The sequence below is a fragment of the Parasedimentitalea denitrificans genome, from assembly GCF_011813015.1.
Classification (GTDB): Bacteria; Pseudomonadota; Alphaproteobacteria; order Rhodobacterales; family Rhodobacteraceae; genus Parasedimentitalea; species Parasedimentitalea denitrificans.
Window position 1 is genome coordinate 172,379 of the sequence record NZ_QHLQ01000003.1, and the last position, 56,325, is coordinate 228,703.

At 56.4% G+C, this 56,325-nt stretch carries 58 protein-coding genes (2 of these 58 only partly in view); 29 read left to right on the top strand and 29 right to left on the bottom strand.

Translation table 11 applies throughout. The features are described from left to right. Together gyrB and DL239_RS05300 are read right to left on the bottom strand one after the other, a co-directional pair. A protein-coding gene (gene gyrB, locus DL239_RS05295) for a DNA topoisomerase (ATP-hydrolyzing) subunit B (RefSeq protein ID WP_167682953.1) crosses the window boundary here: on the bottom strand, positions 1-519 show its beginning. 1,899 nt of this gene lie to the left of the window's left edge; only the first 519 of its 2,418 coding nucleotides appear in the window; the start codon lies at positions 517-519; the stop codon falls past the left edge of the window. Positions 520-603: 84 nt separating this feature from the next. Continuing rightward, complete coding sequence (locus DL239_RS05300; protein WP_167683054.1) at positions 604-1,197, bottom strand: NAD(P)H-dependent oxidoreductase; 594 nt, start codon at positions 1,195-1,197, stop codon at positions 604-606. Between the two features lie 118 nt (positions 1,198-1,315). On the opposite strand from DL239_RS05300, the gene DL239_RS05305 reads away from it, so the two are divergent. Then, on the top strand, positions 1,316-1,882 hold the full coding sequence (locus DL239_RS05305; RefSeq protein ID WP_206188349.1) for a TetR/AcrR family transcriptional regulator: 567 nt from the start codon (positions 1,316-1,318) through the stop codon (positions 1,880-1,882). Here the strand turns inward: DL239_RS05305 and DL239_RS05310 are convergent. The 7 genes from DL239_RS05310 to mutM form a co-directional block, all read right to left on the bottom strand. Further along, positions 1,879-2,499, bottom strand: coding sequence for a LysE family translocator (locus DL239_RS05310; RefSeq protein ID WP_167682955.1), 621 nt, complete (start codon positions 2,497-2,499; stop codon positions 1,879-1,881). The two genes, DL239_RS05305 and DL239_RS05310, sit on opposite strands and share 4 nt — an antisense overlap. After that, entirely contained in the window at positions 2,496-3,593 is a 1,098-nt protein-coding gene (gene recF, locus DL239_RS05315) for a DNA replication/repair protein RecF (protein ID WP_167682956.1), read from the bottom strand. The genes DL239_RS05310 and recF overlap by 4 nt, the downstream gene beginning before the upstream one ends. A 60-nt stretch (positions 3,594-3,653) precedes the next feature. Next, entirely contained in the window at positions 3,654-4,772 is a 1,119-nt protein-coding gene (dnaN, locus tag DL239_RS05320) for a DNA polymerase III subunit beta (protein ID WP_167682957.1), read from the bottom strand. A 202-nt stretch (positions 4,773-4,974) separates the two neighbouring features. Next, complete coding sequence (dnaA, locus tag DL239_RS05325) at positions 4,975-6,396, bottom strand: chromosomal replication initiator protein DnaA (protein ID WP_167682958.1); 1,422 nt, start codon at positions 6,394-6,396, stop codon at positions 4,975-4,977. A gap of 552 nt (positions 6,397-6,948) precedes the next feature. Beyond that, positions 6,949-7,212: a 30S ribosomal protein S20 gene (gene rpsT / locus DL239_RS05330; protein WP_167682959.1), complete on the bottom strand. Its 264-nt coding sequence runs from the start codon at positions 7,210-7,212 to the stop codon at positions 6,949-6,951. 218 nt (positions 7,213-7,430) lie between these two features. Next, positions 7,431-8,207 carry an acryloyl-CoA hydratase gene (acuK, locus tag DL239_RS05335; protein WP_167683055.1) on the bottom strand — a complete coding sequence of 259 codons (777 nt, stop codon included), beginning with the start codon at positions 8,205-8,207 and terminating at the stop codon, positions 7,431-7,433. Positions 8,208-8,269: 62 nt separating this feature from the next. Beyond that, positions 8,270-9,121 (bottom strand): bifunctional DNA-formamidopyrimidine glycosylase/DNA-(apurinic or apyrimidinic site) lyase, encoded by an 852-nt coding sequence (gene mutM / locus DL239_RS05340; protein ID WP_167682960.1) that lies wholly within the window; start codon positions 9,119-9,121, stop codon positions 8,270-8,272. A gap of 85 nt (positions 9,122-9,206) precedes the next feature. Between mutM and ubiE the strand changes: the two genes are divergently transcribed. Both ubiE and ubiB read left to right on the top strand, forming a co-directional pair. Continuing rightward, positions 9,207-9,959: a bifunctional demethylmenaquinone methyltransferase/2-methoxy-6-polyprenyl-1,4-benzoquinol methylase UbiE gene (gene ubiE / locus DL239_RS05345; protein ID WP_167682961.1), complete on the top strand. Its 753-nt coding sequence runs from the start codon at positions 9,207-9,209 to the stop codon at positions 9,957-9,959. A gap of 3 nt (positions 9,960-9,962) precedes the next feature. Next, positions 9,963-11,492: a 2-polyprenylphenol 6-hydroxylase gene (ubiB, locus tag DL239_RS05350; RefSeq protein ID WP_167682962.1), complete on the top strand. Its 1,530-nt coding sequence runs from the start codon at positions 9,963-9,965 to the stop codon at positions 11,490-11,492. A 91-nt stretch (positions 11,493-11,583) separates the two neighbouring features. Here ubiB and DL239_RS05355 read toward each other — a convergent pair whose 3' ends face one another. Beyond that, positions 11,584-12,759: an acetyl-CoA C-acyltransferase family protein gene (locus DL239_RS05355; RefSeq protein WP_167682963.1), complete on the bottom strand. Its 1,176-nt coding sequence runs from the start codon at positions 12,757-12,759 to the stop codon at positions 11,584-11,586. 109 nt (positions 12,760-12,868) lie between these two features. Here DL239_RS05355 and DL239_RS05360 point away from each other — a divergent pair, with 109 nt between their 5' ends. After that, positions 12,869-13,435: a helix-turn-helix domain-containing protein gene (locus DL239_RS05360; RefSeq protein WP_167682964.1), complete on the top strand. Its 567-nt coding sequence runs from the start codon at positions 12,869-12,871 to the stop codon at positions 13,433-13,435. 39 nt (positions 13,436-13,474) lie between these two features. Here DL239_RS05360 and DL239_RS05365 read toward each other — a convergent pair whose 3' ends face one another. Beyond that, positions 13,475-13,954 (bottom strand): DUF1579 domain-containing protein, encoded by a 480-nt coding sequence (locus DL239_RS05365; protein ID WP_167682965.1) that lies wholly within the window; start codon positions 13,952-13,954, stop codon positions 13,475-13,477. A gap of 164 nt (positions 13,955-14,118) precedes the next feature. Beyond that, on the bottom strand, positions 14,119-14,616 hold the full coding sequence (locus tag DL239_RS05370) for a GAF domain-containing protein (RefSeq protein ID WP_167682966.1): 498 nt from the start codon (positions 14,614-14,616) through the stop codon (positions 14,119-14,121). 169 nt (positions 14,617-14,785) lie between these two features. On the opposite strand from DL239_RS05370, the gene DL239_RS05375 reads away from it, so the two are divergent. The 3 genes from DL239_RS05375 (at position 14,786) to DL239_RS05385 (ending at position 17,867) form a co-directional block, all read left to right on the top strand. Then, positions 14,786-15,973 carry a glycine C-acetyltransferase gene (locus tag DL239_RS05375; protein WP_167682967.1) on the top strand — a complete coding sequence of 396 codons (1,188 nt, stop codon included), beginning with the start codon at positions 14,786-14,788 and terminating at the stop codon, positions 15,971-15,973. Then, entirely contained in the window at positions 15,970-17,016 is a 1,047-nt protein-coding gene (tdh, locus tag DL239_RS05380; RefSeq protein WP_167682968.1) for an L-threonine 3-dehydrogenase, read from the top strand. The genes DL239_RS05375 and tdh overlap by 4 nt, the downstream gene beginning before the upstream one ends. A 479-nt stretch (positions 17,017-17,495) precedes the next feature. Continuing rightward, complete coding sequence (locus tag DL239_RS05385) at positions 17,496-17,867, top strand: hypothetical protein (protein WP_167682969.1); 372 nt, start codon at positions 17,496-17,498, stop codon at positions 17,865-17,867. A 15-nt stretch (positions 17,868-17,882) separates the two neighbouring features. On the opposite strand, the gene DL239_RS05390 is transcribed toward DL239_RS05385, so the two are convergent. The 3 genes from DL239_RS05390 to DL239_RS05400 form a co-directional block, all read right to left on the bottom strand. Next, positions 17,883-18,476, bottom strand: a complete 594-nt coding sequence (locus DL239_RS05390; RefSeq protein WP_167682970.1) for an ATP-dependent Clp protease proteolytic subunit — start codon at positions 18,474-18,476, stop codon at positions 17,883-17,885. Positions 18,477-18,622: 146 nt separating this feature from the next. Further along, on the bottom strand, positions 18,623-20,218 hold the full coding sequence (gene serA, locus DL239_RS05395; RefSeq protein ID WP_167682971.1) for a phosphoglycerate dehydrogenase: 1,596 nt from the start codon (positions 20,216-20,218) through the stop codon (positions 18,623-18,625). A 125-nt stretch (positions 20,219-20,343) separates the two neighbouring features. After that, positions 20,344-21,492 (bottom strand): phosphoserine transaminase, encoded by a 1,149-nt coding sequence (locus DL239_RS05400; RefSeq protein ID WP_167682972.1) that lies wholly within the window; start codon positions 21,490-21,492, stop codon positions 20,344-20,346. Between the two features lie 225 nt (positions 21,493-21,717). On the opposite strand from DL239_RS05400, the gene DL239_RS05405 reads away from it, so the two are divergent. The 6 genes from DL239_RS05405 (at position 21,718) to DL239_RS05430 (ending at position 25,777) form a co-directional block, all read left to right on the top strand. Then, positions 21,718-22,758 carry an AI-2E family transporter gene (locus tag DL239_RS05405; protein ID WP_167682973.1) on the top strand — a complete coding sequence of 347 codons (1,041 nt, stop codon included), beginning with the start codon at positions 21,718-21,720 and terminating at the stop codon, positions 22,756-22,758. 193 nt (positions 22,759-22,951) lie between these two features. Beyond that, positions 22,952-23,827 carry a phosphoserine phosphatase SerB gene (gene serB / locus DL239_RS05410; RefSeq protein WP_167682974.1) on the top strand — a complete coding sequence of 292 codons (876 nt, stop codon included), beginning with the start codon at positions 22,952-22,954 and terminating at the stop codon, positions 23,825-23,827. 5 nt (positions 23,828-23,832) lie between these two features. After that, positions 23,833-24,591, top strand: coding sequence for a TSUP family transporter (locus tag DL239_RS05415; RefSeq protein WP_167682975.1), 759 nt, complete (start codon positions 23,833-23,835; stop codon positions 24,589-24,591). A 79-nt stretch (positions 24,592-24,670) separates the two neighbouring features. Then, entirely contained in the window at positions 24,671-24,991 is a 321-nt protein-coding gene (locus DL239_RS05420) for an ArsR/SmtB family transcription factor (protein ID WP_167682976.1), read from the top strand. Beyond that, on the top strand, positions 24,988-25,416 hold the full coding sequence (locus tag DL239_RS05425; protein WP_167682977.1) for an SRPBCC family protein: 429 nt from the start codon (positions 24,988-24,990) through the stop codon (positions 25,414-25,416). The genes DL239_RS05420 and DL239_RS05425 overlap by 4 nt, the downstream gene beginning before the upstream one ends. Positions 25,417-25,462: 46 nt before the next feature. Further along, positions 25,463-25,777 (top strand): YciI family protein, encoded by a 315-nt coding sequence (locus DL239_RS05430; RefSeq protein ID WP_167682978.1) that lies wholly within the window; start codon positions 25,463-25,465, stop codon positions 25,775-25,777. A gap of 75 nt (positions 25,778-25,852) precedes the next feature. Here the strand turns inward: DL239_RS05430 and DL239_RS05435 are convergent, their stop codons facing one another. Next, a complete protein-coding gene (locus DL239_RS05435; RefSeq protein WP_167682979.1) occupies positions 25,853-26,851 on the bottom strand; it encodes an asparaginase in 999 nt (332 codons plus the stop codon). Positions 26,852-27,020: 169 nt separating this feature from the next. Between DL239_RS05435 and DL239_RS05440 the strand changes: the two genes are divergently transcribed. The 3 genes from DL239_RS05440 to DL239_RS05450 all read left to right on the top strand — a co-directional run bounded on the left by DL239_RS05440 (position 27,021) and on the right by DL239_RS05450 (position 29,441). Next, positions 27,021-27,557 (top strand): invasion associated locus B family protein, encoded by a 537-nt coding sequence (locus tag DL239_RS05440; protein ID WP_167682980.1) that lies wholly within the window; start codon positions 27,021-27,023, stop codon positions 27,555-27,557. 188 nt (positions 27,558-27,745) lie between these two features. Beyond that, positions 27,746-28,933 (top strand): dual-specificity RNA methyltransferase RlmN, encoded by a 1,188-nt coding sequence (gene rlmN, locus DL239_RS05445; protein WP_167682981.1) that lies wholly within the window; start codon positions 27,746-27,748, stop codon positions 28,931-28,933. Positions 28,934-29,231: 298 nt separating this feature from the next. After that, positions 29,232-29,441 (top strand): hypothetical protein, encoded by a 210-nt coding sequence (locus DL239_RS05450; RefSeq protein WP_167682982.1) that lies wholly within the window; start codon positions 29,232-29,234, stop codon positions 29,439-29,441. 42 nt (positions 29,442-29,483) lie between these two features. Here DL239_RS05450 and DL239_RS05455 read toward each other — a convergent pair whose 3' ends face one another. Next, positions 29,484-30,332, bottom strand: coding sequence for an LOG family protein (locus DL239_RS05455; RefSeq protein WP_167682983.1), 849 nt, complete (start codon positions 30,330-30,332; stop codon positions 29,484-29,486). A gap of 74 nt (positions 30,333-30,406) precedes the next feature. Between DL239_RS05455 and DL239_RS05460 the strand changes: the two genes are divergently transcribed. The 4 genes from DL239_RS05460 (at position 30,407) to dapD (ending at position 33,337) form a co-directional block, all read left to right on the top strand. Beyond that, positions 30,407-31,327: a threonine/serine dehydratase gene (locus DL239_RS05460; protein ID WP_167682984.1), complete on the top strand. Its 921-nt coding sequence runs from the start codon at positions 30,407-30,409 to the stop codon at positions 31,325-31,327. A gap of 38 nt (positions 31,328-31,365) precedes the next feature. After that, a complete protein-coding gene (locus DL239_RS05465) occupies positions 31,366-31,965 on the top strand; it encodes a GntR family transcriptional regulator (RefSeq protein WP_167682985.1) in 600 nt (199 codons plus the stop codon). Positions 31,966-32,037: 72 nt separating this feature from the next. Then, positions 32,038-32,439 (top strand): hypothetical protein, encoded by a 402-nt coding sequence (locus tag DL239_RS05470; protein WP_167682986.1) that lies wholly within the window; start codon positions 32,038-32,040, stop codon positions 32,437-32,439. 70 nt (positions 32,440-32,509) lie between these two features. After that, complete coding sequence (gene dapD / locus DL239_RS05475; protein WP_167682987.1) at positions 32,510-33,337, top strand: 2,3,4,5-tetrahydropyridine-2,6-dicarboxylate N-succinyltransferase; 828 nt, start codon at positions 32,510-32,512, stop codon at positions 33,335-33,337. Positions 33,338-33,413: 76 nt separating this feature from the next. Here the strand turns inward: dapD and hutU are convergent, their stop codons facing one another. Genes hutU through hutI form a run of 4 tightly spaced genes read right to left on the bottom strand, consistent with a single transcriptional unit; the run spans position 33,414 to position 38,606 of the window. After that, positions 33,414-35,093: a urocanate hydratase gene (gene hutU / locus DL239_RS05480; RefSeq protein WP_167682988.1), complete on the bottom strand. Its 1,680-nt coding sequence runs from the start codon at positions 35,091-35,093 to the stop codon at positions 33,414-33,416. Next, on the bottom strand, positions 35,090-35,875 hold the full coding sequence (hutG, locus tag DL239_RS05485; protein ID WP_167682989.1) for an N-formylglutamate deformylase: 786 nt from the start codon (positions 35,873-35,875) through the stop codon (positions 35,090-35,092). Before hutG ends, hutU begins: the two co-directional genes overlap by 4 nt. Next, positions 35,872-37,395: a histidine ammonia-lyase gene (gene hutH / locus DL239_RS05490; protein ID WP_167682990.1), complete on the bottom strand. Its 1,524-nt coding sequence runs from the start codon at positions 37,393-37,395 to the stop codon at positions 35,872-35,874. The genes hutG and hutH overlap by 4 nt, the downstream gene beginning before the upstream one ends. Continuing rightward, positions 37,392-38,606: an imidazolonepropionase gene (gene hutI / locus DL239_RS05495; RefSeq protein ID WP_167682991.1), complete on the bottom strand. Its 1,215-nt coding sequence runs from the start codon at positions 38,604-38,606 to the stop codon at positions 37,392-37,394. Before hutI ends, hutH begins: the two co-directional genes overlap by 4 nt. A 74-nt stretch (positions 38,607-38,680) precedes the next feature. Here hutI and DL239_RS05500 point away from each other — a divergent pair, with 74 nt between their 5' ends. Then, positions 38,681-40,048: a formimidoylglutamate deiminase gene (locus tag DL239_RS05500; RefSeq protein WP_167682992.1), complete on the top strand. Its 1,368-nt coding sequence runs from the start codon at positions 38,681-38,683 to the stop codon at positions 40,046-40,048. On the opposite strand, the gene DL239_RS05505 is transcribed toward DL239_RS05500, so the two are convergent. Continuing rightward, the gene (locus DL239_RS05505) at positions 40,045-40,566 is read right to left on the bottom strand and encodes a HutD/Ves family protein (RefSeq protein ID WP_369410540.1); all 522 of its coding nucleotides are present in this window, start codon (positions 40,564-40,566) and stop codon (positions 40,045-40,047) included. The genes DL239_RS05500 and DL239_RS05505 overlap by 4 nt on opposite strands. A 90-nt stretch (positions 40,567-40,656) precedes the next feature. Between DL239_RS05505 and hutC the strand changes: the two genes are divergently transcribed. Further along, entirely contained in the window at positions 40,657-41,358 is a 702-nt protein-coding gene (gene hutC, locus DL239_RS05510; RefSeq protein ID WP_167682994.1) for a histidine utilization transcriptional repressor HutC, read from the top strand. A 292-nt stretch (positions 41,359-41,650) separates the two neighbouring features. On the opposite strand, the gene DL239_RS05515 is transcribed toward hutC, so the two are convergent. Beyond that, a complete protein-coding gene (locus tag DL239_RS05515; protein ID WP_167682995.1) occupies positions 41,651-43,204 on the bottom strand; it encodes a choice-of-anchor L domain-containing protein in 1,554 nt (517 codons plus the stop codon). Positions 43,205-43,340: 136 nt separating this feature from the next. On the opposite strand from DL239_RS05515, the gene DL239_RS05520 reads away from it, so the two are divergent. Beyond that, positions 43,341-43,688, top strand: coding sequence for a DUF8846 family protein (locus DL239_RS05520; RefSeq protein ID WP_167682996.1), 348 nt, complete (start codon positions 43,341-43,343; stop codon positions 43,686-43,688). A gap of 14 nt (positions 43,689-43,702) precedes the next feature. Here the strand turns inward: DL239_RS05520 and DL239_RS05525 are convergent, their stop codons facing one another. The 3 genes from DL239_RS05525 to DL239_RS05535 all read right to left on the bottom strand — a co-directional run bounded on the left by DL239_RS05525 (position 43,703) and on the right by DL239_RS05535 (position 47,494). Further along, entirely contained in the window at positions 43,703-44,755 is a 1,053-nt protein-coding gene (locus DL239_RS05525; RefSeq protein WP_167683056.1) for a transporter substrate-binding domain-containing protein, read from the bottom strand. Between the two features lie 77 nt (positions 44,756-44,832). Next, positions 44,833-45,861 carry a Hint domain-containing protein gene (locus DL239_RS05530; RefSeq protein ID WP_240931747.1) on the bottom strand — a complete coding sequence of 343 codons (1,029 nt, stop codon included), beginning with the start codon at positions 45,859-45,861 and terminating at the stop codon, positions 44,833-44,835. A 61-nt stretch (positions 45,862-45,922) separates the two neighbouring features. Next, positions 45,923-47,494 (bottom strand): Hint domain-containing protein, encoded by a 1,572-nt coding sequence (locus DL239_RS05535; RefSeq protein WP_167682997.1) that lies wholly within the window; start codon positions 47,492-47,494, stop codon positions 45,923-45,925. Between the two features lie 321 nt (positions 47,495-47,815). On the opposite strand from DL239_RS05535, the gene dapE reads away from it, so the two are divergent. The 4 genes from dapE to rnr are packed head-to-tail and all read left to right on the top strand — an operon-like array spanning position 47,816 to position 52,266. Continuing rightward, complete coding sequence (gene dapE, locus DL239_RS05540; protein ID WP_167682998.1) at positions 47,816-48,961, top strand: succinyl-diaminopimelate desuccinylase; 1,146 nt, start codon at positions 47,816-47,818, stop codon at positions 48,959-48,961. Continuing rightward, positions 48,958-49,380, top strand: coding sequence for a GNAT family N-acetyltransferase (locus DL239_RS05545; RefSeq protein WP_167682999.1), 423 nt, complete (start codon positions 48,958-48,960; stop codon positions 49,378-49,380). Before dapE ends, DL239_RS05545 begins: the two co-directional genes overlap by 4 nt. Next, on the top strand, positions 49,380-49,973 hold the full coding sequence (locus DL239_RS05550; protein WP_167683000.1) for a TIGR04282 family arsenosugar biosynthesis glycosyltransferase: 594 nt from the start codon (positions 49,380-49,382) through the stop codon (positions 49,971-49,973). The genes DL239_RS05545 and DL239_RS05550 overlap by 1 nt, the downstream gene beginning before the upstream one ends. Before the next feature lie 31 nt (positions 49,974-50,004). Then, positions 50,005-52,266, top strand: a complete 2,262-nt coding sequence (rnr, locus tag DL239_RS05555) for a ribonuclease R (protein WP_167683001.1) — start codon at positions 50,005-50,007, stop codon at positions 52,264-52,266. A 35-nt stretch (positions 52,267-52,301) separates the two neighbouring features. On the opposite strand, the gene DL239_RS05560 is transcribed toward rnr, so the two are convergent. Both DL239_RS05560 and DL239_RS05565 read right to left on the bottom strand, forming a co-directional pair. After that, positions 52,302-52,718, bottom strand: a complete 417-nt coding sequence (locus DL239_RS05560; protein WP_167683002.1) for a DUF1801 domain-containing protein — start codon at positions 52,716-52,718, stop codon at positions 52,302-52,304. Further along, positions 52,715-53,416 carry a glutathione S-transferase family protein gene (locus tag DL239_RS05565; RefSeq protein ID WP_167683003.1) on the bottom strand — a complete coding sequence of 234 codons (702 nt, stop codon included), beginning with the start codon at positions 53,414-53,416 and terminating at the stop codon, positions 52,715-52,717. Before DL239_RS05565 ends, DL239_RS05560 begins: the two co-directional genes overlap by 4 nt. A gap of 85 nt (positions 53,417-53,501) precedes the next feature. On the opposite strand from DL239_RS05565, the gene DL239_RS05570 reads away from it, so the two are divergent. Further along, positions 53,502-54,248, top strand: coding sequence for a helix-turn-helix transcriptional regulator (locus DL239_RS05570; protein ID WP_167683004.1), 747 nt, complete (start codon positions 53,502-53,504; stop codon positions 54,246-54,248). A gap of 64 nt (positions 54,249-54,312) precedes the next feature. Beyond that, complete coding sequence (locus DL239_RS05575; RefSeq protein ID WP_240931748.1) at positions 54,313-55,638, top strand: lytic murein transglycosylase; 1,326 nt, start codon at positions 54,313-54,315, stop codon at positions 55,636-55,638. A 114-nt stretch (positions 55,639-55,752) separates the two neighbouring features. On the opposite strand, the gene DL239_RS05580 is transcribed toward DL239_RS05575, so the two are convergent. After that, positions 55,753-56,325, bottom strand: the 3' portion of a protein-coding gene (locus DL239_RS05580) for an ABC transporter permease (RefSeq protein ID WP_167683006.1). Its footprint extends 603 nt past the window's final position; the window shows 573 of its 1,176 coding nt (coding positions 604-1,176); its start codon lies beyond the right edge, outside the window; its stop codon occupies positions 55,753-55,755.

A 56,325-nucleotide genomic window follows, 5' to 3' on the forward strand; every position in this document is an offset into this window, starting at 1 on the left:
TTCGGTGCCGGTCTCATCACCACATTCACCGACAACTTTCAGATGCTCGGCTGTATCGCCACGTTCAAACCGGGCAACGTGTTCTTTGCCATTGCGCCAGATCCGCAGTTCCAACCAATCGGATAGCGCGTTCACTACCGACACACCCACACCGTGCAAACCGCCGGACACTTTGTACGAATTGCTGTCGAATTTACCGCCTGCGTGCAGCTGGGTCATGATGACCTCGGCCGCTGACACGCCTTCCTCGGCGTGAATGTCTACCGGAATTCCGCGACCGTTATCAAAGACAGAAACAGAGCTATCGGCGTGAATTTTGACCCGAACGTGGTCCGCATGGTTGGCCAGTGCTTCATCGATACCGTTATCGACCACCTCATAAACCATGTGGTGCAGACCCGAGCCATCATCCGTGTCACCGATGTACATACCGGGCCGTTTTCGGACCGCTTCCAAGCCCTTGAGAACTTTAATGGAATCCGCGCCATATTCTGCGGGGGCTTGCTCGGTTCCGGACATTCGTGTCTTCCTCTTAAACTTTGGGAATTTATACGGAATCCGAGCAGGGTTGTCACGCAAATCGCCCGATTTTAATAGGCAAAATCAAGTTGCTTTCGCACCTAAGCCTGCCGCCTGATTTATCCACTTGCTTACCTTTGCCTCATTTGCATCCGTTGCTGGCGCAAACGAGGTAAAGCGCGTTGGTGTAATTCCGACAAAACCCAGTATTTGACGGCTGATGGTTTTCTTCACCGCATTACCATAGAACAACCGTAAGAATATTGATGGCGTATCCGAAGTCAGCAAGACACGCGCGGTTTTGCCCTTCAACATCGGCCTTGGCAAACCCATGAAACTGACATTGCGCGTGTCAAATGTCCGCCCCGGCAACAATGCCCGATCAAACACCCCCTTCAACTTGGCTGGAATACTCCCCCACCACAAAGGGGTCGCCATCACAACATGGTTCGCCCATTCCAGATCGCTCAAAAATGCGTCCAGATCCGGTTCCAACGGCTTTGAGTTCTCATACCCGCTCTGACCGTAGTCCATGTCAAATTTCATTTTTGACAGGTCATGAAAACGCACGTCATGACCTTGCGCTTCGGCTGCACCGCTATAGGCTTGGCAAAGAGACTTTGACAGCGAGGACTCACCGGGGTGACCGCTCAGGATCAGAATTTTCTGGCTTGGCATATGGGGCTCCAATTTGGCAAAAGTGACTACGGTCATTTTTATATGGAGATAAATTGACCGCGGTCAATTTTAAAATGGTAACGCTTCCGTGAATACTCGTGCCCCACAACAAAGACGCTTGAAAACACGCGCAAAATTAATCGAAGTTGCACAGGAAATTGTAGCCGTTCAGGGCTATTCCGGCCTTCGGGTTGAGGATGTTGTAGACCAAGCAGGCGTAGCCAAGGGCACTCTGTTCTCCCATTTCAAAGACAAGGATGGCCTGCTTGCGGTCCTTATCGGCGCTGAAGTCATGACTCAGCTGGACCAGATGGAGGCACAGGGCCAGCCCAACAACATCAACGAGGTCATTGATCGCCTGTCCCCCCTGCTCTCTTTCATCGCAACCGATCGAGTGATCTTCGAACTATTGCTTCGCTACTCAGGCTCAACTGGGGCCGAGATCGACGAAGTGGTAACAGCAGGACTTGTACGCCAAGTCACTCTTTTCGCCGGATGGCTGGCCCAGCTGCAACACACCGGTGAGGTGCGAAATGATTCACCCGCCGAACTACTATCCGAAGGCATTCAAGCTTTCCTCTACCACGTGCTGGCGCTTTGGTTCTGCATAGAGCACACCAACGACGACTCGCCCGCCACATCCCTGCAACCGTTTCTGCACAGCTGGCTGGCACCCAAGACTTAAAGAAACGGAATCGCCAGCCCTACGCAGATCAGCAAACCACCTGAAACAGTGTTGATCCGCTTTAGACTATCAGACGATGAAATGTACTGGCGTACGTGATGGATAAACCCGGCCAACACCAAGTTCCCCACCAGTGGCACCATGAACGACAAAACCACAATCGCCGTCACATCTTTCCAGGTCAGCCCCGACAGATCAAAGAATCCGGGCAATACGCCCATGTAAAACAAGATCGCTTTTGGGTTACCTAAAATCACGGCCACACCAGCCAGAAAGCCAGCCCAGACCCCGGGTCGGGTTAAAGCCTTGTTTTCCTGCATCTTGTCGCCCGCATGCCTGATCAACAGTACGCCCATGACAACAAACATTCCGCAGGCCACCCAGCGCAGCAGCGTCATCACGCCTTCGACCTCGGATACCAGCCACGACATGCCCGCGACCGCCACCAGCGGCCACAAGATGTCGCCGCAGGCAACCCCCAGGGCTAACGGCCATGCGCCGTGAAACCCATTCGACAGCGACCGCGCCGCCAAGGCCAGCCACACCGGGCCAGGCGTCAAGAACAGGATAAACAGCGCCCCAGTGTACAGCACCAAGTCCCAAACAGAAACGCTCATGCCTGCCGCACCTGCGACAGACCACCATCCTCAGTGACTTCCAATATCTGCGCGCGATCACCAAGGGCTGCGAACATCTCCGGTCCAGTTCCAGTCATCCAGGCCTGCGCTCCCAATCCGCAAATCTCATCATACAAGGCTGCACAACGATCCGCGTCCAAATGCGCGGCAACTTCGTCTAGCAACAACATCGGAGGTGCACCATCTCGCTGCGCCAAGGCACGGGCATTTGCCAAAATTAACGACACCAACAGCGCCTTCTGCTCACCGGTTGAGCACTCCTTGGCCGCCACCCCCTTGGCCACATAGGTTCCAATCAAATCACTACGATGCGGCCCAACCAGGGTGCGCCCCGCTGCCAAGTCGCGAAACCGGCTCTCGGCCAAGGCTTCGCGAAGATCATCCTCGCTACCAGGCATCGACCCTTCGCTTTGAATCAATTCCAGTTCCGCTGCGGGAAACGCAGTCTCGGCGTCAGCCTGCGCGACCTGCAAGCTTTCAATCGCCGACATCCGCGCCTGATGTACCCGATTACCCGCCTCGGCCATTTGCCCTTCCAGCACCCGATACCACGCCGGATCCCGCACTTGTTCCTTCAACAACCGGTTCCGCTCACGCATGGATTTTTCATAGGTCAGCGAGGCCTCGGCATGGCTCGGGTCAAAGCTCAGCACGATGCGATCCAAAAATCGCCGCCGCCCCTCAGCGGCCTCAATCCACAACCGGTCCATCGCCGGAATCAACCAGACCACACGACTGATCTTACCCAATGCAATCTGATTGGCTGCCTTGCCATCAATGCGGATCTGCCGCGCAGCACCACCTTCAGACCAGATATCAATCTCGTAAATCTGGTTGGCCGCCTGCAACTGCCCGGTCAACTTCCAGCCGACATCCTCGGCTCGGCGTGCCATATCCGCTGCCCCTGCCCGGCGCAAACCACGCCCCGGCGAAAACAACGATACCGCTTCCAGAATATTGGTCTTACCGGCCCCATTGGCCCCAAACAACGCCACCGGGCGCCCATCCAGCTTCAGCTCCGCCCGCTTATGCGAACGAAAGTAAGACAGGGTCAACGCGGTCAGAGCCAACATCGCCCGGCCTCATTTCTTCTTGTTAAAAATACCTCTGCCGAAGGCATCGCCGTCAGGCGATCAAACCCGCATCGGCATCACGACGTATACGGCGCTTTGATCATTGCCTTCGCGCATCAACGTCGGATCACCCGAAGAGTTGAACATGAACACCGCGTTTTCGCGATCCACCTGATTGGCAATTTCCAGCAGGTACTTGGCGTTGAAACCAATCTCCAGCCGTTCATCGTTATAGGCCACAGCCAGTTCTTCTTCGGCCGCACCGCTGTCAGGCGCATTGACCGACAGGACCAACCGGTCTTCATCCAATTGTAGCTTCACCGCCCGCGAACGCTCGGAAGACACTGTCGCCACACGATCCACCGCTTGGGCAAATTCCTTGGCGTCCACTTCCAGACGACGGGTGTTACCCTGCGGAATAACCCGTGTGTAATCAGGGAACGTCCCGTCGATCACTTTTGAGGTCAGCGTGATGTCAGGCGTGGCAAAGCGCACTTTGGTTTCGCTCACCGAAACCGCAATTTCCATCTCATCATCGTCCAGCAGCTTGCGCAGCTCACCCACGGTTTTGCGTGGAACAATAACGCCCGGCATTTCCATAGCACCAGCAGGCAGATCCGCATCAATGCGCGCCAAGCGGTGTCCATCGGTGGCAACACAGCGCAGAACTTTACCGTCCGCACCATCCGACGTGTGCATGTATACACCGTTCAGATAGTACCGGGTCTCTTCAGTCGAAATCGCGAATTTCGACTTGTCAAACAGCCGACGCAGCATTCCAGCCGGAGCCGTGAAATTAGATTGATACTCAGACGAGGCCATCACCGGGAAGTCCTCACGCGGCAGCGTCGCCAGCGAGAAATTCGACCGACCAGCTTCAACCGTCAATCGGCCAGTCGCCGCATCAGCGTTCAAAGTAACCAGAGCGCCATCAGGCAACTTGCGGACAATCTCGTGCAAAGTCGTAGCGGCCACGGTGGTGGCACCAGCGCGTTCCACTTGGGCAAGCGCTTTGTCGACGACTTCGATATCCAGATCGGTGGCGCGGAACTGCACCTGCTCACCTTCAGCCTCGATCAACACATTGGCAAGAATCGGGATGGTGTTGCGACGTTCCACAACAGACTGAGCCTGGGATACTGCCTTCAGCAGGGCACCACGTTCGATACTGATCTTCATTCCCTCAATCCCCTTCGAATGGCCGGGAAGGGCAAAATAACGTTTTACCCAACCAGCACAAGGCTTTTCATGAATTTGTTCAATGGAATGCCCGGCCCGTCAAGGGGCGCAACGCCGATGATGGTGCATTGCAGCCTAATCGTTGCGTTACGGCCTAAAAAAACGGCCCCGGAGATCTCCGGGGCCGTCAAATCAACGCAATTTACGCTTCCAGTGCGCGGCGCAGCATTTCGACGTCTTCAGCAATCTGACCATCAGTTTGCTTCAACTCTTCGATACGTTTGACACCATGCATCACTGTCGTGTGGTCACGGCCACCGAACCGGCGGCCAATTTCTGGCAGCGAGCGGCTGGTCAGCTGCTTGGACAGGTACATCGCCACCTGACGCGGACGTGCAAACGACCGCAACCGTTTCGGACCAATGATGTCAGACATACGGATATTGTAGTAGTCGGACACTTTACGCTGAATTTCCTCAACCGTGATCTTCCGCTCAGATGCGCGCAGAACGTCAGCCAGACAATCCTGCGTCAGATCCATATCAATCTCACGCCCAACCAGCGATGCAAATGCGAACAGACGAGTCAAAGCCCCTTCCAGCACACGCACATTGGTCGAAATGCGGTGAGCCAGGAATTCCAGAACACCGTCAGCAATCTGAAGACCCGGATAGGTGGCCCCATACTGACGCACCTTGGTTTGCAGGATGCCCAGACGCAGTTCATAGTCTGTTGGGTGCAGATCAACCACCAGACCGCACTGCAGACGCGACTTCACGCGATCTTCCAGATCCTTGATTTCGCCTGGCGCACGGTCGGCCGAGATGATGATCTGTTTGTTCTGATCCACCAGCGCGTTGAAGGTGTGAAAGAACTCTTCCTGAGTCGAGCCTTTGCCGGCGATGAACTGCACGTCATCCACCATCAGCACGTCGACAGAGCGGAACAGATGTTTGAAATCCATCATCCGGCGTTCGCGCAAGGCCTGAACGAACCGATACATGAACTGCTCTGCTGACAGATACAGCACATTCAGATCAGGCTTCCGGGCGGTCAGTTCCCAGGCGATCGCATGCATCAGGTGTGTCTTACCCAGTCCAACACCACCATAAAGGACCAGCGGATTAAACGTGACTGGGCCGCCTTCAGCGACCCGACGGGCTGCTGCGTGGGCCAACTCGTTGGGCTTACCAACCACAAAGCTGTCGAATGTGAACCGTGGATCAAGCGGCGCAGCTTGCAACGTTTCCATTTTATCCGCAGCCGCACTGGTTGCACCAGCTGAGCGCGGCGACGAATCGACCAGTTCAGCCGGTTCAGTGTTTAGCTCCACAAAGGGTTCTTCTTCACGCTCTGGAGCACGCGCCGGACGGACCGGAGAATTTGCAGCAACTTTGAATGACAAACGCTGAACCGATTCTCCGGACAGGTTGAATTCATGCAGAATCAAATCTGCAAAGTTCTGACTAACGTAATTTCCCATGAAATTGGTTGGGACGTGGAATATCGCCACCCCTTTCTCCAACTCATCGAATTCTAGTGGTTCAATCCACGTAGTATAATTATTTTGCCCGACCGTTTTGAGCAACCGCTGCCTCAGTTGGCTCCATTTATCTTGTGTCATTACGCGCCTCATACGTCCCGAATTAATAGCCTTACCAAGCCCACACTCGCCCAAATCTGTTTACCAATGTCAAAACAACACAACCGTCCCATGCATAGGCCAGAGTTAAACTGAACTAGGCCGTTCCCTCCGGAACTGTTTCTTTGACACTCGCAAAGCAAAAAGCATCCATGCAACAACATGAATTTAGTTAACATTACGCACACACAATGCGACAGGGCTGCTACCCGGGAAAACCCGGGGCAGTTGCATTCAATCAGCGCAGCCAAAACACACTGCGCATCTGAACTAAAGTCACGAAAGAATTCCCGATGCCCATCAGGAAATTCGCGAGCAGCCTAGTCCCCCCAGCGAATGAATCGCTGGACTATTGGTAACAACATAGAGCCGCCTCCATCAATGAAACTATGATGTTGACTCGGTGATTGTGGATAAAGAATCTCTCTTGGCCTATTGGCAGATCTAAGAGCGTGACAAAAAAGCAAAGGCGCTGCAAATTGCAGCGCCTTTGACGTTTAGTAATTGTTGGCAGCAGGGCCAGAATTCAGAGAATCAGCCCAGCGATTTAACACGTGCAGACAGACGCGAAACTTTACGCGACGCAGTGTTCTTGTGGTAAACGCCTTTGGTGACGCCACGCATCAGTTCTGGCTGAGCAGCGCGCAGAGCAGCAGTCGCTGCTTCTTTGTCGCCCGACTCGATAGCTTCTTCAACAGTACGCAGGAAGGTGCGGATGCGCGAACGACGGGCTTTGTTGATAGCAAAGCGCTTCTCGTTCTGACGGGCGCGCTTTTTTGCTTGTGGTGTATTAGCCATGGTATTGGACCTTACTCTCGGGTTTGTATTTCTGACGCGCAATGTCAGCCAACCCGGATCGATCCACCGGTGTGATTCTAGCCTAAGCGGGCTGCACGCGCATTTATCCGGGCTGACCTACGCAAAATTCACCTCTTTGGCAAGGTGAGTCTTGGCTCGCCCCAAAAACTAAAAAGCAGGCCACCTGGGCCTGCTCCTGTTTCTCGCATGTGGCTCGCTTACTTGTCGCGGAACTGAGCTTCACGCTTTTCAAGAAATGCAGCCATGCCCTCTTTCTGGTCTTCAGTCGCAAACATCGAGTGGAACACCCGGCGTTCAAACAACATGCCTTCGCTCAGCGGCAGCTCGTAACTGCGGTTCACTGCTTCTTTGACTGCGGCTGCAGACAGCGATGACTTCTCAGCAATTTTCTGCGCTGCGCCCATTGCTTCATCGATTAGCTTCTTGGCCGGCACCACGCGCGAAACCAAACCCGCACGTTCAGCTTCTTCAGCTCCCATGAAGCGACCCGTCAGGTTCATGTCCATGGATTTCGACTTACCAACAAACCGAGTCAGTCGCTGACTGCCACCCATCCCGGCTATAACGCCCAAGTTAATCTCCGGCTGACCGAACTTCGCCGTTTCAGACGCAATGATGAAATCGCACATCATTGCGATCTCGCATCCACCGCCCAGCGCATAACCACTCACCGCAGCGATAACCGGCTTGCGAACAGAATCGAACCGGTCGTTGATCTCGGCAAATAGGTTGGTGCTAAACACATCAACAAAGCTCATCTCTGACATCTCTTTGATGTCAGCGCCCGCAGCAAAGGCCTTCTCAGACCCGGTAAGAACGATGCAACGAACCTTGTCGTTGGCGTCGGCCTCTTCCAGGGCCTTGCTCAATTCCTGCAGCAAAACGCTGTTGAGCGCGTTCAACGCATCAGGCCGGTTCAGTTTGATAAGCGAAACGTGATCCTGCACTTCGACGTTGATCGTCTCATAAGCCATACTTTGAACTTTCATAATTCCGTTAGGAACGATTCCTTACCACGCAGGATATCTCGTTCAAGCTATCTTTGGCACTTGCCACAATAGAAGGTTGAGCGTCCGGACTGAGTGATTCGACCTATTATACCGCTACAACTGGCCCCTTTGCAGGGTTCACCCTCACGGCCATACACATCAAAGCTATGCTGAAAATATCCAAGATTTCCATCGGCTTGCCTAAAATCTTTCAACGAAGATCCCCCTGCGTCAATTGCGTCGGCCAGAACCTGCCGGACAACCGGAACAAGACCCGCAACTCGGCTCGCAGAAATTTGTCCGGCTTTGCGACGTGGCGACACCTTTGATCGAAACAATACCTCGCAGACGTAGATATTACCCAACCCTGCGATGATTCCCTGATCCAGCAACGCCGACTTCACCGGCGTATTCCGCCCCTCAAAAGCCTGAATCAGGTAGTCCTCTTGAAAGTCATTCCCAAGCGGTTCCGGCCCCAAAACCGACAGCAACTTGTGCTGATCCGCCGTCGCCGTGTCCAACAAGTCCATCGCCCCAAACCGACGCGGGTCATTAAATGTAATGCGCGCGCCATTATCCATGTCGAACACCACATGGTCATGTTTCTGCTTTGCCGGGTGATCGTGTACAAACTGCCCCAGCGGATCGCCCGATACCGTCATCCGTCCCGACATGCCAAGGTGAACCAGAAGGGACTCACCGCTATCCAGTTCTGCCAGAATATACTTTGACCGCCGCCGCAGCGCATTCACCCGCGCCCCGGTCAACCGCTCGGCCATCCGCTCTGGAAACGGCCAACGCAGATCCGGCCGGTTGACCTGCGCATTTGCGATCACCGCCCCCTCCATCGCGGGTGCAAGCCCACGCATTACGGTTTCAACCTCGGGTAATTCCGGCATCTCTTTGCTCCCAAACCAAACGGCCGCATTGTACCTCCCTGTCAGCACCTTATAACAGGGTCGAAATTTCAAAAACGGCAGTCCCATGTCAGACACATCGCAGAACACCACCCACTTTGGGTTCGAAACCGTCCGCGAAGACGAAAAAGTCGGCCGCGTGCAGGGCGTCTTTAACTCGGTTGCGTCCAAGTACGACATCATGAACGATGTGATGAGCGTCGGTATCCACCGAGTGTGGAAAGACGCGATGATGGATTGGCTCGCCCCGCGCCCCGGTCAACGACTGTTGGATGTAGCTGGCGGCACCGGTGACATCTCTTACCGCTTCCTGAAACGCGCAGGCCACGGCCACGCAACCGTTCTAGATATCACGACACCGATGCTAGAGGCTGGGCGCACCCGTGCCGAGGCCGACCAGATGTCCGACAGTCTGGACTGGGTCACTGGCGATGCCATGGCCCTGCCGTTCAAGGACAACACTTTTGATGTCTATACCATCTCCTTCGGCATCCGGAACGTCACCCGCCCGCAAGAGGCCCTGAACGAAGCCTACCGCGTACTAAAACCCGGTGGCCGCCTTATGGTGCTGGAATTCAGCCAATTGCCCAACCCGGCCTTGCAAAAGGCCTATGACCTTTATTCCTTCAACGTGATTCCGCGCATGGGGCAACTGATCGCAGACGATTATGACAGCTACCAGTATCTGGTCGAATCGATCCGTAACTTCCCCGATCAGGACACTTTCCTAAGCATGGTGCGCAAAGCCGGATTTGAAAACGCCAAGTACCGCAACTTAAGCTTAGGAATCGCTGCCCTTCACTCTGGATGGAAAATCTAACTGATGCGCGGCCCTCACAACATCATCCGCCTGATCCGAACAGGCGCCACACTGGAACGCACCGGCGCCATGAGCGTGGTTCTGGACGCATTCGAGGCCCCCAAGGCCCTACGCATTCTGGCCCACACCCTTGGTTGGCCCTTCAAGTGGCTTGGCTACAAGGGCGACCCCGATATGCCGCCCCTAACCCGCGCGCTCACCGCGCTGGGGCCTGCCTATATCAAGTTTGGTCAAATGCTCTCAACCCGCCCCGATCTGGTGGGCGAAGATTTGGCGCAAACTCTGCGCGTCCTTCAGGACAAACTGCCGCCGTTTTCACGGGCCGAAGCCATGGCCGAGGTCGAGCGCGAGTTGGGCCGCCCATTGGACGAGATCTTCTCTGAATTCAGCGAGCCCATCGCCGCCGCTTCGATCGCACAGGTCCACCGCGCCCGTTTGGCTGAAACCGGAAAAGAGGTCGCAGTCAAAGTTCTGCGCCCCGGAATTGAGCGCGCCTTTAACAAGGACGTCGACGCCTTCTACTTTGCCGCCCGCATCGTCGATCTGTTCGCCCCTAGCGCCCGTCGCTTGAAACCAATGGACGTGATCGGACATTTTGATGGCGTTGTGCAGGCCGAGCTTGACCTGCGGTTGGAAAGCGCCTCCGCCTCGGAATTTGCCGCCAACACGGAAAAGGACGAAGGTTTCCAGCTGCCCTCGATCCAGTGGAATTATTCCGCCCGCCGCGTGATGACGCTGGACTGGGCCGACGGCACCGCACTGGGTGACAACGCCGCGCTCGACGCCGCAGGCCATGATCGCCGCGTGCTCGGCAACCGCGTGCTCAGCCTATTCCTGCGCCACGCCCTGCGCGACGGCTACTTTCACGCCGACATGCATCAGGGCAACCTGAAGGTCGCCGCCAATGGTGACATCATCGCCTATGACTTTGGCATCATGGGCCACATTGATGAATACACCCGCCGGGTCTACGCCGAAATCCTGTTTGGCTTCATCAGCCGCGACTACAAACGCGTCGCCGAGGTCCATTTTGAGGCCGGTTATGTCCCCGCCCACCAAGACGTGGATGAATTTGCCCGCGCCCTGCGCGCCGTGGGCGAGCCGATCTTTGGCATGGACGCCAGCCATATCTCCATGGGCCGCCTACTCAACTATCTGTTCGAGGTAACCGAGCGTTTCGGCATGGAAACCCGCACCGAGCTGATTCTGCTGCAACGCACCATGGTGGTGGTCGAAGGCGTCGCCCGCTCGCTGGATCCCCATATCAACATCTGGGAAACCGCGCATCCGGTGGTTGCCGACTATATCAAAAAATCCATCGGCCCCCGCGCAGTGGTCAAGGACCTGCTATCCACCGCCCAAGTCATGGCCCGCTTCGGCCCCCGCCTACCGGCCCTGGTCGAATCCGCCCTGATCGCGCAATCCAAACCTGTCGGCGATCAAGCAGGGCCAAACACCTCATGGCTTGCTCCCGCCCTCACAGGCGCAATCCTCGGCGCAGGCCTGTTCGCAGCCATCAGCTATATCGTCTGATCTCGCGCAAGCTTCATCTGGCCATAAATATCCTCGGGGGTGAATTGGCCTTGGCCAAGAGGGGGCAGACAGCCCCCTCCCCGCTCTCAGATCAAAGCCGCTCAATCGCCAGTGCAATACCCTGACCGCCGCCAATACACATAGTAATCAAAGCCTTGGATCCACCGATCCGCTCCAGCTCATACAGCGCCTTCAATGTGATGATCGCCCCGGTTGCCCCTACCGGATGGCCCAACGCAATTGCACCGCCATTAGGGTTCACCTTGGCCGGATCCAGACCCAGCTCTTTGCTCACCGCCAAAGCCTGTGAGGCAAAGGCTTCGTTGCTTTCAATCACATCAAAATCCGCGGCCGACAGACCAGTCTTAGCCAGCAGATTCTGCACTGCAGGCACTGGCCCAATTCCCATCACTTCGGGGCGTACACCCGCATGCGCATAGCCCAGAATTCGCGCCTTGGGTTTCAGCCCCGCGGCCTCGGCAGCATCAGCAGTAGCAAGAACCATCGCCGCAGCTCCATCGTTAATTCCGCTGGCGTTACCTGCAGTTACGCGTCCATCTTTCTGGAATACCGCCCGCAACCCAGCCAGTTTTTCCAGGCTGCTGGATGTGGGGTGTTCGTCCACCTCAAACGGCACCATGTCCCGTTTCACCTTCACTTCAACCGGTGTGATCTGGCTGGCGAAATGCCCGGCCTCAATCGCAGCTGAAGCACGAGTCTGGCTGAGCAGGGCAAATTCATCCATCTGCTCGCGGGTGATATCATGTTCATCCGCAACATTTTCCGCCGTGACGCCCATATGACCAGTGCCAAACGGACAGTTCAGCGCGCCCAGCATCATGTCGAGCGACTTCACATCGCCCATCTTGGCACCCCAGCGCTGCTGCTGCATGATGAACGGGCTGCGTGACATGTTCTCGGCACCACCGGCCAAGGCGAACTCAGCGTCACCCAGCATCAGGCTTTGCATCGCAGAAACAACCGCTTGCACACCAGATCCGCACAGCCGGTTCACGTTCATCGCCGGCGTTCCATTGGGCACACCCGCCTGCATCGCCGCAACCCGGCTCAGATACATATCGCGCGGTTCAGTGTTGATCACATGGCCGAACACCACACTCCCAATCTGCTCCGGCGCCACGCCTGACCGCTCCATCGCGGCCTTGCTGACCGTGGTGGCCAAATCAATCGGCGCTGTGTTCGCCAATGACCCACCAAAGCCACCAATGGCTGTCCGTGCGCCGTCCAGAATGACGATATCAGTCATGATCTCTCTCCCATCTCATGTTCTCGGCCACTATGCAGGTGCAGCATCCCTCTGTCTGCCCAAACGTCCCGTCATTGACAAAACCAATCTCAGCGCGCAGGACTCCGCTATGACGGAAAATACAGACGATATCCTGACACTGCTCCCCTCTCGCCTGAAAGAGGCGCGCCGTGCACAAGGCCTAAGCCTTGAGGCCGTGGCAAATCTATCGGGCGTGTCCCGCTCGATGGTCAGCCAAATTGAACGCGGTGAAAGCTCGCCCACCATTGCCACCCTGTGGAACCTGACCCGCGCCCTGCAGGTGGATTTCGCCGGCCTGCTGGACGCCAAAGATACCCAAGACAGAATCGACATTTTGCGGTCTGACGACGTGCCCAAGATCGAAAACATGGGCCACGGCTGCCGCATCCGCATCCTGTCGCCGCCGGAAGAGGCAGGCGGACACGAGGTTTATGATATCCGGTTCGACAAAGGCGGCGCGCTGATCAGCCAACCGCACACCCGCGGCACTCTGGAACAGCTCACTGCGCTAGAGGGCGACATCACCGTCACATCCGGCAACGCCCGCAACCAACTAAGGGCCGGCGACACCGCTCGCTATGCCGCAGACGTGGACCATTCGATCACCGCACCAAATGGCCCAGCGCGCGTGTTTTTGATTGTGAAGAATGCCTGAGTGCAACTGAGCAGTCTTATGGTTTGTTATTCAACGCCGTTAAGCGCGCTCAAATTCCATAGTCCAGTTTGTTTCCCAGGTTGCGCCACCATCACATGACATCGCCTGCTCCCATCTCGGCGACTCTGTATCGGTTCGCAGCCACAGAAATCTTACGGTAACCGGCTGCCCGTTATGCAAGTCCTCGGCAAAGAATGATCCAACGCCGTCTTCAAACTTGCCAATAACAGGTACATCTAACTGGTGAGGGTCATTCGCGGAAAGCCACCAAATAGCCCAAGTCTGACTAGATACATCAAAGGCGCGGATAGCCATTGCGCGATAAGCACCGCTTGGAAAATCAAGCACGTTGTCTTCTACGTTGCCATTGCCACCAAGCACCAAGCGGGTTTCCGAACTGCCGTTGAACTCTTCCCAATCGGTACATCCAGATAACCGCTCTTTTAGACGACGATGGTGCACCCGCCATTCGCCAACTTCAAAATCGAAATCGTGGGAAGTGGTGGCTTTCTCTTGCATGTGACTGCCCTTTGGTTTGTGTGATGTGGTTCTGTTCCCGTTATGTTCCGCCTCCATTATCATGTCAATCTATGATCGAGGGCCTCAATTGTTTGCTTTTGTTCAAAATGACAACGCCCATCTGGGAAAGTCGGGCGCCGCCCGGTGTTTCACCGGGCGCAGGCCTAGCCAGTAAACCGCTGTGCTACACAAAACGCAGCCACCGAGGCCAACAACAAATGCTCCTTGGCGATCTGCACCCGTTCCTCGGTGTATTGCCCTTCGGCATCCAGCAAGTTCACCGTCGCAACCAGCGTTCCGCCAATCACTATGGGCAGATTCATCGCCGCCTGGCAGCCCAGTGAATCGATCAATTCATAGTCGGGATACAGCGCGGAAAACTCCTCCAGCTTGTTGGCAACAAAGCACTCCTGTTGGTCATGCACGATGGCAAACCAGCTGTTGCGAACAATCGGCTTGGTGCCCGATACCGGATAGCTTTGCGGATCGCTGGTATAGGCGCGCCGCGCAAGCTCTGCCTCCATGTCGATCGCTGTCACGGTAAACAGTTTTACCCCTATCAGTTCTTGGGTCAGCACATCCAACGAACCATAGGCTTGCTCGGCTGTTGTTGCGGCTGAAAGGTCCTGTTGAAAACGGGTCAACGCGGTGTCTTGGGTCATATGGATTGTCCTTGAAGAATGAAACAACCCTTGCCGCAACGCGCCGTATGATCAAGGTGCAGTCCAGTTATTCCAGTTTCACGGATTTTTTTCCGAAATAATGAATTCTCCTATTTGGGAATCAATTCCGTTATGGTAGATGCGATTCCGAGGATAAGGAGTTCGCCCCATGACCACTGCATTTCTGACTGACATTTCGAACACGCTAGACCAGATCGAGTCTGATGGATTGTATAAACGGGAGCGAATGATCACCTCGCCTCAGGGCGGCGAAATTACGGTGGGTGAACAGCAAGTCATCAACCTCTGTGCCAACAACTATCTGGGTCTGGCCGATCACCCCGACCTGATCGCTGCCGCGCGCGGTGTGATGGATGACAAGGGGTTCGGCATGGCCTCGGTCCGCTTTATCTGCGGCACCCAGGATATTCACCGCGAGCTGGAACAACGTCTCGCCAAGTTCCTGAACAAAGATGACGCCATTCTGTTTGCCGCCTGTTTCGACGCCAACGGCGGGTTGTTTGAACCCCTGCTGGGGCCTGAGGATGCAATCATCTCTGACAGCTTGAACCACGCCTCGATCATCGATGGCATCCGGTTGTGCAAGGCGAAACGCTATCGCTATCTCAACAGCGACATGAACGATCTTGAGGCCTGGCTGAAACAGGCGCGCGAGGACGGTGCCCGCCACATCATGATCGCCACCGACGGTGTGTTCTCGATGGATGGTTATCTGGCCAAACTACCGGAAATCCGCGCATTGGCAGACAAATACGATGCGATTCTGATGGTCGATGACTGTCACGCCACCGGGTTCATGGGGCCAAACGGCGCTGGTACGCCGGACCACTTTGGGATCGATGTGGACATCGTGACCGGAACATTGGGCAAAGCACTTGGGGGAGCCATCGGCGGTTATATCGCCGGGCCGCAGCCAGTGATCGACCTGCTGCGGCAGCGGGCGCGGCCCTATTTGTTCTCCAATTCGCTGCCGCCATCTATTGTTGCTGCTGGCCTAGAGGCCATCCGGCTGGTTGAAGAAGGCGCCGAGCTGCCCGCCAAGCTGTTTGAGAACACCAAATTCTGGCGCGCCGGCTTGGAAGAGCTAGGTTTTGACCTGCTGCCGGGTGAACACCCAATCGTTCCGGTCATGCTGGGCGAGGCTCAGCTGGCGCAGGACATGGCCACCCGGCTGTTTGACGAAGGCGTCTATGTGTCTGGCTTCTTCTTCCCTGTGGTGCCACGCGGCCAGGCCCGTATCCGCACCCAAATGAACGCGGCGCTGACACGCGAGGAACTGGAAGGTGCGCTAGCGGCGTTCGGTAAGGTGGGCAAGGATTTGGGGATCATCAAATGAGCAAGCCAAACACCATGAAGGCGCTGGAAAAGACCCATCCCAAGGAAGGGCTTTGGATGACCCGCGCGCCGGTGCCGGAAATCGGCCCCGACGATGTGCTGATCAAGATCAACAAAACCGGCATCTGCGGCACCGATGTGCATATCTGGAACTGGGATGAATGGGCAGGAAAGACCGTACCCACGCCGCTGATCACCGGTCATGAATTCGCCGGTGAGATTGTCGAACTGGGCCGCAATGTCACCGATCTGCAAATTGGCCAGCGGTGCAGTGGTGAAGGCCACCTGATCGGCCACCACTCACGTCAGTCCCGCGCTGGCAAGTTCCACCTGGACCCGGAAACCCGTGGCATCGGCGTGAATGAACAGGGGGCCTTTGCCCAGTACCTGCGCCTGCCTGCGTTCAACGTGGTGCCGCTGCCTGATGAGGTGTCAGACGACATCGGCGCCATTCTGGACCCGCTTGGCAATGCCGTCCACACCGCGCTGAGTTTTGATCTGGTGGGAGAGGACGTGCTGATCACCGGCGCTGGCCCCATTGGTATCATGGCCGCTGCGGTGGCACGGCATGTAGGCGCGCGTCATGTAGCGATCACCGACGTGAACCCCGACCGATTGGCGCTGGCTGAAAAGGTCGCAAACGTCCGTCCGGTAAATGTCGCCAAGGAAGACCTCAACGATGTCATTGCCGAACTGGGCATGACCCAAGGGTTTGATGTTGGGCTAGAAATGTCCGGCAACCAAGCCGCGATGGATCAGATGGTCGAAGCCTTGGTGATGGGCGGCCACATCGCCCTGCTCGGCATTCCTCCGGGTAAATCACCTGTTGATTGGAGTCGCATCGTATTCAAGGCAATCACCATCAAAGGCGTCTATGGACGTGAGATCTTTGAGACTTGGTACAAGATGATTGCCATGCTGCAAAACGGGCTAGATGTGAGCAAGGTGATCACTCACCGGTTCGCTGTGGACGAGTTTGAACAAGGCTTCGCAGCGATGAAATCCGGGCAAAGCGGCAAGGTGGTGCTGGATTGGACCACTTAACCGTCACCAGAATTTAGCGGCAGAATAGCAGTGGCTGGAGGGCACGAAATCCCATTGTTTTCACAAGTAGGTGCATACCAGATAACTCTTTAAAAAGACCTCCAGCCACGCTAAAGGATAGCACACCTATACTTTAGATAGTTATATAATTTGCGGAAAAGTACGTTATTCGGCCATTATTGCAAAATGGCGACACGAATCTCTCCGTTGAGCAGCCAAATTAGCCCGACCTTAATAATGTAGACGCTTTTGGCACCCGAGCATGTCTTGCGCAGCCAACCAAGGATACGAATCAAGAAAGCTAAAAATCTAGTCCTGATTTTATAAGGTTTGGTTGTGCCCCAACCACATTAGAAGGCAAAAATGACCAGCATAATTGGTCCGTAAATACGAACAGACAACGGTTTTAAGTCGACAGCCACTGACATCGCGATACCTCACCTCACAAACTGCATGTGGCAGAAAATCAGGAGAGACCCATGAAAGGACTATCGCAACTGTTCATGCTTGCCGGGGTTACATCGGTACTACTCGGAATGGTCTGGGGTATTCAGATGTCCGCTACAGGCGATCACACACTTTCGCCTGCTCATGCTCATCTAAACCTGTTGGGGTGGGTCAGCATGTCGATCTTTGCTATCTACTATCATTTAATCCCAACGGCCGCCCAAACCGTGATGGCCAAGGTTCACGCCGCGTTGGCCATCAGCGGTTTGGTTGTAGTGGCCCCCGGCATTGTCATGGCCATCACCGAACGCGGCGAGACACTGGCCAAGCTGGGGTCGGTTCTATCACTCGCATCCATGCTGGTGTTTGCAGTGATTGTTGCGACGTCGTCGCGACGAACCTAACCCCAGAGGTATTGATCAACCCAGTTCGTCGGCACTCTGGATGATCTTGCCCGCTAGCCCATACTCAATCGCTTCGGGTGCTGTCAGCCAGAAATCTCGAGCGGTATCAGCTGCGATCTTTTCAGCAGTCTGACCTGTTGCCTCGGCGAACAAGACGTCAAAACGCTCACGCATAATGCGGATCTGTTCGGCCTGAATCATCATGTCAGTCGCCTGACCGCCAATCCCACCGGAAGGTTGGTGCAACAGGAAACGGGTGTTTGGCAGGCAATAGCGGTTCTCTTTCTTCGCGCCGACGTAGATCAGTGCGCCTGCACTCGCCACCCAACCAGTGCCAATGGTGCGGACCTTGGGTTTAATAAACCGGATAACGTCATGCACCATATCGCCACTTTCAACGTGACCACCGGGCGACGAGATGAACATATTGATTGGATCGTCACTCTCTTCGGCCAAGGCAAGCAGGTGTGCGACGGTTTTCTGCGCCAGCTTGTCGTTGATCTCACCTGTGACAATCACATTACGGCTTTTGAAAAACAGAGCGTCAACCTTGCCCGCTGCCGGAGCATCGTCCTGCTTTTCACTATCATCCGACATTTTCGAATACATATCTATCACCTGTTCTTAGCGCCAATGCGTTTTGCAATTGGTGTCATAGCAACAGGACATCGAGGGAACTACAAGGCCCACGGCCACAAAAAAAGGGAACCGCCGCTACGGCAGTTCCCTAAAGTTCTTTCGATCAACCTAAATGCTTAAGCGACATCAAACTCCAGCGGTTTGATCTGGGTAAAGTGCCCTGTCTCAGCCAGTTTAGCGCGGGCCTCTGCAGGAACCTCACCATCCACATACAGAAGCGCGATCGCCTCACCACCAGCCTCTGCGCGGCCCAAGGTAAAGTTAGCGATGTTGACGCCGTGCTCACCCATGGTCTGACCCAGAGTACCGATGATGCCCGGCACATCTTCGTTGGTGGTGTACAGCATGTGCGAACCAACTTCGGCATCGATGTTGATACCCTTGATCTGGATGAACCGAGGCTTGCCGTCGCTGAACACAGTTCCCGCAACCGAACGCTCACGCTTGTCAGTGACAACGGTCACTTTGATGTAGCCATCGAACGAGCCGGACTTGTCTTGATTGGTGGTCGAGATCTGAACGCCGCGTTCCTTGGCCACAACCGGAGCTGAGACCATGTTCACGTCTGGGTTGGCACGTTTCATGATGCCCGCCACAACCGCACAGTTCAGCGCCGCCAGATTCATTTCGGATGCAACACCATCATACAGGATGTTGATCGCCTTGATCGGCTCGTCTGTCATCTGACCAGTAAAGCTGCCCAGGTGGTCGGCCAGGTGGATCCATGGCCCCATGATCTTGGCTTCTTCGGCAGTAACCGACGGCATGTTCAGCGCGTTTTCAACAGCACCAGTCAGCAGATAGTTCGACATCTGCTCGGCCACTTGCAGGGCAACGTTTTCCTGTGCTTCGGTAGTTGCCGCGCCCAGGTGCGGGGTGCAGACTACGTTGGGCAGGTTAAACAGAGCGTTTTCCTTGGCTGGTTCTTCGGCAAACACATCGAATGCAGCACCGGCAACGTGACCGGATTTCAGCAGCTCAGCCAGGGCTTCTTCGTCAACCAAACCACCACGGGCACAGTTGATGATGCGAACACCTTTCTTGGTCTTCTCCAAGTTTTCACGCGACAACACGTTGCGGGTCTGGTCGGTCAGCGGAACGTGCAGAGTGATAAAGTCAGCGCGGGCCAGAAGCTCGTCCAATTCAACCTTTTCAACGCCCATCTGGTCGGCCTTTTCTTGGCCCAGATACGGGTCATAGGCGACAACCTTCATTTTCAAACCATGCGCGCGGTCACAGACGATACCACCAATGTTACCAGCACCAATGACACCCAGTGTCTTGTTGGTCAGCTCGGTGCCCATGAACTTGGACTTTTCCCATTTGCCGTCATGAGTCGAGGCGCTCGCCTCGGGGATCTGACGCGCCACGGCGAACATCATCGCAATGGCGTGCTCGGCGGTGGTGATCATGTTGCCAAACGGCGTGTTCATCACGATCACGCCCTTTTTCGACGCGGCTTCTTTGTCGATGTTGTCGGTGCCGATACCAGCACGTGCGATCACTTTCAGGTTGGTCGCTGCTTCTAGAATGGTTGGCGTGACGCGGGTGGCAGAGCGAATTGCCAGACCATCGTATTGGCCAATCACTTCCGCCAGTTTGTCTTTGTCTTTGCCCAGGTCAGGCATGAAATCAACGTCGATGCCGCGATCACGGAAGATCTGAACTGCGGTCTCAGAGAGTTTGTCGGATACGAGTACTTTGGGAGCCATGGTTTTGGGTCCTTTTATCGGGGGTCGGAAATGCGGCTAGGGCAGCGAACGACCGAGGGAGGGTGCAAAGCGCCCGCCCGTGGGGGCGGTTGGGCGCTGCCCGACCTATCGGCCGGGCAAGACAATTAAGTTTTTTGGGCTGCGATTTCGGCTTCGAACGCCCAAGCCAACCAAGGCAGCATCGCCTGAATGCCTGAGGTTTCGACCGTGCCACCACACCAGATCCGCAGACCAGCAGGCGCATCGCGATACGCACCGATATCCAGCGCGATATCTTCGACTTCCAGGCGTTTGGCGACAGCCTTGGCAAAGGCAGCACCATCCTGAATACGATCATCGGTGAACTTCAGACACACGGATGTGTTCGACCGTGTCGCGTCATCCTCGGCCAGATTGGCGATCCAGTCGTTGGCAGCGCAGAAATCAAACACAGCCTGCGCATTAGCATCAGCCCGCGCAATCATGCCTTTCAGGCCACCAACCGAACGCGCCCAGTCCAGTGCGAACAGGTAGTCCTCAACCGCCAGCATCGATGGGGTGTTGATGGTCGCACCAGTAAAGATACCTTCGATCAGCTTGCCACCTTTGGTCAGGCGGAAAATCTTGGGCAGCGGCCATGCCGGGGTGTAGCTCTCCAGACGCTCAACAGCGCGTGGGCTCAGCACGATCACACCGTGGGCCGCTTCGCCACCCAGAACCTTCTGCCAGCTGAATGTGGTCACATCCAGTTTGTCCCAAGGCAGATCCATCGCAAATGCTGCGGATGTCGCATCACAGATGGTCAGACCATCGCGGTTATCGGCAATCCAGTCACCGTTAGGAACCCGCACACCCGAGGTGGTGCCGTTCCAGGTAAAGACAACATCATTGGCAAAATCGACCGATGCCAGATCGACGATCTGACCATAGTCTGCTGTCTTGGCCTCAGCCTCGATCTTCAGCTGCTTGACTACATCGGTGATCCAGCCGGCACCAAAACTTTCCCAGGCGAGCATCTCAACCTTGCGCTCACCCAGCAGCGACCACAGGGCCATTTCAACAGCACCGGTGTCCGACGCAGGGACGATACCGATACGGTAATCAGCGGGGATGCCCAAAATCTCGCGGGTGCCTTCGATGGCATCCTTCAGCTTGGCTTTGCCAACAGCTGCGCGGTGGCTGCGACCCAATGGGGCATCGGCCAGTTTGGACAATTCGAATGTAGGGGGTTTGGCACAGGGGCCCGAAGAAAAACGCGGATTGGCCGGCCGCGTAGCCGGTTGCTGAGTAGCCATTGATGCTATCCTTACAGATAAATGCCCTTCGTTGGGGAAGGGTGTCCCACCGCCGGAATTAAAGTGCCGCAACGCGGCACGCAATGGGGAAACGTGACGATAACGTCGATTTATCGCGCAATTGCGACAGGCAATGACTACGATCGGAAACTTTCCGCGACACATTGCCCACAGACCCCGCTGTGTATTTACTAGCGCTTAAGATTTGGAATCAGGTGTTGATAGATGAGCAGACTGGCAATGGTGACCTATTCGGTCGCGCTGATGATCATGGTTGGCTGGCTGCTGATCGTTGGGCAATCCATCATGCTGCCCGTTTTGGTTGGAATCATCGCAGTCTACATCCTGACTACGGCAGCCGATGCCATGGTAAGCATCCCGGTGATTGGCCGGTTGCCTCGCATTTGGCGTCGATTGTTAGTCCTGCTGGCCATAACGGCCGCCTTCTTGCTGTTGGCCTCGTTCATCACGACCAATGCCGCCTCAATTTCCGCCGCCCTGCCCCAATACACCGAAAACTTTGATGCGCTACAGCTGCGGTTTCTCGACTTTCTTGGCGTGAAAGAAACCCCTCAATGGGCCAACTTTGGCGAACGCATTCTCGATTTGCTTGATGCCACGACGCTGATGCCGGCCGCTGTTGCGACAATCTCAAACGGCGGGTCCGTTATTGTAGCCGCCGCATTATATGCTGTTTTCATCCTAGCCGAACTGGATAGCCTGCCAAACAAAACCCAACGGGCAATGGGCAACCCCGAGCAAGCCACCCATACCTTGGAAATCGCGCGCCAGATCAACGAGAAGATCGGCAGCTATCTGGCCGCCAAGACGCTGGTCAATATCATCTTGGCGTTTGTATCTTACGCCATTCTGATCATGCTGGGGATTAGCCACCCGGCATTCTGGGCCATTATCATCGGGCTGCTGAACTACATTCCCTATATTGGCTCGGTCATTGCGGTGGTATTTCCGGTCACGGTCAGCCTGATCCAGTTTGCATCGTTCGGCCACGCCGCAGTCGCACTGGTCACATTGATGATCCCGCAGATTGCCGTTGGTTATTACATCGAACCCAAATTCCTTGGCCGCTCGGTCAACCTCAGCCCTTTCACCGTGCTGCTGTCACTAGCGATCTGGACCGCGCTGTGGGGAATGATGGGTGCGATTCTCGCGGTGCCGTTGACGGCAATGGTAATGATCATCTTGGCCGAGATCCCAAACACCCGCTTCATCGCGGTGATGATGTCGGAACGGGGCGACCTCTAACTCAAATACCTGAGTTCATCGCCCGGCGGAACGTCGGGCAGCACCCGCCCGCCCCCACGGCGGGTGCTTTCACACCCACCTCGGTCAGGCACTGCCCTCAGTCTCTCACGACCCACCACCAGTCTTGGGCTGGTTCCCCGCGCCCTCTCCCGGTAATAGACACTCAACTGCCGATACCAAACGGAGCCCACGAATGTATTTCGTTACCCTACTTTGCAACCCAACCAATCCCTCTCTGGATCCGGCACTTGTCGATTCACTGCGCAATGCATGGGGCGGCGGAGATGCAGCGTGGCTCTCCCCGGATGAGGCAGCCGAGTTCCCACTGGACACCTTGCCCGACAACCAGTGGGAGGTCTGGGCCGACTTGCAAAACATGGGCATTGATCTGGTCATCCAACTGGCCGAGGGTCGCCGCAAGAAGATGCTGCTGGCCGACATGGACAGCACCATGATCCAGCAGGAATGCATTGACGAATTGGCCGAAGAGGCCGGCGTCGGCGCGCGGGTCAAAAACATCACCGCCCGCGCTATGAATGGCGAGCTGGATTTCAACGGCGCCCTGACCGAACGGGTCGGCCTGCTCAAAGACCTGCCCGAAGCCGTCATTGCCAAGGTGCTGGACGAACGCATCACTCTGATGCCCGGTGGCCCTGCCCTGCTGGCAACGATGAAAGCTGACGGCGCCTATGCCGCGCTGGTTTCGGGCGGATTCACAGCCTTTACAGCCAAGGTCGCGGCGGAACTGGGTTTTGACGAAAACCGCGCCAATACCCTGCTGGTCGAGGACGGCAAGCTGACCGGGAAGCCATCGCTTCCGATTCTGGGTCGCGAGGCCAAAGTCGAGGCACTGGAACAGATCACCGCCAAGCTGGGCATTTCCGAAACCGACGTCATGGCAGTAGGCGACGGAGCCAATGATCTGGGTATGCTGAAACGCGCCGGGGCCGGTGTTGCCCTGCACGCCAAACCATCGGTCGCGGCCGAATGTGACATCCGCATCAACCACGGCGACCTGACTGCCCTGCTGTATGTGCAGGGCTACAGCCACGACGAATTCAAAGGTTAAAGACTATGCTCGAAGTGGGTTTTGAGACCCTGCTGCTATTGCTGGCAGCGGGATTTGTCGCCGGGTTCATGGACGCCGTCGCCGGCGGTGGTGGACTAATAACAGTGCCGATATTGCTCTTGACCGGAGCAAACCCGATTACGGCACTGGCAACCAACAAAATTCAGGGGCTGTTCGGTGCCGGAACCGCTGCCCTTGCCTATGCACGTGGCGGTCACGTTAACCTGCGAGAGCAGGCTCCATCAGCCCTAATCGCCTTTGCGGCCTCTATCGCTGGTGCCTTGCTGGTCACGGTTTTGCCAACTGGGTGGATCAGAATGATCCTGCCATTCCTGCTGATCGGGATCGCGGTATTCTTTGCCACCAAAAAGGGCCTTGGCGATCTTGACCGCCACCGCCGCATGACACCGCTAGTCTTTGCGGCAACGATGGTCCCCCTGTGCGGCGCCTATGACGGGCTGTTGGGGCCGGGTGCTGGCAGCTTCTACATGCTCGCCTTTGTGACGATGGCTGGCTACGGCATTCTAAAGGCGACCGCGCACACCAAGCTGTTGAACTTTGCTTCTAATGCCGGCGCCCTGCTGGCCTTTTCACTGGTCGCGACCCCTTGGTGGTTTACTGGCATTGCTATGGGCATTGCCCAAATCGGCGGTGCAGCCCTGGGTGCCAAAGTTGCGCAGAACAAAGGCGCGCGGATCATCAAGCCACTGCTGGTGGTTACCTCGGTCTCGCTGGCGCTAAAACTGCTGTGGGATATGATCTGATCCTCGAGGGCACCCATTTTGTCGGGTGCCCTCATTTTTAACGCTTGCACTAATTAACAATTAGGTTAATCATCAATCTATGACACCGCTATTAAAATCATTTTCAGCACTGTCTGATGAAACCCGTATGTCGATTGTGGAACAGCTGATGGACCACGGCGAATTGCCGGCAGGCGATCTGGTACGTGGCTCGGGCATCACAGCACCAGCCATTTCACGGCATTTAAAAGTCCTGCGCGAGGCTGGCCTGATCCAGCAACGTGCCGAGGGTACAAAGCGGCTGTATTCCGCCCGCCCCGAGGGACTGCAACTAATTGCAACATGGACCAAATCAAAGCGCGAGTTCTGGGAAAGCAGTCTGGACCGGCTCGAAGCTGCGATGATGGAGGACGATACATGACCGACCTAAGGTTGGAACGCGACTTTTCAGTCACCCCAGATCGATTGTTTAAGTGGATTAGTACACCGGAAAAATTGCTGAAATGGTGGGGGCCCGAAGGCATGGATGTGCCTGTGCACGAACTAGATTTCAGCCGCACAGGTCCATGGTTTTCGATCATGCGAAACGGCGAAGGCCAGCAGTTCAAGGTCTCAGGTCATGTGACCCACGTGGACGCGCCAACATCCGTTGGTTTCACATGGGGTTGGCATGATGAAAACGATCAGCGCGATAGTGAAAGCCATGTGACCTTTACCGTGGTTGCCAATGATTCTGGCGCACGACTGGTCATTGATCACCGCGAGCTGGGTGACGACGACATCAGCGCCCGCCATGAACAGGGCTGGACCTCGTCGCTGCGCAAGTTGGCAGCAAATATCACCTAACGACAAAGTACTTTTTCTAAACCCAATTCAGCAAAGGAACTTCGACATGGCTCAATTCATTTTCGCCTACCACGGCGGCAAGAAACCCGACACACCCGAAGAAGGCGCCAAGGTCATGGATGCCTGGAAAAGCTGGATGGGGTCGATGGGTGACGCCCTGATCGTTCCGGGTGCCCCTGTGGGGATGTCCAAAACAGTGAGCGCGGATGGCATTGCCGACGATGGCGGTTCTAACCCGCTGTCTGGGTATACTGTTGTCGAAGCTGCCGATATCGCAGCGGCCACAGAAATGGCCAAGGGCTGCCCGATGGTGACCGAAGCCAGCGGTTCAGTCGAAGTGGCTGAAATACTGGAAATGTAGTTCGCCACAAACTGCACAAGCCGCGCCTTTCCCAAGGTCAGGCGCGGCCCGGCCTATCGGCCGGGCCAAACAGAATTAAAACAACAGCTCAGCCGCTGGCCGCACAACACCGGCTTCGATGCCACGTCGGCTCAGGATAGGCGTGTTCATATACTTCAGTGTTTCCGGGTGGTTGGCATCCAAGACCCCCAATGACACCAGGATTGCCGCAATCGCGCATTCACTGGCACGGGTCGCACCATCGGTGATCTTCAATGCAACGCCCAAACGCTTTTCTGGAATGATGGCAATGAACACCGCCTCAGCCCCAGTCTTAATCGCGACCTTGCCTCCCATGGCACGCATCAGATTGGTACAAGCACGGGTTTCACCGGCCACCAGATCAGGGTGCGAGGTCATTGCGGCAACCAATTGCAGGGCCGCTCCGGAAGAACGGTCAGACCGATCTGCCGCCGAAGCAAACCAAGCCATCGAACGGGCCAGACCCGTTACCGTGGTAGCAAAGTTCGGCGCTGAACAGCCATCGATACCGTAACAAGGGCTATCCTGCCCTGTGGTTTCCTCAAACGCGGACAGGCAGGCCTGCTGCACCGGGTGGTCGACCTCAACATACTCAGGACCAGCCCCCATATGCTGCGCTAAGGTCAGGAAACCGGCGTGTTTACCGGAGCAGTTATTGTGAACCTGGCATGGGCTGGTGTCTGTCTTGATCAACCCGTTACGTGCCGGGATATCGCTGGGCAATTGCGGGCCACAGCGAAAATCACTGTCGGTCAAACCCAGTTGCGACAGCCACGCGTTCACCCGGCTTGTGTGGATCTCGGCACCATTATGCGAGGCACAGGCCAAGGCTAGCTGCCCACTTGTCAGGCCAAACTTTTCAGCTGCACCAGATGTGATCAGAGGCAACGCCTGGATCATCTTGGCCGAGCTACGCGGGTAGATCACCGCATCGGGATCACCCCAACTGCGGACCACCTGACCACTGTCGTCACAGACAACAGCATGCCCTAGGTGAAGGCTCTCAAGTAACTGGCCGCGCCAGATTTCGGCCATCGGAACCGGTTTTGTCATGATATTAGACCTTTTTCTTGGCGATTTCCTGCCAATCGCACTTTCACCAGTGGTGCTAATGACGTTAGTATGCTTGTGTCAACATGCGAGGGACACAGACCTAGACAGTGGCTAACACTGCAGGCACCCTGGCGTTATTGAGGTTATGACAGTCTTGGAGTCGGGACAAATGGCATCGAAATTTGCCCATGCAGTTATAAGCCTGTGCCTAGCAGGCATGGCCGCCACTACTGCATATGCACAACAATCCCAAAGCACCAACCGCGTTGCCGCCAACGTGGACTGGAGTGTTTTTCAGGGGAATGACCCCGTTGAATGCTGGGGCGTTTCCGCCCCAAAAGAGTCGGTCAACACGCGCGATGGCCGCGTTGTCGCCGTACGTCGCAGCGAAATTCAGCTGTTTGTTTTCTTCCGTCCTGACGGCGGTGCCAATGGCCAGCTGACCTTTACCGGTGGCTATCCATTTGCTCCGGGATCCACAGTAAACATGAAAGTCGGCGAGTCCGAATTTGAACTGTTCACCGAAGGCGAGTGGGCCTGGCCTGCAACCGCAGCTGACGACACCAAAATCATCACCGCGATGAAGCGTGGAGCAAAAGCGATTTTGACCGCCCGATCAGCCCGCGGCACCCAAACGCAAGACACCTTCTCTCTGCTGGGCTTTACCGCAGCTATCGAAGACGCCGACAAGCGCTGCACCAAGTAAACCACTGAACATGACATTGATAAGTTCCGGCATCGCAAGGTTCCGGAACTTTGTTTTTTCTACAAAGCCGGTTTCACTCTCGCGTTCTCAAATCGGCGCGATGGTAACGATATCGCCCGAAATCTTTTGATCTTGGCGCAAACTCCTATATAGAGCCGCATCTGCCCTAATAGCACCGAGTCCCTGCCATGACCGTCGACGCACCGATCACCCAAGACGTAGTTACCATTCCCCGCAAGCTGCCCGAGGGCGGTAAGATCAATCTTGTCGGCCAGACTCGTGAACAACTGCGAGAGACGTTGATCCAGCTGGGCACCAAAGAAAAGCAGGCCAAGATGCGGGTTGGTCAGATCTGGCAGTGGATCTACCAGTGGGGCAAACGCGACTTTGCCGACATGACTAACCTGTCCAAGGCGCTGCGGGCAGATCTTGCCGAACACTGCGTCATCGAAATCCCCGAGATGATTACCAAGCAGGTATCCGAAGACGGCACCCGCAAGTATCTGGTGCGTATCGCCGGCGGTCACGAGGTAGAGGTGGTCTATATCCCCGAAACCGACCGCGGCACTCTCTGCATCTCCTCTCAGGTTGGCTGCACCCTGACTTGTTCGTTCTGCCACACCGGCACCCAGAAACTGGTGCGCAACCTGACCTCGGCAGAAATCATCGGCCAAGTGATGATGGCACGCGACGATCTGGACGAATGGCCTGTGCCCGGCACACGGTCAGATGATCGTACCCGGCTGCTGTCGAACATCGTCCTGATGGGTATGGGCGAACCGCTGTACAACTTTGAAAACGTCCGTGACGCGATGAAGATCGCAATGGATCCAGAAGGTATCCAGCTCAGCCGTCGCCGCATCACCCTGTCCACCTCTGGTATCGTTCCCGAGATCATTCGCACGGCGGATGAGATCGGCTGCCTGTTGGCGGTGTCGTTCCACGCCACCACCGACGAGGTGCGCGACAAGCTGGTGCCGATCAACAAAAAGTGGAACATTGAGGCCCTACTCGAGGCGCTGCGCGCTTACCCGCGTCTGTCAAATTCCGAACGCATCACTTTTGAGTATGTGATGCTGGATCGTGTGAACGACAGCAAAGAAGATGCGCACCGTCTGGTCAAGCTGATCAAAGGCATCCCGGCCAAGATCAACCTGATCCCGTTCAACGAATGGCCCGGTGCGCCATACAAGCGTAGCTCGAACAACCGCATCCACACCTTTGCCGACATCATCCACGATGCCGGCTATGCCTCGCCCATTCGTCGCCCCCGTGGCGAAGACATCATGGCGGCCTGTGGTCAATTGAAGTCGGCCACCGAACGCTCCCGTAAAAGCCGCAAGCAGATTGAGGCCGAGGCTGGGATTTCGTCCTAGAACTAAGCACTCTCTTAATTGCTGAACAGGTTTTCACCCTTGTTTCGCCCGGCGGCAACGCCGGGCAGCGCCTGACCTTTCCCCCGGGAAGGCGCTTTGCACCTCCCCAAGGTCGGGCGATCCCCTCAGTTTTGCAAGATGAGTGCGGAGCGATAGCGCTCTGCCATCTTAAACACTTCCTTCACACTCAAGGCGGCCCGCCTTATTTGCCTCAAACTTTCCTCAATTCCGGTAAATTTCCGCCACTCTGAACAATCAGTTTCCAACCTGAGAACAATCAAAAATAGGAGAACTGAAAATGGCACAGGCAGATATCGGCGGCAGCATGATCGAAGACGGCGTACTGGCCCTAGTACGTGACGAAAAAGCAAAAGCACTGAGCGCACGTGAGTGGAAATTCCGCCTCAAAGGCTATGGCTATGCAATCAAAGATGTGAGCGGCGCACAGGTGCTGACCAGCTTGACCCAAGGTGTTGAACTGGGTGTTCTGCCAGCAGACATGGCCTGATACCAACACAGACCTTTGATTGCAGAATAGATTTGGGGCGGATTATTTCTCCCGCCCGGGAAGATTGTCGCGCGGCGGTGCGGGCTCCCAGTTATCAATGAGCTCCATCGCCTCTTGCGCAGTATCAACAAAGCGGAACAGATCCAGATCCTGATCCGAAATTGTGCCAGCATCCGCCAGCGCGTCCCAATTGATCACCTTTTCCCAGAACTCCTTGCCAAACAGCAGGAACGGCACCCGTTCCATACGGCCGGTCTGGATCAGCGTCAGGCTTTCAAACAGCTCGTCCATGGTGCCAAAGCCACCGGGGAACACACAGATCGCCCGCGCCCGCATCAGGAAATGCATCTTGCGGATGGCAAAATAGTGAAAGTTGAAGCTCAGGTCAGGCGTCACAAATTCATTCGGCGCCTGTTCATGCGGCAGCACAATGCTCAATCCAATGGATGCGCCTCCAGCATCCAACGCCCCACGATTACCAGCCTCCATCACACCGGGACCGCCCCCAGTCACAATGACGTTCTCGCGTCCGCCAGTTTCAATCGATTTCTCGGTCATCAACTTGGCGAACTCGCGCGCCTCGTCATAAAATTCGGACAGATCCGCCAGCGTCTGGGTCCGCGCCTGATCCTTTTTCACCGGATCGGGAATACGCGCACCACCAAACATCACGATCGTGCTTTCAATGCCGCGCTCGTCCAACAACATCTGTGGCTTCAGCAGCTCCAGTTGCAGCCGGACCGGACGCAGCTCATCGCGGCACAGAAAATCCTCATCCGCAAAGGCCAGCCGATACGCCGGAGAATCGCTTTGCGGGGTCGAGGGCACATGTTCAGCCTGATCCCGATCGGAATGGGCATCGCGAAAACGGCTATGGCGGTCGTCTTTCATAATGGGATCCTGCTTGCTTGTTTTCTTTCAGCCTATAAGGTCAACCGCCGCAACACTAGGCAAAGGCACGTAAGATGGGTTGGAAAAGTGACATTAAGACGGCCGCTGAACGGATAAACGGCCACATCCAGATCACGCCTACGCTGCAGGTCCAGGGATTTGGCCTGAACTACCCGATTGAGCTGAAACTAGAGCACATGCAGCACACCGGTAGTTTCAAGGCACGCGGTGCGTTTAACACGCTACTTAGCCAAGATGTGCCCGCTGCCGGGTTGGTGGCGGCCTCTGGTGGCAACCACGGGGCAGCAGTGGGATATGCGGCGCACAAACTAGGGCATCGCGCACGGATCTACGTTCCGGAAATGGCCGGCCCTGCCAAAATTGCACTGATCAATAACTCGGGCGCTGACCTGCAAGTGGTCCCCGGCGCATATTCCAATGCGCTTGAGCTGGCCCAACAATACGAAGCCGAAACCGGCGCCATGCAGGTGCACGCCTATGACGCCCACGCCACGGTCGCAGGGCAAGGCACCTGTTTTGCCGAGTGGCAAGAACAGGGCTTGCAAGCCGACACCTTACTTATTGCCGTCGGCGGCGGTGGGTTGATCTCGGGCGCACTGGCCTGGTTTGACGGAAGCAAGAAGATTGTCGCCATTGAACCTGAAACATCCTGCGCCCTGAACGCCGCCCTTCAAGACCAGCACCCTGTCGATGTCGAGGTTTCAGGCGTTGCAGCAAACGCGCTAGGCGCCAAACGCATCGGCAACATCTGTTTCGATCTGGCCAAGTCGCAAAACACCACCTCTATCACTGTTACTGACACTGCGATCACCTCGGCCCAAAAAGCCCTGTGGATGCAGCACCGAATTCTAGTCGAGCCCGCAGGGGCAACCGCATTAGCTGCCCTGATGTCAGGAGCTTACCAACCAGCCGAGGGTGAACGAATCGCGGTCCTGATTTGTGGCGGAAATATAGCCCCCGATCCCTTAGGATAGCGCTTGCAGGCAGCTGGTTAGAATTTTATCTATAATCTATGACAGCCAGAATTGCCGATTTCATCTACCACAACCTTAGCGAGCGCATCGTCGCGGGCGACCTACCTGCCGGAGAAAAACTGCGTCAGGACCATATCGCACGTGAGTTTGAAACCAGCCACGTGCCGGTACGCGAAGCCCTACTGCGGCTAGAGGCACACGGCTTGGCACAGTCGATTCCCAGGCGTGGAACACGGGTCACCGCGCAGGACCCTGACGAGATCCACGAAGTCATCGAAATGCGTATCTCGCTTGAGATCCTCGCACTCACCCATGCAGTCGCAAACCTAACCCAGCAAGACCTGGACGCGGCCGAGACAGCCCGTATTGCCTGTGATGATGCTGATGACATGGTGACTTGGGAAAAGCTAAATCGCAGGTTTCATCGGGTAATTTTAACCCCCTGTGCAATGCCCAGACTACTCTCCGCGATTGACGATCTTCACATTGCCTCTGCCCGTCATTTATTCGCCAATTGGCAGCACCGATGGAGCCGCCGCACAGACAAAGATCACGCAGCAGTTGTCCAAGCCATGGTCCGCCGCGACGCCGCAACCGCCTGCGAAATTCTCCGCCGTCACCTTCGACGCGTGCGATAAGGTTTTTCGTTGCCTTAATTATGACAATACCGTTAGTGATTGTAACTGCATGTCATTTTGAGGCGACTAACGGTGTATTACTTTAACTTCACGGTCACGGAATTTTTCGACTCTCACCCAGAAGGTGAGCGAACGCTAATCGACTCCCTCAATAAAGGTCTAACTCAGGCAGGTTTCATCTGCAATTTTCTGCCTCAAACGAACAACTCCACTCAACTTTGTGTTGTGAAGAACGGAACCACCTACCATATTGGCCAGCAGATCGAGAGAAAGACCTCGCCCAGCAAGGTTCTTATCGCTGTAAAGCACAATAGAAGCCCCGTTGATAAACTGCTGGGCCGCAACAAGCTTGCACCACAGAACTACATAGAGAAAACGCTTCGCGACATACTCAAATCATTGCCCGACGTGTCCGACTTGCAGGAATCGCAGAGTTTCGAGGAAATTAAGGTCGATAACGGTACATTCGCCTAAATCCGTCGATGACCTGACCAAAAATTGCCGCTATGAAAGCCCGAACCATTTTGTTTTCGGAGCTTACAACATGTCCAACGCCCAGCTGGAAACCGCGATCGAGGCCGCCTGGGAGGCGCGCGACACCATCTCACCCGCCACCAAGGGTGAGCAACGCGACGCGATTGAGGCCACACTGAATGCCCTCGACAGCGGCAAACTACGCGTTGCTGAAAAACTGGACAGCGGCGACTGGCATGTGAACCAGTGGGCCAAAAAGGCCGTACTTCTAGGCTTCCGCATCAAAGACATGGAACTTCAATCCGGCGGCCCGCAGGGCTCCAGCTGGTGGGATAAAGTCGACAGCAAATTTTCTGACTGGGGAGAAGCCGAATACAAAGCCGCTGGCTTTCGTTCGGTACCCAATGCCATCGTTCGCAAATCCGCCTTTGTTGCCCCCGGCGTGGTGCTGATGCCATCCTTTGTAAACCTCGGCGCCTATGTGGACGAAGGCACCATGGTCGACACCTGGGCCACCGTTGGCTCTTGTGCACAGATCGGTAAAAACGTGCACCTGTCCGGCGGCGTTGGCATCGGCGGCGTACTGGAGCCTATGCAGGCAGGCCCAACTATTATCGAGGACAATTGCTTCATCGGTGCGCGCTCCGAAGTCGTCGAAGGCTGCATCATACGCGAAGGCGCGGTTCTTGGCATGGGCGTTTACATCGGCCAGTCGACCAAGATCGTCGACCGCGATACAGGCGAAGTCATGTACGGCGAAGTGCCACCCTATTCAGTTGTCGTGTCAGGATCCATGCCATCCAAGAACGGCGTCAGCCTGTACTGCGCGGTGATTGTGAAGCGTGTTGACGCCAAGACCCGTTCCAAAACAGGAATCAACGAGCTTCTGCGCGACTAACATCTCGCGAAGCCTGAATACAAAAAACGCGCCTCTAGAGGCGCGTTTTCTTTTGGTAGATTAGCTTCTTGCCAGCTTACAGGATGCCCGGCAGGTTCAAACCGTGCTCCCGGGCACAGTCCTTGGCAATGTCGTACCCTGCATCTGCATGACGCATGACACCGGTAGCCGGATCATTCCACAGCACGCGACCAACGCGGCGGTCGGCGTCCTCGGAACCATCGCAACAAATCACCACACCTGAGTGCTGAGAAAAGCCCATTCCAACACCACCGCCATGGTGCAGCGACACCCAAGTCGCGCCTGAAGCAGTATTCAATAGCGCGTTGAGCAGCGGCCAGTCAGACACAGCGTCCGACCCATCTTTCATCGCCTCGGTTTCACGGTTGGGTGAGGCAACCGAGCCAGAATCAAGGTGGTCACGACCAATCACGACCGGCGCGGATAGTTCGCCGTTACGAACCATTTCGTTGAATGCGAGACCAGCCTTGTGGCGATCACCCAGACCAATCCAGCAAATCCGCGCTGGCAGACCTTGGAAGGCAATGCGCTCTTGCGCCATGTCCAGCCAGCGGTGCAGGTCTTTATTGTCTGGGAACAGCTCTTTCATCTTGGCGTCGGTCTTGCGGATATCCTCGGGATCGCCTGACAGCGCCGCCCAGCGGAAGGGGCCAATGCCACGACAGAACAGCGGGCGGATATAGGCCGGCACAAAACCAGGGAAGTCGAATGCGTTCCCCAGCCCTTCCTCCAGTGCCATCTGGCGGATGTTATTGCCGTAGTCCACCGTGGGCACACCCATGGCGTGGAACTGGCACATTGCTTCAACCTGCACCTTCATGGATGCACGGGCGGCTTTTTCCACAGCTTTAGGGTCTTTTTCGCGCATGTCCTTCCACTGGGCCATGGTCCAGTTTTGCGGCAGATAGCCATTCACCGGATCATGGGCCGAGGTTTGGTCGGTCACGATATCGGGGCGGATATCACCCGCTTCGGCACGGCGCTGCAGTTCGGGGAAAATGTCCGCAGCGTTGCCCAGCAGGCCAACCGATTTAGCCTCACCCGCAGCGGTCCAACGCTCGATCATCTCCAGTGCTTCGTCCAGGGTTTCAGCCTTTTCATCCAAGTATTTGGTGCGCAGGCGAAAATCGATACTGTCGGGGTTACACTCAACGGCCAGACAGCAGGCCCCGGCAAACACAGCCGCCAAAGGTTGCGCGCCTCCCATGCCGCCCAGACCACCGGTCAGAATCCATTTGCCAGTCAGATCACCGCCGTAGTGCTGGCGCCCGGCTTCGGCAAAGGTTTCATAGGTGCCCTGAACAATGCCCTGTGTTCCGATATAGATCCACGAGCCAGCGGTCATCTGTCCGTACATCATCAGGCCCTTTTTATCGAGCTCGTTAAAGTGATCCCAATTGGCCCAGTGCGGCACCAGATTCGAGTTGGCAATCAAGACACGTGGCGCATCCTTGTGGGTCTGGAACACGCCAACCGGCTTGCCCGACTGCACCATCAAGGTTTCGTCTTCTTCCAGATTGCGCAGGCTTTCGACAATCATGTCAAAGTCTTGCCAGGTCCGAGCGGCGCGGCCAATGCCACCGTACACCACCAGCTCATGCGGGTTTTCGGCCACGTCTGGGTGCAGGTTGTTCATCAGCATCCGCAGCGGCGCTTCGGTCAGCCAGGACTTGGCGGTGATCTCGGTACCGGTGGGTGGATAGATGTCGCGGGTGTTCTTGCGGGGATCGCTCATGCTGCGGGCCTCCATGTCTGAAGATCAGTCAAAATTCGGGTGAGATGGGCGCGCAAAGCCTCTGCGCGCTCGGGTTGATAGGTCCACGGGGCGCTTTCCTGACAGTACGTCGCCTGCGCCAGTTCCATCTGGATCGCATGCAGGCCATCAGCCGGGCGGCCATAATGACGGGTGGTCCAGCCGCCCTTGAAGCGGCCATTCAGGACCGAGGTATAGCCTTCGGCAGCCGAGCAATGGGCTACTGTCATCGCCTCGATTCCCGGATCACAAGTTGCACCAAGGTTGGTGCCCACGTTGAAATCTGGAAGGCGGCCATCGAACAGGAATGGAATGTCACCGCGGATCGAGTGGCTATCATAAAGGATCGCAAAGCCATGGATTGCCTTTACCCGTTCCAGCTCAGCCATCAGCGCAGCGTGGTAAGGCGCGTGATAGGAATCACGGCGGCGGATGATTTCAGCCTCGTCCGGTTCAGCGCCATCACGATAGATCCCCTGCCCGTCAAAGTCCGTGAGCGGGCACAGGGTGGTGGTGTTCTGACCGGGATAGAGGCTCACCCCTGCCGGGTCGCGGTTTACGTCGATCACATAGCGGTGGATCGGCGTGCGGACCGTGGTGACGTCCTCAACCACGCCATCATACAGGGTATGAATATGCCAATCGGTATCAGCCAGCGCACGACCGGTTTCGTTCAGGGTCTCCCAAACCTCGGGGGGAACATCGGTACCGGTGTGGGGCAGACCCAGCACCAGTGGGCTATTGCCCTGTGTGACTTCGATCATTTCGCCACCTCTAGCCCGGCGGCCGTGGCCACCTGCCCGTCGCGCACCATCTGGCTGGCGATTTCGATCTCGGGTGCCAAATAACGATCCTCGCCTAGCGTTGGCACCTGGCCCCGCAGCATGGCGATCACGTCTTGCAGCTTGGTCGAGGTTGCCAATGGCGCACGGGCCTCAACCCCCTGCGCCGAGCACAGCATCTCGACCCCCAGAATCACCGACAGGTTTGCGTTCATCTTGGTCAGGCGCAGCGCACCATGCGCGGCCATGGACACGTGGTCCTCTTGGTTGGCGGATGTCGGCGTGCTGTCGGTCACACAGGGGTTGGCAAGGTGCTTGTTCTCGCTCATCAATGCGGCGGTTGTGACTTCGGCAATCATAAAGCCCGAGTTCAGGCCGGGATCAGGCGTCAGGAACGGCGGCAGATCATAGCTAAGCGTTGGGTCCACCATCAGCGCCACGCGGCGTTGGGCAATGGCACCAATCTCGGCCACAGCCAGCGCGATCTGATCGGCGGCAAAGCCAACGTATTCGGCGTGGAAGTTGCCGCCTGATACGATACGGCCTTCGTTCACCAGAACCAGCGGATTGTCGGTGACAGCGTTGGCCTCGATTTCCAGTGTTTTGGCGGCCATGCGTAGCACGTCCAGCGCCGCGCCAACCACCTGTGGCTGACAGCGGATGCAGTATGGATCCTGCACACGAGTGTCGTCTTCGCGATGACTTTCGCGAATTTCCGACCCTTCCATGATACCCCGCATTTCACGTGCCACGTCGATCTGCCCAGCGTGACCGCGCAGGGAGTGAATGTCAGCCAGCAACGGCGCGGTTGATCCCATGATGGCGTCAGTTGTCAGCGAGGCAATCACCATCGAGGCCTCGGCCATGCGCCAGGCGTCAAACAGGCCAGCCAGCGCACAGGCGGTGGAAAACTGGGTGCCGTTGATCAGGCCCAGACCCTCTTTAGGGCCCAGCACAATCGGCTCTAACCTGGCCTTTTTCAACGCCTCGGCGCTGGACATGCGCCGGCCATCAAATGTGGCCTCTCCCGCGCCAATCATTGCGGCGGCCATATGGGCCAGCGGGGCCAGATCACCCGATGCGCCAACCGAGCCCTGCGATGGAATCACCGGGATCACGCCATGGGCCAGCATCTGCTGGATCTGGTCGATCACCAGCCAACGCACGCCCGATGCCCCACGCCCCAGCGACAGCAGTTTCAGCGTCATCATCAGGCGGGTTTTGTCTTCAGGCAGGGCCTCGCCCACGCCACAGCAATGCGACAGGATCAAGTTGCGCTGCAGGGTGGCGGTGTCTTTGGGGGCGATCTTTTTGCTGGCGAGTTTGCCAAAGCCAGTGTTGATCCCATATACAGCCTCGTCCCCAGCAGCAGCTTGGGCGACCATTTCGGCGGCGGCCTCGACACCCGGGCGGGCGCTGTCATCCAGCTGCGCCGGGGTCAGGTTTCGAAAGACATCGTTGAGCGTGGCCAAAGTCACCGCGCCGGGAAGAAGTGAGATCATAGTTCACCTTGATAGATACGTGAGTGAAGCGGGTTGAAGCCGATGCGATAGGCCAGTTCACCCGGAGATTTTACATTCCAAACCGCCAGATCCGCGCGCATGCCGGGGGCGATTTGGCCCACATCGGTCAGGCCCAGCGCCTGTGCAGCGTTACGGGTGACGCCGACCAATGCTTCCTCGGGTGTCATGCGGAACAGGGTGCAGCCCATGTTCATCGTCAACAATAACGAGGTCATGGGCGAAGAGCCGGGATTGCAGTCGGTGGCCAGCGCCATGGGTACGCCGTGCTTGCGGAAATGCTCAATCGGCGGGGCCTGGACCTCGCGGATGGTGTAAAAAGCGCCGGGCAGGATAACAGCAACCGAGCCTGACTGGGCCATGGCCTTGGCGTCGTCTTCGGTGGCGTATTCCACGTGATCCACGGACAGCGCGCCGTATTTCGCAGCCAGCAATGTGCCTCCCTGATGGCTCAGCTGTTCGGCGTGGAGTTTGACCGGGATGCCCAGCTCCTGCGCCACCTTGAACACCCGTTCGATCTGATCGGGCATAAAGGCGATGCCTTCGCAGAAGCCATCCACCGCATCCACCAGCCCCTCGGCATGGGCGGCGTGCAGGGTTGGGTTGCAGACTTCTTCAATATAGGCGTCATCCCTGCCCTTGTACTCGGCTGGGGTGGCATGGGCGCCCAGGAAAGTGGTCTTGATCTGAACAGGGCGCAGCTCGCCCAGTCGACGGGCGGCGCGCAGCATGTTCAGCTCGGTTTCACGGTCCAGCCCGTAGCCTGATTTCACCTCAACCACTGTGGTGCCCTCGGCAATCAGCGCATCAAGACGTGGCAGCGCCGTGGCAACCAGTTCATCTAGCGAGGCGGCGCGGGTGGCCGAAACGGTTGAGACAATGCCACCGCCCGCACGGGCGACTTCCTCATAGGACGCACCGTTCAGACGCATCTCAAACTCCATCGCGCGATCACCGCCAAACACCACATGGGTGTGGCAGTCGATCAGCGCCGGGGTGACAAGACGACCGTCCAGATCGCGGGCTTCCCACTTGGCATAACTCGCGGGCAGATCTGATTCTGGCCCAACCCACTGAATAGTGCCGTCCAACACCACCACAGCACCTGCCGTGATCAGACCATAGGGGCCTGATTCGGGGATCATGGTGGCCAATTTGGCGTTTTTCAGAACGTAGTTAGATGTTTGCGTCATTGCACCCTCGCAAATCTCTTGATGCGGGAAAGGTATGGGATTAAAGTTATTATGTCTATACATAAGAGGGTCAGATGCAGACAATATTCGCCAAGCGCGCCTATACCCATTCCGGCTGGGTCCACGATCTGCGGCTGAGCCATGACGGCGGGCGGATTACCGCGCTGTCAGCCAATGCAGCGGCTGAGGCCGGGGATGTTCTGGTCGATACCCTGCTGCCCTCGCTAGGCAATCTGCACTCGCACGGTTTCCAACGCGCCATGGCCGGGATGACCGAGGTGCGCGCGGCGGGACGGGACAGTTTCTGGACCTGGCGCACGCTGATGTATCAGTTTGTCGATCACATCACCCCAGAGCAGTATCAAGCCATTGCTGCGCTGGTGTTTATGGAGATGCAAGAGGCGGGATATGCATCCGTGGGGGAGTTCCACTATGTCCACCACCAGCCCGGCGGACAGCGCTATGATGCGGTCAGCGAGCTGAGCCAGCGGGTGTTTGCCGCCGCTGCAGAAACCGGGATTGGCCTGACCCATCTGCCGGTGTTGTATAGCTATGGCGGCGCTGGTCGAACTGAACTGAATGGCGGGCAATTGCGGTTTGGAAATTCGGTGGATCAGTTCAGCGAACTGGTTGCGCAGGCGCGCGAGGTTGCGGCAAGCACCCTGCCCCAAGACGCCAAGGTTGGCATCGCCCCCCACAGCCTGCGCGCCACCTGCCCCGAGGATCTGGATAAGGTGTTGGGTATTCAGGCGGGCAATCCGGTGCATATCCACATCTCGGAACAGCCCAAAGAAGTCGCCGATGTTCAGGCCTGGCTGGGTGCCCGTCCTGTCGAGTGGTTGCTGCAGAACGCACCGGTAGATCAAAACTGGTGCCTGATCCACGCCACCCACATGACCAGCAACGAGACCCGCGACATGGCCAAGTCTGGCGCTATTGCCGGCCTCTGCCCGATTACCGAGGCGAACTTGGGCGATGGGCCATTCAACGGCGTTGAGTATCTGGCCCATGGTGGGTCCTTTGGGATTGGGTCGGATTCCAACGTTCGGATCTCGCTGCCCGAGGAACTGCGAACACTGGAGTATTCGCAGCGACTGCGCGACCTGAGCCGCAATGTGATTATTCCCGGCGAAGGGCCAGTTGGCGAGGCGCTGTATCTGGGCGCAGCCAAGGGTGGCGCACAGGCACTGGGTCGCGATGCGGGGCGGATCGAGGTTGGTGCGTTGGCTGATTTGGTAGCGATTGACAGCGATGTTCCAGCCCTATGCGCATTGCGTGATGATCAGATTCTGGACGGGCTGTGCTTTACCGCTGGGGATGAAACGGTTACTGACCTGTGGTCAGCTGGGCGTCATCAGGTTCAGGATGGACAGCACGTTGCGCGGGACAGCATCGTGGCGAACTACAAAGAGGCAGTCAGCAGCTTGCTGTCGGCGCTCTAGATCGGTGTAAATTGGATCACGAGAACCACCCCGTCATCGGACAATACACCGGTGGCGGGGGCATCTAGAACCAGTCCTTGCTGCACCCCAAATACGCCTTGTGACCCCATGTCCAACTGGCCTGCTAGGACAAACAAAACCTTCTCTCCGCCCTCCAGCCCTATCGATTCCCCTTCAACAATACTGGCCTGCGCCTGAGTGAGTTGCGGATTAAAGATCACGTTGAAAGCCTGACACGGACCGTCGGTCAATGTTGCGTTCAGTATCAGGCCACCATCGAATTCAACGGGTTTAAGCGGTTTCGCCACGTATTCACTGTTGGTTCCACTCAGTTTCAAGCCGTGTCCTGTTGCAATCGTGTGAATACGCGATAAACCCGGGAAGGTCGAAAATGCACCATCTTGAGCAATGTCGGCAAAGCTGAGCCGCCAGACCATTTGCCCCTGTTCGGATCGCTGAGCTAACTCTCGCGTTGTGCCGCGGCCATTTTTCCATGGTGCCGGAGCAATTTCATCCACCGAGAAGCGCATCGAGTTTCCTTTGCAATCACAATTTAATGCAGACATAATGCAATTAAGTCTGAGCTAATACTAGCCGTGGAGCACCCCGTGTCAGAGCAAAAAAGAACCGGCTTCCAAGAAGTCCGCGACGAGGTGTTGCAACGGATCGAGGATAGGGTCTGGCCGCAGGGGGCGTTGCTGCCAACCGAGCTGGAGCTGGCGGCCGAGTTTGGCTGTGCTCGCGCCACGGTGAACCGGGCACTACGAGAGCTGGCCGAGCGTGGCATCATAGATCGCAAACGCAAAAGTGGTACTCGGGTTGCCGTGACACCGGTAAAGCAAGCCAAGCTGGACATCGCGGTGATGCGCAAGCAGGTCGAAGAGATGAACGCCACCTATCGCTATGCGCTGGTCAAACGGCAGCAGATCACCGCGCCGGCCTGGTTATCGTCACAGTTGAGTTTGCCAGCCGACGCGCAGGTTTTGCATCTGCATTGCATGCATTATGCCGACAACCGGCCGCTTCAGTTTGAGGAACGCTGGATAAACATTGCGGCGGTGCCCGAGGTGGTTGAGGCCGATTTTGAAAGCGTTGGTCCAAACGAATGGCTGCTGGCAGAGGTGCCATTTTCCAATGCCGAGATTGCGTTTTCCGCCGTGGCAGCCAGTGATCAGCTGGCGGAATTCCTGACCTGCACGACAAACACGCCGCTGTTCCAGATGGAGCGCACCACCTGGTTTCAACAGCAACCTGTGACCTTTGTCAGGATGACATTCCATCCCGGATACCGGATGAGCACGCGCTATTGACTCGGCGCCGATGAAAGCGCCGTCGAAGCCTTTACCCAGTCGGAATAACCCTATGATTTGCTGCCACTTGGCAGTTTGTATTACTAGCGGTGGTACCACCAAAAACGGCAGCGGACGGGGACTTTATCCCCCGTGCGTAAGTGCACTTCGATAGCGCCCCCGTTCCACCGAGAGCCCTGAACCTGTGCAGGGATTGTCAGTCCCGGCGGTAATCGCGATTGCCGAGTAAACTAACAGGGAAGTTCGAAAATCGGGTGAACCTACCGTACGCTACCCACGCAACACCCCGAACTTAGGACTTCAACACCAGTTTGCTTTCGTGGGATTTCAGGCTTGGGCGCGCTGATGGTCCATAGTTTTGCCAATCGTCCATAAGGTCCAGAACTTCCGCGCGGGTTTCTGGATCAAAGGCATCAAGAGTTTCGGCTCCGGGATGATAGCTTTCGCTTTCGAGCCCATTGCCGCTGACGATTTCATGCTGGTCGAACAACAGATGGACATAAGTCACAAGTTCACCATCTGCCTGCACACGGATGGAGTGATCGTTGACCAGATGCTTGGCCTTGATCAGCACTTCGGATTGACCAAAAAGCAGCTCAGCCCGTTCAGATGTGATCAGAACACGGTGGTTTGGCGACAGTGCGATGCGGGTATGGTCGCCCAGCGCGCCGGGTGCAAATACAACTGGTGCATTTCCCCCCGTGGCACGACGTTGACTGCGCCCAATCCAGCGGAGCGGCTGTGGTCCATGGTCACGAGTTTCAACCATAATCCCCCGTTCCAGATCCTCTACTGCAACGGGCCCTGAAATAGTGTCGATCAAAGTGCCAGCCACAAAGCAAGGGACGGTGCTGACCTCAACAAAGCCGACATCGGTGTTTCCCAGGTCATCTTCGACGGTATAGGAAAACGTGTTTGTTTCTTCCTCATCGTTGTCGAGTGTAAACGTTCCATCGGCATTCAGAGTCACATATTCACCGGTCGCCAGCGTCACGGTGTCGCCGGCTGTGACGGGTTGACCGTTGATATGAGTGACCGTCAAGGTAGAGCCTTCGGCATGGATATCATTGCCCAAAACATCAAGGTTTGCCGAACCTTGACCATCGATCGTCACTACGTCATCCGTCGCAACCAGCGCGGTCTGCACCGAGTCACCAGCGATCAACAAGTTGGAATCGTATATGGCATCACCTGCATCGGCGATGCCGATCTTGATGGTATTTTCCTCGCCCGGGATCACAGTTGCCTTGAGTGTCAGCGTGACGGTGAACCCGTCCATTTCGGTATTATAGTTATCGTCCGTGTCCGCGTTATCGACATAGAGGTTCTGGTTTGAACCGTCGTTGATGTTGTCGATCGAAATGTCGCCTTCGCCAACTGTCAATTCAGCCTGCACGCCGTTGACCCAGACACCAACAACATCGTTGAAACCCTTATCTACGTATTCCAGATACTCCTCGGACGAGAAGGTGATCTGCATCGTCAGGGTTGATCCGTCGGGCACAAAAGTCGCCTCGAACACTGCGGCGTCATAGGTTTGCTGGCCTGCAAGCGCGGTGAGATCGCTATCGCCACTGGTGCCATGCTCGGTTGTGGTGGACGCCGAGGTATTCACGTCACCGCTGCTGTTGGTGATGTCCGCGGCCTGTCCGGTGGAGAGGATCACCCCGGTATCAGATGGGGTTAGCTCCGGTGCTGTTTGGTCACCGTCGGTGTAGATGCCGGAAGCAGTGGAACTACCGCTATAGCTGGCGCTGACAATGGTAATGCCATTGCCGAACATGGCATTTGCCATGTCTGTTGCTGTGGCAGAGGTATCAATAGGCAGTTCTGAAGCTATAGTCACAACGCGTTCCTAGTTTAGACTTTTGTGTCAGCTAGCCCCTAGGACTTTCAAAAAGGATAATTTTTACGGTGCCTTTACGAGATTCATTCCGGCCATTTGGTTGACCCTTGCCCTGAAGCGGGGGTATGGCAGCGATATGGAAAAGAAGAAAACATCCCGCCAGCAGGTTTACACTCTTGTCGTCCAGATCGGCCGCAAAGAGGGTGATGGCCTGCCCAAAGGTGCCACCGGCGCTGCGTTGATGATTTTTGCCTCGGGCATTGATGAGGCCGAAGCCGTGCGCGAGACAGTGGCGATCCTAAAGCAGGCAGACACTGCGCCGCTGGATGTCACTGGATACGGCACATTGGCCGATCGCGAAGCCGAAGGTCACGAAATCGAGGCCGAAGAACGTGGTCTAATGCAACGTGCGCTGGAAGAAAACTCGGTGATTGTAGCCCAGATGACGCCGTTCTTTGGCGATGAAGAACCCACAGTTCACTAAGCGCCTTAACCAGCCTAGTCGCGCGCACCAAACCAACGACGATACATCGCATCGTAGGTTCCGTCTTCACGCAGGGCTAGCAGAGTTCGATTGACCTCTTCCACACGTGGCGACCCTTCGGGGAAGATGATTCCGTAGTTTTCCTTTAGAAACACGGATCCGACGGTGCGGCCAAAGCGGGCGCCTTCGTGGGTAGCGTAGTAACTCAGAATTGGTGCGTCAAACACGACAACCCGGATGTTGCCCGTCTCAAATGCGTCGATCAAATCCGTCAGCCCATTATAGTCGCGATACTCAATCTCGCGCCGGTCGAGAAACCCAGCTGCTGTTGACCCTTTGATGGTACCAACGCGTTTGCCATACAGATCATTGATTGAATTCACCGACCCGGTGATCGCATCAACGGTCATGACTGCAGTGATTTTTGCGACGAATACGGAAACCACAAACAGCGACGACACCACCAACACGACGCCAAACATTCGACCAATCGGCGTGCGCGGCACACGTTCTTCGAAGCCGCCGTTCACAACAAGGTTCAGTGCCCACCAGAACGACGGGAACCAAGCCTCTTTCAACGGGCGATCAAAATAAGGCTGAGCACGGCGTTCGAATGTCCACATCAACATACCGCCGCCAGCCAATAGCACAAAGGCTATGCCAATGGCCGCCAACAAGTCCCAAGACAGAACCGCCTTTAGCAGTGATGGCGATTGCAAGTCATCGACATGAACCATCATCTGCAAGCCGCTTTCAAAAATCGGCTGACTGAAATCCATATCAATTTCACGAGCGGCAGTGATTGATATATTGGCAATCGCCAAGTCAGCCTCGCCACCCTGAACCTGCCCAAGCATGTCGGAGAATGCGTCAACTCGGTTGACCTCGTACTCCCACCCCAATCGGTCAGTCAGTTCCCCCAGCAGCTCGATAGAGAACCCCGTATCGCGGCCATTTTCAGTAAATGAAAACGGAGGCCGAGTGACTGTGGCAACGGAGAGAGTCTGCGCAGTTAGGGTCTGAGCCCAAGCCAAAAGCAGAATGAAAAGAGTAACAAAAGTTCGCAACGAAGAGCCAATCAGATCATAATCTTCCAGATCAGCGTTTTTATGCCGAACACGCCTGTCGCGCAAGTGCACAATAATTAGGCAATTCGACGTTCTGCCAAAACTGTTGCATCAAAGGACCGCAACACTGGGTACTTTGATTGGCCATGTTCAGGCAGACTTGATCTGTCCAGCCCTGACAACAGGCTTGCTGCCAACCGCATCTTATCTCTACGCAGGCGACCGATAAACAGGCTTTCTACCACGGCACCACCCGCCAGCGGCGCGTCATGGTCGGGCAAGAGCAATTGCATATAAGTCATCGTCGGCTTGTCGATTTTGGGGCGATAGGCTGTATGGGTGGCAAGCAAATGACAGGCTGGCACCAATACTGATTGCTGGCCAAACAGGTACTCAACCTCTGACCCGGACAGCACCAACCGCTGCGACGAAGCGACGTCGATATCCTGTAGCAACCCGAAATAGGGTGCCCGCAGCCGAATGGGTTGGAACGTGCCAACTGTCGGCATTTCACGTTTCAAAACATGCAAAACCGGAACCGTTGCCCCATCGCTTGTCAGCACCAGATCCCCCCGCTGAAGGCTTGCCAACGGCCGGTACCCCTGCGGTGTCGCAATCGGTGTATTTTCGGTCAGAGACGGCATAGGGCCAACCGGCTCTATCTGATCCGACAGCGCCAGATACTGCACGTCCGTCGACACGAAACGAAATGGGCCGTGCTGCAGCAGCGCCTTCAGATCCGCCAGACGCCATGGGCGCGGTTCCTTAAGATCGATAATCTGCGCCTGACCACCATCCGCGCGCTCTAGCGCCAAACGCCCCCAGCGCCGTGGTGCATCCCACGAATATGTCAGCCGCAACACATCGGTTCGACCCGCTTCGGTAGGGTTCAGGGTCCAGTGCCCAAGTGTGCCTGACTGCTCCAACACCAGGTTCAAACCACCGCCCGGAACCGCCCTAAGCGCCAGTTTCACAGGCCAGTCCCCATCTTGCGCAAACAGGACCAACGGCTCTGGTCGCAGCGTATTTGGCAACCTCATTTCAACAACCAAGGAGCCCTGGATCATTAGAGCATCTGGACTGGCATCCTGAAATTCGCGGATCATATCCGCTTCACTTTCGTTTGAATTAGAATGTGAGGAGGACACTGCCAGCCAAGCCATCGGGTCAGGCTGCCTGCGTTGCTGACAACAGCTTTGCTTCGTATGACTTCAGCGTAGGTCGAGCTGCGCCACCGTATCCATCACCTGTGGCTGGATCCAATTCAGGAAACAACGTGCAGATCTCGTCGACCACGGGCTGCTCCAATAGATTGGTCGTCTGCGGGCCCGGCAAGAAGCTCTCGGTCTCCAAGCCCTCAGAGAAAATCACCTGATGGCGGTCAAACATCAGATGCACATAGGTAACCTCGCCACCGGGGCAACGGGTGACCGAGCGATCATTCAGTAGATCTTTGGCGGCGACCAGAACTTCTGCCTCGCCAAACAGCAGTTCGGCCAAGCTATCACGCACAAGAACACGGTGCTGGGGCGAAACCTGCAAATCACGGTGCGCCCCAAAGGTTCCCGCGCGGATGTGAATGGGGGCAAAGTCGCCTTCTGCCTCGACCAAGCGAGCACCAACCCAACGGATGGGCTGCGCTCCGTCATCACGTGTCATAACCAAGTCACCGGGCTGTAGATTTTCGACCGGCAGTTCCCCGTAAGGCGTGCGGATCATTGATCCGGCAACGAAACAAGGGATCGAGCTGGCGTTGACAAAACCGGTGTCAGAATTCGACCCGTTAGACGCTGTGTAAGTGAAGTTGAAATTCTCGACATCGCCGTCACCGGTCAGTGTCAGTGTTCCATCAGCATTCAATAGAACTGTCTGACCTGTGTTCAGCGTCACGATGGAACCTGCCGAAACCCCGACACCATTCACATGCGTTATGGTCAAAACGCCGCCGGAACTATCAATATCGTTGGCCAACACATCGATGGTTTTGCTGCCCGTTGGGTAAAGGTTGGTGGAATCTTCCATCGCCACCAAACTGGTTTGCACCGAATCCCCGGCGATCAACAGGTTACTGTCATACTGGCTGTCCGAAACATCGGCGATGCCGATCCGGATCGTGTTTTCGACCCCCGGAGTGACGTTCATGGTCAGCGTCATGGTGACCGTCAGCCCGTCCATCTCGGTGTTATAGGCACTGCCCGAGTTATCCAGAAACAGGTTTTCATTGTTGGTGGCGTTCACGTTGCCAGGGTCGGCGTCACCATTGCCAACAACCAGGTCGACCTGTTCTCCATTGATCCAAACGCCTACAAAATCCTGATAGACGGAGTTCTGAAACTCGGGGTATTCTTCGGACGAAAAGATGAACTGCATCGTCATTATCCCGGAGTCGGGAATAAAAGTGACGTCTAGATATGAGGCATCGTAGGTGTTGGTCCCGGCGGCGGCATTGAAATCGGAATTGTTATTCTCACCGCTGGAGTCTCGGGATTGGTTGTCGTCCTGGTTCGCCTGTCCAGATCGGTTCGTATATTCCTTTGCCCGGCCAGTGGACAAAATTACTCCGGTGTCACCGGGAGTGGCACCAGGGGCAATGCTATCGCCATTTGAATAGATCGCCGAGGACCTGCTGTCCCCAGTATAGCTGGCGCTGACGACTGTGACGCCATCGCCGAAAATTGCGTCTGCCATCTGAATGGCACTGGCATTCGTCTTATAAGTAAGCTCTGATCCTGCAACCATGTCTCTGCCCCATTCCTCAATGAGACAACACATCCAACGCGAGGGTTTTCCCCCGTCGTTTTACACGGACCCCGCCTGTTGACGGTGGTTGATACTGAGGTCCCGCTATTACGGTGACCACTGTGCTCGGATGCCCTGCCTCGGGTTATTTGTTAATATTTCCTTAACACGCGAATCCTCCCCCTGTCATCCGAACTTGATAATTCACGCCATGGCGCTGCTTTTGCGCCACATTTTCGATGCCTGCCGGAAAACACCAGAATTGCACCGCCCTTGAAACCACGCTACGCCGAAGCAACCCACATTTTCCGGAGCCTACTGATGCCTTCAATCGACCCCGCCCGCCTGACCGCCGACTTAATCCGCTGCGCCTCGGTTACCCCGGTTGAGGGTGGCGCGCTGGTTTTGCTGGAAAAGCTGCTGACCGAGGGTGGGTTCACCTGTACCCGTGTAGATCGCGGCGAAGTCAGCAATCTGTTTGCCCGCTGGGGCGACAAGGGACACGCACAGACATTTGGGTTCAACGGCCACACCGACGTGGTGCCACTGGGGGATGAGGCCGCCTGGACCATGCCGCCGTTTGGGGCCGAGGAAAAAGACGGGTTCATGTACGGCCGCGGCGCAACGGACATGAAATCCGGGGTTGCCGCCTTTGCAGCGGCTGCCATTGATTTCGTCCGCGACACGCCGCCCAATGGCTCCATCATCCTGACCATCACCGGGGATGAAGAAGGCGAGTCGGTGGATGGGACCACAGCACTGTTGGATTACATGGACGCCGAAGGGGAACAGATGGCGGCCTGTTTGGTCGGCGAACCCACCTGCCCCGACACTATGGGCGAGATGATCAAGATCGGTCGTCGTGGTTCAATGTCGGCTTGGTTCAATGTTACCGGCGTTCAGGGGCATTCGGCCTACCCACATCGTGCCAACAATCCGCTGAACGCGATGGTACGGTTGATGGATCAGCTGGCCAGTCACGAGTTGGATCAGGGCACTGAGCATTTTGACGCCTCGACACTGGCGGTTGTCACCATCGACACTGGCAATAGTGCTACTAACGTTATCCCTGCCATGGCAAATGCAACGGTGAATATCCGGTTTAATGACGCCCATACCGGTGCCGACCTTAGCCAATGGCTACGTGACAAATCTGCCAAGGTTGCTGCTGAGTTTGGTCTGGAAATCGACGTCAAAATAAAGATTTCTGGCGAGAGTTTCATCACGGCACCCGGCCCATTGTCGGATCTGGTTTCCGCATCGGTCGAGGCTGTTTGTGGTGTAAAGCCTGAGCTGTCGACCACTGGCGGAACCTCAGACGCTCGGTTTGTAAAAAGCCACTGCCCAGTCGTAGAATTCGGCCTTGTTGGCCGCACCATGCACCAAGTGGACGAACGGGTTGAGGTCGCACAGATCCACCAGCTCAAGGCGATCTATGGTCGTATTCTGGCGGACTATTTCAAATGAGCTATTCGATCTCAGTGATCGACAACCACGAGGCCTGTTACGCGTTGCGACATCAGGTTTTTGTTGGCGAGCAAGGCGTGCCTGTTGAAGAGGAATGGGACGAGCTGGACCCCGTCGCTGCGCATTTATTGGCCACGGACAACGATGTGCCTGTGGGAACTGCGCGCGTTGTTTATCAGGACGAGTTTGCCAAAATTGGCCGGGTTTGCGTATTGAAATCAGCCCGTGGAACCGGGTTGGGCGCTGACCTGATCAGAGCCGCCGTGCAACTGGCCAAGGACAAACCCGGCATCACTAAGGCCAAGCTGGGTGCTCAGCTGCATGCCTTGGGGTTCTATGAAAAGCTGGGGTTTTCGGTGTATGGGCCGATCTATCTGGATGCTGGCATTGAACACCGCGACATGGTGCTGGCGCTATAGTGAAGCCCACCCTGATCATCATGCTAAAGCTGCCGCGGCCGGGACGGGTGAAAACCAGACTGGGGCGGGATCTGGGTATGGTTGGGGCAGCCTGGTGGTTTCGCCATCAATCCACGCGACTGATCCGGCGGTTACGGGATCCACGATGGCAAATTGTATTGGCGGTGGCGCCGGATAATGCGGTGACTGCGCGTGTCTGGCCTGCCGACCTGCCACGCATTCCACAAGGGCGCGGGGATCTGGGCCAGCGCATGGCGCGGATGTTGGGGGCTGCGGCGCCCGGTCCGGCCTGCCTGATCGGTGCGGATATTCCCGACATCACACGCACCCATATCGCCCGCGCCTTTGCCGCGCTTGGGGATCACGACGCAGCGTTTGGACCAGCCACCGATGGTGGATATTGGCTTGTCGGGTTGAAACACCCACAACGCCAGCCGCGTGACATGTTTGCCAATGTCCGATGGTCCAGCGAACATGCGTTAAGCGACAGCATGGCGGCCCTGCCAGATTACCGTACCGCCCTAACGGACGAGCTGAGCGACGTTGACACGGCCGCCGATCTGCAGAGATCCCGACCGAATTTTTCCCAATGACCTTGGCCGCTGGCCATGTTAGGCGGGGATTATGAGCCGTATACCTTCTAAGGCAGAAATCCTCGACTGGATCTCAGCTAACCCGACCCTCACCTCGAAACGCGACATTGCCAAGGCCTTTGGTATCAAAGGATCTGACCGCATTGATCTGAAGCGCCTGCTGAAAGAGCTGGAGGCCGAGGGCCACCTGCAAAAGCGCAAGAAGAGCTATGGCGATCCGGATCGGTTGCCGCCGGTATCTGTACTGCTAGTCAAAGCGCCGGACGACAACGGTGATCTGTTCGCGCAGCCGCTAGAGTGGCACGGTGAAGGCGTCGAACCCATTGTGCTGGTGCTACCACGTGCCAGCGATCCAGCGCTGGGACAGGGCGACCGTATTCTAGCCCGCCTGACCGTGGTGCACGAGGATGACCATAATTATGAGGCCCGGCTGATCCGCCGCATCGGCACCAACCCAAAACGGTTGCTGGGTATCTTTCGCAAACGGTCTGAAGGTGGCCGCATCGTTCCCATCGACAAGTCAGCCGCATCTGAGTGGATGGTCGCCGAGGACGCTACCCACGGTGCGCGTGATGGCGAGCTGGTTGAGGCCGAGCAGGCAGGCCCCAAGGGCCGTATGGGTCTGCCCCGCGCCCGTATCGTTGAACGCTTGGGCGATCCATCCGCTCCCAAGGCGGTGTCTTTGATCGCTATTCATCAGCACGGCATTCCTGACAGTTTCCCCGATGCTGCGGTTGAGGAGGCCGACAAGGCCAAACCTATGGAGCTGAAGGGGCGAACAGATCTGCGTGACATGCCGCTGATCACCATCGACCCGTCAGATGCACGCGACCACGACGACGCCTGCTATGCCCATGCCGATGACGACCCCAAGAACCCCGGTGGCCATGTAGTTTGGGTCGCAATCGCAGATGTTGCCGCATACGTGCGCCCCGGCACCGCGCTGGACCGCGAGGCCCGCAAGCGCGGTAACTCTAGCTATTTCCCTGACCGCGTTGTGCCGATGCTACCCGACAGGCTTTCGGGCGACCTGTGTTCGCTGCACGAAGGCGTACCGCGCCCGTGTATCGCTGTGCGTATGCAGTTGGATGCCGAGGGCAACAAGATCGGGCACCGCTTTGAACGCGCCCTGATGCGGTCCGCCGCCTCGCTGCACTATGCCGAAGTCCAAGACGCAATGGATGGCGCACCGAATGATCGCACCGGGCCGTTGCTCGACGATGTGATCAAGCCGCTGTACGCTGCCTACGGCGCCCTCAAAACCGCCCGTGCCGCCCGGCAACCGTTGGAACTGGACCTGCCCGAGCGGAGGATCATTCTGGACGACAACGGCACGGTCCGTTCTGTCAATTTCCGGGAACGTCTGGACGCGCATCGCCTGATCGAAGAATTCATGGTGCTGGCCAATGTCGCCGCTGCTGAAACGCTGATCGCCAAACGCGCGCCGCAATTGTTCCGTGTTCACGAGGAACCGTCGCCGGAGAAGCTGGATTCGCTGCGCGAAACCGCATCTGCCGCCGGGCTGACACTGGCCAAGGGTCAGGTGCTGCAGACCCGGCATCTGAATGCCCTGTTGAATGCAGCCGCTGGCACCGACGAGGCCGAGCTGATCAACATCTCGACCCTGCGTTCGATGACGCAGGCCTATTATGGCATCGAGAATTTTGGCCACTTTGGTCTGGCGCTTCGCAACTACGCCCACTTTACCTCGCCGATCCGCCGGTATGCCGACCTGATCGTGCACCGGGCGCTGGTTACATCGCACGGCTGGGGCAAGGACGGGCTGGACCCGGCCGAGATCGAAAAGCTGGAACAAACCGCCACCCATATTTCCGACACCGAGCGTCGGTCGATGATGGCCGAACGGGACACCACGGATCGCTATCTTGCGGCATTTCTGTCAGAACGAGTCGGCAATGAATTTACCGGCCGTATCAACGGCATCGCTCGTTTTGGTGCCTTTGTGAAACTGGATGAAACTGGCGCTGACGGGTTGGTCCCTGTCCGGTCTCTTGGGCGAGAATTCTTTCACTTTGACGGTGAAGCCGGAACTCTGATGGGGTCGGACACAGGGTTGATCATTGCGATTGGCCAGCAGGTCACTGTGCGCCTGACCGAGGCGACACCGGTAACCGGCGGGTTACAGCTGGAACTGCTGACAATTGATGACAAGCCCCTGCCCCGTGGCGGTAGCCGCAGCCCGGCGGGTCGCTCTGGTGGGAAGCGAAAGCAGGCCAAGGCCAAGCGCAAATCTGACAAGATCAAGCGCAAGGTTGTTCGCAAAAAGCGCTAATGGCGTAGGGTGCGGGCAAGCGCACGCACCCTTACTTACCCAGCAATCGCCTCGCGGATGTGATAGGTCAGCGCCCGTTTGATCAGCCATCCGTGACGTATGGGCTCAACCTCGTCAGGGTGATCAAATAACACCGCCCGCGTACCTTCGACGCGATCCCAAGCCGGAAATGTCATTAGATACTCGGGGATCAGGCGGCTTTGGCAATGAACGAACATCGCAAACTTCGCCCCTTTGGGCACACCCAACCGCAAGGTTGATCCGCTTTTACTGTCGGATGTCAAATATGCGGGCTGCCCCCAGCGCAAGGCCTCCTCTACCCGGCCAACGGCAGGATTTTCGGCAGCAGTGTCAAAGATCAATTCCCGAAGGGTCAGAAGCCCAAGCCGGGCGTCTACATCCTTGAGGTCAAAGGCTTCCTCGATCTTTGCGCTGGAGAAGGAATACTTCATGACAGGGGAACGGCCTCTTTGAATACCCGATCAATATAGCCACTTAGCACCGGATCGTCACTAATGCGTCTTACCAGATTGGTTTTCACCATGGTCGAGCGCATCGCCTGCAACATAGAGGCAACGCTAAAGTCCGCACTGGTGATCTGTGCCCCCATCAAAAAGGGGCTATCCTTCAGCAAATCCGTCACCGCCTGTAGATCCTGCTCCAACCGGCCCGTGCGTTCACTGTCGTTGAAACGCCCCGTACCCTGAAAATCCAGACCAGAGCGAACTGATTTCCGGATGGATCCTGTAACGGGGCGGCGGATCAAGGCGGGAATTGATCCGAAATAGTTGTCACGAATAGTCGGCCAGACCTCCTCGTTCACCCAACGATCCCGCACCACATGGAAATACAGCGTATCCTCGGCCATACGGATCAGTGCCTGTGCGTGGGCCTTGTCACGCGATGAAAGACCGGGGTCAAAATCCGTTCCATTCGCTTCAAGGTGGCGGCGAATGTTGTCACTGTCTGGCACTAGTCCACCGGGTGTGCGCAGCACCGGTAATTTGCGATGGGGCATTTTGCGTGGATCGTTCAGATCTTCGCGCTGAAACGCCTGACCGGCGTATGTCAGCAACAACCCCGCTTTGACGCAGAAAGGGCTAAGGCTGAATACATCGCCGTGACGAGGATAAGTAAGCAAGGTCAACATCTGTCATATCCTGTGTTTGAAACTTGACTCCTTGTAGTCCGCCCCTAATGACAATTTTTGTCATTAGGGGTAGATACGGTGAGATATGTCTAGAACGCTTCGCCTATTTCAATTGATGCAAGCCCTGCGCCAGGGCCCCGGCCCAAAGACCGCAGCAGGTTTGGGAGAGGAACTTGGCGTGTCGGGGCGTAGCATTCACCGCGACATTGCCACATTGCGGGAAATGGGGGCGATCATTGACGGTGAAGCTGGATATGGGTTTACCCTCATCGAAGACAACGCCCTGCCACCCATGGGGTTTCAGGATACCGAGCTAGAGGCACTGGTTCTGGGGCTACGCGAAGTGCAACAGATTGGCGATCCCGATCTGGCGGATGCAGCAGGTGAGGCGCTGCGTAAATTACAGGGCCGATTGCCCCCCCGCCAATCGCACCGGCTGCGCCACGCCGTTCTGGCCGCCCATCGGTTCAAACGACCGGAGCCGCCCAGCATTCAGGTTGCTGACCTGAGAGAGGCTACTTGGGATGAGATGGAAGTGTCGTTCGGCTATACCGACGCCAAGGGGGCGACGACGACTCGGCAGGTCAAACCACTGGGATTGGTTTACTTTGACCTCTCAACCGTGCTGATCGCCTGGTGCCTGCTTCGACAGGACGTGCGGATCTTTCGCCTGGACCGTATGTCAGAGCTTCAGGTTACTAAACAAAGCTTCCGGCCTCATCGTGTAGCAATGCTGCGCGACGCTTTGGTTAAAATTCGGGCCCAGAGAGAGGATAAACCGTACGGGGCTTACCCACATGAAACGGCGGAACCCCGCGAGCCAAATGACTGAGCACTTTTGCCATCGCTCCTAACCGGGTACATTGGTTTCGAGCAGAATAAAAATGAGGTGCAGAATGCGCGTTTTGGTTTTGGCCAGTGTTATGGCTTGTCTGGTGGCGACCCAGTCCGTTGCCGCCCCGGCGATGTCTTTGCGACCAGAAGGTCGGCCTGACGGAGTGGCTACTGATTCCGGCAATTATCAAACAGCTGCTGTGACCGCATTACGCCCTACCGCAAGACCTGTTGTCGCAACGGCCATTGCTCCACAAACTGTGGCAGCAAACCGGGACTTTCAGAATTGGATCAAAGGATTTCGAAAGCGTGCGGTGGCACAAGGAATTACCCACCGAACCCTAGACCGTGCCTTTCGATCAGTAACCTACGACCCCGAGGTTATTCGTCGTGACCGAAACCAATCAGAGTTTACCAAGTCGATTTGGGACTATCTTGATACCGCCGTTTCCGACAAGCGGATCAAGAATGGCAAGAAAGCCCTGCGTGCCCAGCGTCGTCGTTTGCAGCAGATTGAGGCAACCTATGGCGTCGACAAAGAGGTGGTTGTGGCTGTCTGGGGCATGGAGAGTTCATACGGGACCTACCGTGGAGACATGGATGTCATACGATCGCTTTCGACCCTGGCGTTTGACGGTCGGCGCGGTCGTTTTTTTGAAAGCCAGTTGATTGCCGCCCTGAAGATCTTGCAAGCTGGAGATGTCCCACCTCGCAAAATGACCGGAAGCTGGGCCGGTGCGATGGGGCACACTCAGTTCATCCCGACATCATATCTGGCATATGCGGTGGATTTCACCGGTGACGGAAAACGCGACATCTGGTCCGACAACCCCAGCGATGCCTTGGCCTCCACCGCGGCCTATCTGGCACGGTTTGGCTGGGTCAAAGGACAGCCCTGGGGTGTTGAAGTGAAGCTGCCACGCGGTTTCAACTATGGGTTGGCCAGTCGGAAGATCAAGAAGAGCCCGGCGCAATGGTCCGCGCTGGGAGTTAAGGGTATCAACGGACGGCCCGTGCCCAATTACGGGTCCGGCTCAATTTTACTGCCTGCGGGCGGAAATGGCGCCGCCTTTATGGTTTTCAAGAATTTTCAGGTGATTGAACGTTATAACGCCGCTGATGCCTATGTGATTGGCGTGGGGCACCTGAGCGACAGGATCAAAGGCGGGAAGCCGATCCAGCACCCATGGCCACGTAACGACCGGGACCTTAGTTTTGCCGAACGCCAGGAGCTGCAGAAACGGCTGACGCAACAAGGATTTAACACGCAAGGTGTGGATGGGAGAGTTGGCCCCAATACAATCGCGGCGGTTCGTGCCTATCAAGTTGCAAATGGTTTGGTCCCGGATGGGCATCCCTCGCTTAGTCTGTTGAAGAAATTGCGATAGCAGGAAGGGGGCCAGCTATTTGATTGGCTTGGCAAAGCAGCGCGGTTTTGCGTCACTCAATTGAAAAGGCCCCCGCGCTTGCAGGGGCCTTTTTTAGTCTTGATGATTTCGTTCTTAGCTTGGCGACATGCCGCGCAGGCGTTCTGAACGACGCCGCAGCAATTCAAGCGTAGCCAGCAGTGCAATCGAAATCGCCACCAAGATTGTTGCCACTGCCAGGATGGTTGGCGAGATTTGCTCGCGCAGGCCAATGAACATCTGCCATGGCAGTGTTTTCTGCCCAGCTGACCCAACAAACAGCACCACAACCACTTCGTCAAACGAGGTGATGAAGGCAAACAGACCACCCGAAATCACACCCGGCAGAATCAGTGGCATCTGAATTCTGAAGAATGTGGTGACAGGATCTGCGCCCATATTCGCAGCGGCGCGTGTCAGCGAGCGGTCAAAGCCCACAAGCGTGGCTGTCACAGTGATGATCACAAACGGAATACCCAGCACAGCGTGAGCCAGAACCACCCCAAAGTAAGTTCCCTGCAGACCTAGACGGCTGTAGAAGAAGTACATGCCAGCAGCTGAAATGATCAGCGGCACAATCATCGGCGAGATCAGGATCGCCATGATAGCCCGACGGAACGGAACATGTGGTTGGCTGAGGCCGATCGCGGCAAGTGTACCAAAGCTTAC

Excerpts from the sequence above, each read along its gene's own strand:
- acuK (WP_167683055.1), bottom strand. The coding sequence starts at position 8,207 with ATGGCTTATGAGACGATCAACGTCGAAGTGCAGGATCACGTTTCGCTT.
- DL239_RS05530 (WP_240931747.1), bottom strand. The coding sequence starts at position 45,861 with ATGATCCGCGAATTTCAGGATGCCAGTCCAGATGCTCTAATGATCCAG.
- DL239_RS05435 (WP_167682979.1), bottom strand. The coding sequence starts at position 26,851 with ATGACAAAACCGGTTCCGATGGCCGAAATCTGGCGCGGCCAGTTACTT.
- DL239_RS05535 (WP_167682997.1), bottom strand. The coding sequence starts at position 47,494 with ATGGTTGCAGGATCAGAGCTTACTTATAAGACGAATGCCAGTGCCATT.
- DL239_RS05365 (WP_167682965.1), bottom strand. The coding sequence starts at position 13,954 with ATGCAAGAGAAAGCCACCACTTCCCACGATTTCGATTTTGAAGTTGGC.
- dnaA (WP_167682958.1), bottom strand. The coding sequence starts at position 6,396 with ATGACACAAGATAAATGGAGCCAACTGAGGCAGCGGTTGCTCAAAACG.
- hutU (WP_167682988.1), bottom strand. The coding sequence starts at position 35,093 with ATGAGCGATCCCCGCAAGAACACCCGCGACATCTATCCACCCACCGGT.
- DL239_RS05465 (WP_167682985.1), top strand. The coding sequence starts at position 31,366 with ATGACAGCCAGAATTGCCGATTTCATCTACCACAACCTTAGCGAGCGC.
- hutI (WP_167682991.1), bottom strand. The coding sequence starts at position 38,606 with ATGACGCAAACATCTAACTACGTTCTGAAAAACGCCAAATTGGCCACC.
- DL239_RS05570 (WP_167683004.1), top strand. The coding sequence starts at position 53,502 with ATGTCTAGAACGCTTCGCCTATTTCAATTGATGCAAGCCCTGCGCCAG.
- DL239_RS05390 (WP_167682970.1), bottom strand. The coding sequence starts at position 18,476 with ATGTATTCGAAAATGTCGGATGATAGTGAAAAGCAGGACGATGCTCCG.
- recF (WP_167682956.1), bottom strand. The coding sequence starts at position 3,593 with ATGTTGGCTCTGACCGCGTTGACCCTGTCTTACTTTCGTTCGCATAAG.
- dnaN (WP_167682957.1), bottom strand. The coding sequence starts at position 4,772 with ATGAAGATCAGTATCGAACGTGGTGCCCTGCTGAAGGCAGTATCCCAG.
- DL239_RS05415 (WP_167682975.1), top strand. The coding sequence starts at position 23,833 with ATGCTCGAAGTGGGTTTTGAGACCCTGCTGCTATTGCTGGCAGCGGGA.
- DL239_RS05360 (WP_167682964.1), top strand. The coding sequence starts at position 12,869 with ATGACGGAAAATACAGACGATATCCTGACACTGCTCCCCTCTCGCCTG.
- DL239_RS05355 (WP_167682963.1), bottom strand. The coding sequence starts at position 12,759 with ATGACTGATATCGTCATTCTGGACGGCGCACGGACAGCCATTGGTGGC.
- rnr (WP_167683001.1), top strand. The coding sequence starts at position 50,005 with ATGAGCCGTATACCTTCTAAGGCAGAAATCCTCGACTGGATCTCAGCT.
- DL239_RS05455 (WP_167682983.1), bottom strand. The coding sequence starts at position 30,332 with ATGAAAGACGACCGCCATAGCCGTTTTCGCGATGCCCATTCCGATCGG.
- DL239_RS05430 (WP_167682978.1), top strand. The coding sequence starts at position 25,463 with ATGGCTCAATTCATTTTCGCCTACCACGGCGGCAAGAAACCCGACACA.
- DL239_RS05450 (WP_167682982.1), top strand. The coding sequence starts at position 29,232 with ATGGCACAGGCAGATATCGGCGGCAGCATGATCGAAGACGGCGTACTG.
- tdh (WP_167682968.1), top strand. The coding sequence starts at position 15,970 with ATGAGCAAGCCAAACACCATGAAGGCGCTGGAAAAGACCCATCCCAAG.
- dapD (WP_167682987.1), top strand. The coding sequence starts at position 32,510 with ATGTCCAACGCCCAGCTGGAAACCGCGATCGAGGCCGCCTGGGAGGCG.
- ubiE (WP_167682961.1), top strand. The coding sequence starts at position 9,207 with ATGTCAGACACATCGCAGAACACCACCCACTTTGGGTTCGAAACCGTC.
- DL239_RS05565 (WP_167683003.1), bottom strand. The coding sequence starts at position 53,416 with ATGTTGACCTTGCTTACTTATCCTCGTCACGGCGATGTATTCAGCCTT.
- ubiB (WP_167682962.1), top strand. The coding sequence starts at position 9,963 with ATGCGCGGCCCTCACAACATCATCCGCCTGATCCGAACAGGCGCCACA.
- DL239_RS05520 (WP_167682996.1), top strand. The coding sequence starts at position 43,341 with ATGGAAAAGAAGAAAACATCCCGCCAGCAGGTTTACACTCTTGTCGTC.
- DL239_RS05500 (WP_167682992.1), top strand. The coding sequence starts at position 38,681 with ATGCAGACAATATTCGCCAAGCGCGCCTATACCCATTCCGGCTGGGTC.
- serA (WP_167682971.1), bottom strand. The coding sequence starts at position 20,218 with ATGGCTCCCAAAGTACTCGTATCCGACAAACTCTCTGAGACCGCAGTT.
- serB (WP_167682974.1), top strand. The coding sequence starts at position 22,952 with ATGTATTTCGTTACCCTACTTTGCAACCCAACCAATCCCTCTCTGGAT.
- DL239_RS05400 (WP_167682972.1), bottom strand. The coding sequence starts at position 21,492 with ATGGCTACTCAGCAACCGGCTACGCGGCCGGCCAATCCGCGTTTTTCT.
- DL239_RS05310 (WP_167682955.1), bottom strand. The coding sequence starts at position 2,499 with ATGAGCGTTTCTGTTTGGGACTTGGTGCTGTACACTGGGGCGCTGTTT.
- rlmN (WP_167682981.1), top strand. The coding sequence starts at position 27,746 with ATGACCGTCGACGCACCGATCACCCAAGACGTAGTTACCATTCCCCGC.
- DL239_RS05560 (WP_167683002.1), bottom strand. The coding sequence starts at position 52,718 with ATGAAGTATTCCTTCTCCAGCGCAAAGATCGAGGAAGCCTTTGACCTC.
- DL239_RS05405 (WP_167682973.1), top strand. The coding sequence starts at position 21,718 with ATGAGCAGACTGGCAATGGTGACCTATTCGGTCGCGCTGATGATCATG.
- DL239_RS05545 (WP_167682999.1), top strand. The coding sequence starts at position 48,958 with ATGAGCTATTCGATCTCAGTGATCGACAACCACGAGGCCTGTTACGCG.
- hutH (WP_167682990.1), bottom strand. The coding sequence starts at position 37,395 with ATGATCTCACTTCTTCCCGGCGCGGTGACTTTGGCCACGCTCAACGAT.
- dapE (WP_167682998.1), top strand. The coding sequence starts at position 47,816 with ATGCCTTCAATCGACCCCGCCCGCCTGACCGCCGACTTAATCCGCTGC.
- DL239_RS05385 (WP_167682969.1), top strand. The coding sequence starts at position 17,496 with ATGAAAGGACTATCGCAACTGTTCATGCTTGCCGGGGTTACATCGGTA.
- DL239_RS05420 (WP_167682976.1), top strand. The coding sequence starts at position 24,671 with ATGACACCGCTATTAAAATCATTTTCAGCACTGTCTGATGAAACCCGT.
- DL239_RS05460 (WP_167682984.1), top strand. The coding sequence starts at position 30,407 with ATGGGTTGGAAAAGTGACATTAAGACGGCCGCTGAACGGATAAACGGC.
- DL239_RS05425 (WP_167682977.1), top strand. The coding sequence starts at position 24,988 with ATGACCGACCTAAGGTTGGAACGCGACTTTTCAGTCACCCCAGATCGA.
- DL239_RS05575 (WP_240931748.1), top strand. The coding sequence starts at position 54,313 with ATGCGCGTTTTGGTTTTGGCCAGTGTTATGGCTTGTCTGGTGGCGACC.
- DL239_RS05375 (WP_167682967.1), top strand. The coding sequence starts at position 14,786 with ATGACCACTGCATTTCTGACTGACATTTCGAACACGCTAGACCAGATC.
- DL239_RS05440 (WP_167682980.1), top strand. The coding sequence starts at position 27,021 with ATGGCATCGAAATTTGCCCATGCAGTTATAAGCCTGTGCCTAGCAGGC.
- hutG (WP_167682989.1), bottom strand. The coding sequence starts at position 35,875 with ATGATCGAAGTCACACAGGGCAATAGCCCACTGGTGCTGGGTCTGCCC.
- DL239_RS05300 (WP_167683054.1), bottom strand. The coding sequence starts at position 1,197 with ATGCCAAGCCAGAAAATTCTGATCCTGAGCGGTCACCCCGGTGAGTCC.
- DL239_RS05370 (WP_167682966.1), bottom strand. The coding sequence starts at position 14,616 with ATGACCCAAGACACCGCGTTGACCCGTTTTCAACAGGACCTTTCAGCC.
- rpsT (WP_167682959.1), bottom strand. The coding sequence starts at position 7,212 with ATGGCTAATACACCACAAGCAAAAAAGCGCGCCCGTCAGAACGAGAAG.
- mutM (WP_167682960.1), bottom strand. The coding sequence starts at position 9,121 with ATGCCGGAATTACCCGAGGTTGAAACCGTAATGCGTGGGCTTGCACCC.